Source organism: Comamonas humi, from assembly GCF_054782535.1.
This window is the reverse complement of the sequence record NZ_BAAGSH010000019.1, coordinates 112,817-166,845: the sequence shown is the minus strand read 5'-3', so window position 1 is coordinate 166,845 and position 54,029 is coordinate 112,817. Positions and strand designations below refer to the sequence as shown.

Annotated in this window: 55 protein-coding genes (2 of these 55 running past the window's edge); 40 read left to right on the top strand and 15 right to left on the bottom strand. The window is 68.0% G+C overall.

What is annotated here, in order from left to right; genetic code table 11:
- The 5 genes from ACYVKR_RS20950 to ACYVKR_RS20930 all read left to right on the top strand — a co-directional run.
- Positions 1-244, top strand: partial view of a GntR family transcriptional regulator gene (locus ACYVKR_RS20950; RefSeq protein WP_460482909.1) — the 3' end only. It extends 515 nt beyond the left edge of the window; only the last 244 of its 759 coding nucleotides appear in the window; its start codon lies off the left edge, out of view; it ends in the stop codon at positions 242-244.
- A gap of 169 nt (positions 245-413) precedes the next feature.
- Positions 414-1,004, top strand: a complete 591-nt coding sequence (locus tag ACYVKR_RS20945) for a malonic semialdehyde reductase (protein ID WP_460482908.1) — start codon at positions 414-416, stop codon at positions 1,002-1,004.
- 92 nt (positions 1,005-1,096) lie between these two features.
- Positions 1,097-2,056, top strand: coding sequence for a Bug family tripartite tricarboxylate transporter substrate binding protein (locus tag ACYVKR_RS20940; RefSeq protein WP_460482907.1), 960 nt, complete (start codon positions 1,097-1,099; stop codon positions 2,054-2,056).
- Positions 2,057-2,109: 53 nt separating this feature from the next.
- Positions 2,110-3,054, top strand: a complete 945-nt coding sequence (locus ACYVKR_RS20935; RefSeq protein ID WP_460482906.1) for a fumarylacetoacetate hydrolase family protein — start codon at positions 2,110-2,112, stop codon at positions 3,052-3,054.
- Between the two features lie 19 nt (positions 3,055-3,073).
- Positions 3,074-3,619: a VOC family protein gene (locus tag ACYVKR_RS20930; RefSeq protein ID WP_460482905.1), complete on the top strand. Its 546-nt coding sequence runs from the start codon at positions 3,074-3,076 to the stop codon at positions 3,617-3,619.
- A gap of 128 nt (positions 3,620-3,747) precedes the next feature.
- Here ACYVKR_RS20930 and ACYVKR_RS20925 read toward each other — a convergent pair whose 3' ends face one another.
- Together ACYVKR_RS20925 and ACYVKR_RS20920 are read right to left on the bottom strand one after the other, a co-directional pair.
- Positions 3,748-4,683, bottom strand: a complete 936-nt coding sequence (locus ACYVKR_RS20925) for a 2-hydroxyacid dehydrogenase (protein WP_460482904.1) — start codon at positions 4,681-4,683, stop codon at positions 3,748-3,750.
- Positions 4,680-5,099: a VOC family protein gene (locus ACYVKR_RS20920; RefSeq protein WP_460482903.1), complete on the bottom strand. Its 420-nt coding sequence runs from the start codon at positions 5,097-5,099 to the stop codon at positions 4,680-4,682. Before ACYVKR_RS20920 ends, ACYVKR_RS20925 begins: the two co-directional genes overlap by 4 nt.
- Positions 5,100-5,190: 91 nt before the next feature.
- On the opposite strand from ACYVKR_RS20920, the gene ACYVKR_RS20915 reads away from it, so the two are divergent.
- The 5 genes from ACYVKR_RS20915 to ACYVKR_RS20895 all read left to right on the top strand — a co-directional run bounded on the left by ACYVKR_RS20915 (position 5,191) and on the right by ACYVKR_RS20895 (position 9,350).
- Positions 5,191-6,120 carry an alpha/beta hydrolase gene (locus ACYVKR_RS20915; protein WP_460482902.1) on the top strand — a complete coding sequence of 310 codons (930 nt, stop codon included), beginning with the start codon at positions 5,191-5,193 and terminating at the stop codon, positions 6,118-6,120.
- Between the two features lie 35 nt (positions 6,121-6,155).
- A complete protein-coding gene (locus ACYVKR_RS20910) occupies positions 6,156-7,064 on the top strand; it encodes a dihydrodipicolinate synthase family protein (RefSeq protein WP_460482901.1) in 909 nt (302 codons plus the stop codon).
- Positions 7,061-7,486 (top strand): RidA family protein, encoded by a 426-nt coding sequence (locus ACYVKR_RS20905; RefSeq protein ID WP_460482900.1) that lies wholly within the window; start codon positions 7,061-7,063, stop codon positions 7,484-7,486. The genes ACYVKR_RS20910 and ACYVKR_RS20905 overlap by 4 nt, the downstream gene beginning before the upstream one ends.
- 256 nt (positions 7,487-7,742) lie before the next feature.
- Positions 7,743-8,672, top strand: a complete 930-nt coding sequence (gene surE, locus ACYVKR_RS20900; protein ID WP_460482899.1) for a 5'/3'-nucleotidase SurE — start codon at positions 7,743-7,745, stop codon at positions 8,670-8,672.
- Between the two features lie 9 nt (positions 8,673-8,681).
- Complete coding sequence (locus tag ACYVKR_RS20895; RefSeq protein ID WP_460482898.1) at positions 8,682-9,350, top strand: hypothetical protein; 669 nt, start codon at positions 8,682-8,684, stop codon at positions 9,348-9,350.
- A 413-nt stretch (positions 9,351-9,763) separates the two neighbouring features.
- Here the strand turns inward: ACYVKR_RS20895 and kynU are convergent, their stop codons facing one another.
- From kynU to ACYVKR_RS20875, 4 genes are all read right to left on the bottom strand, one after another.
- Positions 9,764-11,038 carry a kynureninase gene (kynU, locus tag ACYVKR_RS20890; protein WP_460482897.1) on the bottom strand — a complete coding sequence of 425 codons (1,275 nt, stop codon included), beginning with the start codon at positions 11,036-11,038 and terminating at the stop codon, positions 9,764-9,766.
- Between the two features lie 81 nt (positions 11,039-11,119).
- Positions 11,120-12,067: an ABC transporter permease gene (locus ACYVKR_RS20885; protein ID WP_460482896.1), complete on the bottom strand. Its 948-nt coding sequence runs from the start codon at positions 12,065-12,067 to the stop codon at positions 11,120-11,122.
- Between the two features lie 3 nt (positions 12,068-12,070).
- Positions 12,071-12,850: an ABC transporter ATP-binding protein gene (locus tag ACYVKR_RS20880; protein WP_460482895.1), complete on the bottom strand. Its 780-nt coding sequence runs from the start codon at positions 12,848-12,850 to the stop codon at positions 12,071-12,073.
- An 81-nt stretch (positions 12,851-12,931) separates the two neighbouring features.
- Positions 12,932-13,918, bottom strand: coding sequence for an ABC transporter substrate-binding protein (locus ACYVKR_RS20875; RefSeq protein ID WP_460482894.1), 987 nt, complete (start codon positions 13,916-13,918; stop codon positions 12,932-12,934).
- A 155-nt stretch (positions 13,919-14,073) separates the two neighbouring features.
- On the opposite strand from ACYVKR_RS20875, the gene ACYVKR_RS20870 reads away from it, so the two are divergent.
- Positions 14,074-14,895: a GntR family transcriptional regulator gene (locus ACYVKR_RS20870; RefSeq protein WP_460482893.1), complete on the top strand. Its 822-nt coding sequence runs from the start codon at positions 14,074-14,076 to the stop codon at positions 14,893-14,895.
- Here the strand turns inward: ACYVKR_RS20870 and ACYVKR_RS20865 are convergent.
- Complete coding sequence (locus ACYVKR_RS20865) at positions 14,855-15,823, bottom strand: LysR family transcriptional regulator (RefSeq protein ID WP_460482892.1); 969 nt, start codon at positions 15,821-15,823, stop codon at positions 14,855-14,857. The two genes, ACYVKR_RS20870 and ACYVKR_RS20865, sit on opposite strands and share 41 nt — an antisense overlap.
- 155 nt (positions 15,824-15,978) lie before the next feature.
- On the opposite strand from ACYVKR_RS20865, the gene ACYVKR_RS20860 reads away from it, so the two are divergent.
- The 12 genes from ACYVKR_RS20860 (at position 15,979) to ACYVKR_RS20805 (ending at position 28,135) form a co-directional block, all read left to right on the top strand.
- Positions 15,979-17,469 carry a 2-hydroxymuconic semialdehyde dehydrogenase gene (locus ACYVKR_RS20860; protein WP_460482891.1) on the top strand — a complete coding sequence of 497 codons (1,491 nt, stop codon included), beginning with the start codon at positions 15,979-15,981 and terminating at the stop codon, positions 17,467-17,469.
- Between the two features lie 11 nt (positions 17,470-17,480).
- Positions 17,481-17,864 carry a RidA family protein gene (locus ACYVKR_RS20855; protein ID WP_460482890.1) on the top strand — a complete coding sequence of 128 codons (384 nt, stop codon included), beginning with the start codon at positions 17,481-17,483 and terminating at the stop codon, positions 17,862-17,864.
- Between the two features lie 14 nt (positions 17,865-17,878).
- A complete protein-coding gene (locus ACYVKR_RS20850; protein WP_460482889.1) occupies positions 17,879-18,676 on the top strand; it encodes a 2-keto-4-pentenoate hydratase in 798 nt (265 codons plus the stop codon).
- A gap of 17 nt (positions 18,677-18,693) precedes the next feature.
- A complete protein-coding gene (locus ACYVKR_RS20845) occupies positions 18,694-19,668 on the top strand; it encodes an acetylating acetaldehyde dehydrogenase (protein WP_460482888.1) in 975 nt (324 codons plus the stop codon).
- Between the two features lie 15 nt (positions 19,669-19,683).
- Entirely contained in the window at positions 19,684-20,757 is a 1,074-nt protein-coding gene (dmpG, locus tag ACYVKR_RS20840; RefSeq protein ID WP_460482887.1) for a 4-hydroxy-2-oxovalerate aldolase, read from the top strand.
- Positions 20,754-21,548, top strand: coding sequence for a 2-keto-4-pentenoate hydratase (locus ACYVKR_RS20835; protein ID WP_460482886.1), 795 nt, complete (start codon positions 20,754-20,756; stop codon positions 21,546-21,548). The genes dmpG and ACYVKR_RS20835 overlap by 4 nt, the downstream gene beginning before the upstream one ends.
- 11 nt (positions 21,549-21,559) lie before the next feature.
- Positions 21,560-21,991 carry a RidA family protein gene (locus ACYVKR_RS20830; RefSeq protein ID WP_460482885.1) on the top strand — a complete coding sequence of 144 codons (432 nt, stop codon included), beginning with the start codon at positions 21,560-21,562 and terminating at the stop codon, positions 21,989-21,991.
- 10 nt (positions 21,992-22,001) lie between these two features.
- Positions 22,002-22,589: a cupin domain-containing protein gene (locus ACYVKR_RS20825; RefSeq protein ID WP_460482884.1), complete on the top strand. Its 588-nt coding sequence runs from the start codon at positions 22,002-22,004 to the stop codon at positions 22,587-22,589.
- On the top strand, positions 22,586-23,596 hold the full coding sequence (locus tag ACYVKR_RS20820) for an amidohydrolase family protein (protein ID WP_460482883.1): 1,011 nt from the start codon (positions 22,586-22,588) through the stop codon (positions 23,594-23,596). The genes ACYVKR_RS20825 and ACYVKR_RS20820 overlap by 4 nt, the downstream gene beginning before the upstream one ends.
- A gap of 407 nt (positions 23,597-24,003) precedes the next feature.
- Positions 24,004-25,044 (top strand): porin, encoded by a 1,041-nt coding sequence (locus tag ACYVKR_RS20815; protein ID WP_460482882.1) that lies wholly within the window; start codon positions 24,004-24,006, stop codon positions 25,042-25,044.
- Between the two features lie 25 nt (positions 25,045-25,069).
- The gene (locus ACYVKR_RS20810) at positions 25,070-26,854 is read left to right on the top strand and encodes an LVIVD repeat-containing protein (protein WP_460482881.1); all 1,785 of its coding nucleotides are present in this window, start codon (positions 25,070-25,072) and stop codon (positions 26,852-26,854) included.
- Between the two features lie 165 nt (positions 26,855-27,019).
- On the top strand, positions 27,020-28,135 hold the full coding sequence (locus ACYVKR_RS20805; RefSeq protein ID WP_460482880.1) for a porin: 1,116 nt from the start codon (positions 27,020-27,022) through the stop codon (positions 28,133-28,135).
- Positions 28,136-28,302: 167 nt separating this feature from the next.
- Here ACYVKR_RS20805 and ACYVKR_RS20800 read toward each other — a convergent pair whose 3' ends face one another.
- Together ACYVKR_RS20800 and ACYVKR_RS20795 are read right to left on the bottom strand one after the other, a co-directional pair.
- Complete coding sequence (locus tag ACYVKR_RS20800; RefSeq protein ID WP_460482879.1) at positions 28,303-30,174, bottom strand: phosphoenolpyruvate carboxykinase (GTP); 1,872 nt, start codon at positions 30,172-30,174, stop codon at positions 28,303-28,305.
- A gap of 273 nt (positions 30,175-30,447) precedes the next feature.
- The gene (locus ACYVKR_RS20795) at positions 30,448-30,585 is read right to left on the bottom strand and encodes a hypothetical protein (protein WP_460482878.1); all 138 of its coding nucleotides are present in this window, start codon (positions 30,583-30,585) and stop codon (positions 30,448-30,450) included.
- A 270-nt stretch (positions 30,586-30,855) separates the two neighbouring features.
- On the opposite strand from ACYVKR_RS20795, the gene ACYVKR_RS20790 reads away from it, so the two are divergent.
- A complete protein-coding gene (locus tag ACYVKR_RS20790; protein ID WP_460482877.1) occupies positions 30,856-33,042 on the top strand; it encodes a phosphocholine-specific phospholipase C in 2,187 nt (728 codons plus the stop codon).
- Between the two features lie 64 nt (positions 33,043-33,106).
- Here ACYVKR_RS20790 and ACYVKR_RS20785 read toward each other — a convergent pair whose 3' ends face one another.
- Positions 33,107-33,718: a LysE family translocator gene (locus ACYVKR_RS20785; protein WP_460483195.1), complete on the bottom strand. Its 612-nt coding sequence runs from the start codon at positions 33,716-33,718 to the stop codon at positions 33,107-33,109.
- Positions 33,719-33,818: 100 nt separating this feature from the next.
- On the opposite strand from ACYVKR_RS20785, the gene ACYVKR_RS20780 reads away from it, so the two are divergent.
- Positions 33,819-35,291 (top strand): aminotransferase-like domain-containing protein, encoded by a 1,473-nt coding sequence (locus ACYVKR_RS20780; protein ID WP_460482876.1) that lies wholly within the window; start codon positions 33,819-33,821, stop codon positions 35,289-35,291.
- Here the strand turns inward: ACYVKR_RS20780 and ACYVKR_RS20775 are convergent.
- Positions 35,269-35,835: a hemerythrin domain-containing protein gene (locus ACYVKR_RS20775; RefSeq protein ID WP_460482875.1), complete on the bottom strand. Its 567-nt coding sequence runs from the start codon at positions 35,833-35,835 to the stop codon at positions 35,269-35,271. The genes ACYVKR_RS20780 and ACYVKR_RS20775 overlap by 23 nt on opposite strands.
- Before the next feature lie 124 nt (positions 35,836-35,959).
- Between ACYVKR_RS20775 and ACYVKR_RS20770 the strand changes: the two genes are divergently transcribed.
- Both ACYVKR_RS20770 and ACYVKR_RS20765 read left to right on the top strand, forming a co-directional pair.
- Entirely contained in the window at positions 35,960-37,288 is a 1,329-nt protein-coding gene (locus ACYVKR_RS20770; RefSeq protein WP_460482874.1) for a dicarboxylate/amino acid:cation symporter, read from the top strand.
- A gap of 50 nt (positions 37,289-37,338) precedes the next feature.
- The gene (locus ACYVKR_RS20765; RefSeq protein WP_460483194.1) at positions 37,339-38,223 is read left to right on the top strand and encodes an amino acid ABC transporter substrate-binding protein; all 885 of its coding nucleotides are present in this window, start codon (positions 37,339-37,341) and stop codon (positions 38,221-38,223) included.
- Positions 38,224-38,706: 483 nt separating this feature from the next.
- On the opposite strand, the gene ACYVKR_RS20760 is transcribed toward ACYVKR_RS20765, so the two are convergent.
- Complete coding sequence (locus tag ACYVKR_RS20760; protein WP_460482873.1) at positions 38,707-39,906, bottom strand: threonine ammonia-lyase; 1,200 nt, start codon at positions 39,904-39,906, stop codon at positions 38,707-38,709.
- Between the two features lie 162 nt (positions 39,907-40,068).
- Between ACYVKR_RS20760 and ACYVKR_RS20755 the strand changes: the two genes are divergently transcribed.
- The 5 genes from ACYVKR_RS20755 (at position 40,069) to ACYVKR_RS20735 (ending at position 44,749) form a co-directional block, all read left to right on the top strand.
- Positions 40,069-41,415: a zinc-binding metallopeptidase family protein gene (locus ACYVKR_RS20755; RefSeq protein ID WP_460482872.1), complete on the top strand. Its 1,347-nt coding sequence runs from the start codon at positions 40,069-40,071 to the stop codon at positions 41,413-41,415.
- Positions 41,416-41,537: 122 nt separating this feature from the next.
- Entirely contained in the window at positions 41,538-41,906 is a 369-nt protein-coding gene (locus ACYVKR_RS20750; RefSeq protein ID WP_460482871.1) for a RidA family protein, read from the top strand.
- A 236-nt stretch (positions 41,907-42,142) separates the two neighbouring features.
- Entirely contained in the window at positions 42,143-43,468 is a 1,326-nt protein-coding gene (locus tag ACYVKR_RS20745; RefSeq protein ID WP_460482870.1) for a C4-dicarboxylate transporter DctA, read from the top strand.
- 4 nt (positions 43,469-43,472) lie between these two features.
- Entirely contained in the window at positions 43,473-44,159 is a 687-nt protein-coding gene (locus ACYVKR_RS20740; protein WP_460482869.1) for a GntR family transcriptional regulator, read from the top strand.
- Positions 44,156-44,749, top strand: a complete 594-nt coding sequence (locus ACYVKR_RS20735) for a pseudouridine synthase family protein (protein WP_460482868.1) — start codon at positions 44,156-44,158, stop codon at positions 44,747-44,749. Before ACYVKR_RS20740 ends, ACYVKR_RS20735 begins: the two co-directional genes overlap by 4 nt.
- A 106-nt stretch (positions 44,750-44,855) precedes the next feature.
- On the opposite strand, the gene ACYVKR_RS20730 is transcribed toward ACYVKR_RS20735, so the two are convergent.
- Complete coding sequence (locus tag ACYVKR_RS20730) at positions 44,856-46,136, bottom strand: amino acid deaminase (protein WP_460482867.1); 1,281 nt, start codon at positions 46,134-46,136, stop codon at positions 44,856-44,858.
- Positions 46,137-46,260: 124 nt separating this feature from the next.
- On the opposite strand from ACYVKR_RS20730, the gene ACYVKR_RS20725 reads away from it, so the two are divergent.
- From ACYVKR_RS20725 to ACYVKR_RS20705, 5 genes are all read left to right on the top strand, one after another.
- Positions 46,261-47,130 (top strand): MurR/RpiR family transcriptional regulator, encoded by an 870-nt coding sequence (locus tag ACYVKR_RS20725; RefSeq protein WP_460483193.1) that lies wholly within the window; start codon positions 46,261-46,263, stop codon positions 47,128-47,130.
- Between the two features lie 34 nt (positions 47,131-47,164).
- The gene (locus ACYVKR_RS20720) at positions 47,165-48,640 is read left to right on the top strand and encodes an N-acyl-D-amino-acid deacylase family protein (RefSeq protein ID WP_460482866.1); all 1,476 of its coding nucleotides are present in this window, start codon (positions 47,165-47,167) and stop codon (positions 48,638-48,640) included.
- A 40-nt stretch (positions 48,641-48,680) separates the two neighbouring features.
- Positions 48,681-49,067, top strand: a complete 387-nt coding sequence (locus tag ACYVKR_RS20715; RefSeq protein WP_460482865.1) for a RidA family protein — start codon at positions 48,681-48,683, stop codon at positions 49,065-49,067.
- A gap of 34 nt (positions 49,068-49,101) precedes the next feature.
- Positions 49,102-50,457: a GntP family permease gene (locus tag ACYVKR_RS20710; RefSeq protein ID WP_460482864.1), complete on the top strand. Its 1,356-nt coding sequence runs from the start codon at positions 49,102-49,104 to the stop codon at positions 50,455-50,457.
- A gap of 247 nt (positions 50,458-50,704) precedes the next feature.
- Positions 50,705-51,235 (top strand): IPTL-CTERM sorting domain-containing protein, encoded by a 531-nt coding sequence (locus tag ACYVKR_RS20705; protein ID WP_460482863.1) that lies wholly within the window; start codon positions 50,705-50,707, stop codon positions 51,233-51,235.
- On the opposite strand, the gene ACYVKR_RS20700 is transcribed toward ACYVKR_RS20705, so the two are convergent.
- Entirely contained in the window at positions 51,229-52,053 is an 825-nt protein-coding gene (locus ACYVKR_RS20700; protein WP_460482862.1) for an aldolase/citrate lyase/malate synthase family protein, read from the bottom strand. The genes ACYVKR_RS20705 and ACYVKR_RS20700 overlap by 7 nt on opposite strands.
- A gap of 79 nt (positions 52,054-52,132) precedes the next feature.
- Here ACYVKR_RS20700 and ACYVKR_RS20695 point away from each other — a divergent pair, with 79 nt between their 5' ends.
- From ACYVKR_RS20695 to ACYVKR_RS20685, 3 genes are all read left to right on the top strand, one after another.
- Positions 52,133-52,603: an FKBP-type peptidyl-prolyl cis-trans isomerase gene (locus ACYVKR_RS20695; RefSeq protein WP_460482861.1), complete on the top strand. Its 471-nt coding sequence runs from the start codon at positions 52,133-52,135 to the stop codon at positions 52,601-52,603.
- Positions 52,587-53,162 (top strand): GNAT family N-acetyltransferase, encoded by a 576-nt coding sequence (locus ACYVKR_RS20690; RefSeq protein ID WP_460482860.1) that lies wholly within the window; start codon positions 52,587-52,589, stop codon positions 53,160-53,162. The genes ACYVKR_RS20695 and ACYVKR_RS20690 overlap by 17 nt, the downstream gene beginning before the upstream one ends.
- 134 nt (positions 53,163-53,296) lie before the next feature.
- Positions 53,297-53,653 carry an HPF/RaiA family ribosome-associated protein gene (locus ACYVKR_RS20685; protein ID WP_460482859.1) on the top strand — a complete coding sequence of 119 codons (357 nt, stop codon included), beginning with the start codon at positions 53,297-53,299 and terminating at the stop codon, positions 53,651-53,653.
- Between the two features lie 60 nt (positions 53,654-53,713).
- Here the strand turns inward: ACYVKR_RS20685 and ACYVKR_RS20680 are convergent, their stop codons facing one another.
- Positions 53,714-54,029, bottom strand: the end of a protein-coding gene (locus ACYVKR_RS20680) for a pirin family protein (protein WP_460482858.1). Its footprint extends 587 nt past the window's final position; the window shows 316 of its 903 coding nt (coding positions 588-903); its start codon lies off the right edge, out of view; it ends in the stop codon at positions 53,714-53,716.

Genomic DNA, 54,029 nt, shown 5'->3' with positions numbered 1-54,029 from the left:
CGATGCGCACAAGGCCATCGTGGACGCCATCGTCACCGGCGATGGCGAAAAAGCCTACCTCGCCATGCGCGCCCACAACGCGCACCTGGGCAACGCCGCGCTGCGCGCGCTGCGCCAGGCCCGCGAGGCCGAGGAAGCCGCCGCCAAGGCCCCTGCCGCCGCCGAGAAGCCGGCACGCAAGCGGGCGGCCAAGACCGCCGCCGCGCCGCGCAAGGCTGCCGCCAAGCGAACTGCCAAGCAGTAGATTTGTAAATTTGGATTCCAAAATTGATTTTGGTATACCAAATATACTTTTCCCGGTAAGATCGTGCTGCCTCGCCAGAGGCGCGCGATGCCGACCGTCCCCCTCCAGGCCGCACCAGCGGCCATCGGCAGCAGGTCATCGCGATTTCCATTGCAATCGGCACAAGGACTTGACCATGCTCAACCAGGCAGGGATGGACACGCTGTTCCACCACGCACGTTCCCACAACGGATTCACCGACCGGCAGGTTCCGCCGCACTTGCTGCGCGAGCTGTACGACCTGGCGAAGATGGGCCCTACCAGCGCCAACTGCTCGCCGCTGCGCGTGGTCTTCCTCACCACGCCCGAGGCCAAGGCGCGCCTCGTGCCCGCGCTGAGCCCGGGCAACGTGGCCAAGACGGCGTCCGCCCCCATCACCTGCGTGCTGGGCTACGACACGCGCTTCTATGAGCAGGCCGAGCGCCTGTTCCCGCACAACCCCCGGCTCTACGACAGCTTTGCCGGCAACCCGGCGCATGCGCAGGCCACGGCCTTCCGCAATGCCACGCTGCAGGCGGCGTACTTCCTGTTCGCCGCGCGGGCACTGGGCCTGGACTGCGGGCCGATGTCGGGCTTCGACGAGCAGCAGGTCAACGAGCGCTTCTTCCCCGACGGGCAGCACCGCGTGAACTTCCTGTGCAACCTCGGCTACGGCGACCCGGCCAAGCTGTTCGACCGGCTGCCGCGGCTGGATTTCGACGCGGCCTGCACGGTGCTGTGAGCCGGCACATGAAAAATTAAAGGTTCTCACCATTGACGTTTTGTATTTCAATTTATATTATTGGTATACCAAAACAGCAATCAAGGAAGACAATGCTCCGGGCAATCACCGCCGCCACCCTCTCGCTGTGCGCGGCCACCGCGCTGGCACAGGGCAACTGGCCCAGCAAACCCATCACCATCGTCGTGCCCTTCGGCGCGGGCGGCAACACGGACGCCATCGCGCGCCTGACGGCCAACCACTTGGCCAAGGCGCTGAACACACCGGTGGTCGTGGACAACAAGCCCGGCGCCTCGGGCCTGATTGCCTCGCGGCAGGTGCTCACGGCCCCGGCGGACGGATACACGCTGCTGATGGCCACCGCCACGCAGATCGTGACCGCGCCCTTCGTCAACGCCAGCTTCAACTTCGACGCGGTCAAGGACTTCGCGCCGGTGGTCAACATCGGCGCCAATGCCTTCGTCATCACCACGCGGGCCTCGCTGCCGGCGAAGAACCTGGCCGAGTTCATCGCGCAGGCCAGGCAGCAGCCCGGCAAGCTCACCTATGGCAGCGGCGGCACGGGCACGCTCACGCACCTGTCGGCCTACATGTTCACGCAGCGCGCGGGCGTCGGCATGGTGCATGTGCCCTACAAGGGTGGCGCCGCCGCGCTGGGCGACCTGCTGGGCGGCAACATCGACATGTACTCGGCCAGCCCGTCGGAGGTGATCCCGCAGGCCAACGGCGGCAAGCTGCGGCTGCTGGCCATCTCCAGCGCCACGCGGCTGAAGGAGCTGCCCCAGGTGCCGACGATCGCCGAGACCTTCCCGGGCTACGAGGTCAGCACCTGGAACGGTCTGGTGGCCCGCGCGGGCACACCGCCCGAGCTGCTGGACCGCATCGCCGCCGAGGTGGTGAAGATGAAGGATGACCCGGCCCTGGTGCAGAAGCTCGGCGACGCGGGCGTGGTGCCCACCTTCACCGCGCGCGCAGCCTTTGGCGCGCAGATCCAGCACGAGGTGGAGATGTGGGGCAAGGTATTGAAGACCTCGGGCATCAAGACCGAGTGAGCCGGCAGCGGCACACCCGGCATACCGATCAACGACAGACAAGGAAAGAGACTATGAACTGGTTTGGCATCGCCGCCTATGCGGCCAATACGAACGGCGCGGCACAGCAGCGCCTGGGCCTGGTGGTGGACGGCACGGTCTACGACGCCGAGGCCGCGCTGCGCGCCGCCGCCCCCGCGGCGGCAGCCGCGCTGCCGCAGGACCTGGCCGCGCTGCTCGCGCAGTGGGAGGCATCGGCCGCCGTGCTCCAGGCGCTGGAGACGGCGGGACAGGCCATCCGCAGCGGAAATATCCAGCTGCCCGCGCAGGGCGGCGCGCTGGGCGTGCCCTATGCGCCGGCGCGCATCTTCGCCACGGCCTCGAACTTCTACGAGCACGCGGCCGAAATGGGCACCAAGCTCGCGGCGCGCAGCGAAAGCTCGCCCTACATCTTCATCAAGGCCGAGACCAGCATCACGCCCACCAAGACGGCCGTGGTGATGCCGTCCAGCACCATGAAGCTGGACTGGGAGGTCGAGCTGGCCGTGGTGATCGGGCGCGGCGGGCGCAACATCCCAGCCGCCAAGGCCTACGAGCACATCGCCGGCTACACCGTCATCAACGACGTGAGCGCCCGCGACCTCACGCGCCGCAGCGACTACCCCTTCTCGCACGACTGGTTCCGCGGCAAGAGCTTCGACACCTTCGCGCCGCTGGGCCCGTGGTTCGTGCCGCGCGACTGCGTCTCCGACCCGATGAAACTGCGGATGCGGCTGACGGTGAACGGCGAGACCATGCAGGATGCGACCACCGAGGGCATGATCTTCAACATCGCCGAGCAGATCGAGTACCTGTCGAGCATCCTCACGCTCAAGCCCGGCGACCTGATCGCCACTGGCACGCCCACCGGCGTGGGCATGGGCCGCGGCGTGTTCCTCAAGCCCGGTGACGTGATGGTCGCGGCCATCGACGAGATCGGCGCCATCGAGAACCATGTGGTCGCGGCCGCCGCGCAGTGACCACCACCGGAGACAGACGATGAACAAGCTCAAACCCCGCCGCCTGGGCCACATGGTGCTCATGGTGCGCGACATCCAGAAATCGGCCCGCTTCTACACCGAGGTGCTGGGCCTGGAAGTGTCGGACTGGATCGGCGACAAGATGGTGTTCCTGCGCGCCGGCACCGACCACCACGACCTCGCGCTGGCCCAGTTGCCCGAGGACTCGCCGGACTTCAACGACCTGCCGCGCTACACCCGGCCGGGGCTGGAGCATTTCTCGTACCTGGTCGACAGCGAGGAGGAGATGGTGCGCTCGGTCCAGGTGCTGCAGGAGCATGGCGTGGAGATCGTGCGCGGCATCGGCCGCCACGGCCCCGGCGACAACTTCTTCCTGGTCTTCAAGGACCCCGACGGCAACAACGTCGAGATTTACTGCGACATGACGCAGATCCCGCAGGACGGCACGCACAAGGCCGAGGTCTGGGAACGCAACCTCGAGAGCTTCGACCAGTACCGGCTGGAGCGCTTCGTGGTGCCGCCGCCGCCGCACCTCGTGGCCTCGAAGACGGAGACCAAGAAGTGAGGGCCTGACCCGATCCGGGCACACGACAAAGCCAGGGCCGTGCATTGCACGGCCCTTTTTCATCGGTACAGCAAGCGGGATGAAAAAAGCCCGGGCCATGCCGGGCTAAGGTCGAAGTCGAGTCGAGATCAGGAGACGGCGAAGGCCGGCCGGCGGCCGCCCAGGCCATCGGCCAGGCTGCGCAGCAAGGCCTCGGTCTGGGCCTGGTGCGCCGCCGGCGAGCGGCCGGCCATGTGCGGGGTGATGAGCACGTTGTCCAGCAGCCGCAGTGCCTCGGGCACCTCGGGTTCGGACTCCAGCACGTCGAGGCCGGCGCCGGCGATGGCGCGGCCTTGCAATGCGCGGACCAGGTCGTCGGTCTGCACCACCGAGCCGCGCGCCACGTTGACCAGGAAGCCCTGTGGCCCCAGCGCCGACAGCACCTCGGCGTTGACGAGGTGGCGCGTGGCCGGCCCGCCGGGGCAGGCCGCCACCAGGTAGTCGCTGGCGCGGGCCAGCGCCACCAGGTCGGGCTCGTGGCTGTAGGGCAGGTCGGCGCAGGGCCGGCGCGTGCAGTAGCGCACCCGCATGCCGAAGCCCTGCGCGCGCCGCGCGATGCCCTGGCCGATGCGGCCCATGCCGATAATGCCGACGGCGGCGCCGCTCAGCGTGGGTCGCGCCGCGCGCGACTGGTGCCAGCCGCCCGCGCGCACCGCCTCGGTCAGCGCGCCATAGCCGCGGCTCAGCGCGAGCATGAAGCCCAGCGCATGGTCGGCCACGGTGTCGTCGTTGGTGCCCGGCGCATTCGTCACGACGATGCCGCGCTGCCGGGCCGCCTCGACGTCCACGTTCTCGTAGCCCACGCCGAAGGCGCAGGCCAGCCGCAGCGCTGGCAGCCGCGCCATCAGCGCGGCCGACAGGCCGACGGTGCCGTTGGTGACGACAGCCACGACCTGGTCCAATGGCAAATCGGCCTGGACGACGGCCGGCCCGTCGGCCGCGGCCAGCAGCTCGTAGTGCATGGCCAGCGCCTGCCGCGTGACAGCCGGCAGCGGCACCAGCGCGAGCAGGTGCGGCCGAGTCACGATGCGCTGCCAGCCGAGGGTTCCACTTCCTTCACCGCGCCCTTCCAGCCGGACTCGGTGATGTCGAACACGATGCCGTCCGGCGTGCGGTACTTGACCTCGTAGAACACATTGGGGTCGGTCTCCTTGCGGCCGGTGAGGTAGGTGCCACCGGCGGCGACCACGCGCTTCTCGGCCTCCTCCAGGTTGTCGACCCACATGCCGAAGTGGATCACGCCGCGCACGTCCTTGAGCTTTTCGTAGCCCGGCACCGTCTCGTCCTTGAAGTTCAGCAGCGCCACGTTCATCACGCCGTCCGTCATGTACCAGCCCCGCATCGCGCGGCCGGCCCGCGTCATGCCGAAGGCCTGCTCGAAGAACTGGGCCGCGGCCTCCGGGTCGCTGACCGACAGTGCAATGTGCCTGAGTTTTTCCATGTGATTGCTCCTTTTTAATACCTTGCGCTGGAAATTATACATATCAAAAAGTATTTGGTATACCAACAATCAAATATGTATAATTTTTAGCATGAACCACGCAAACACACCCCTGGGTTCGCTGAGCGCGCAGGCGCAGGCGCTGCTGGACGGCATCGGCCCCGTCTGGGCCACGGACATCAACAAGCACCGCGACCTCGTGGTGCAGGCCTATTCGCCGCTGGTGCTGCAGGCCGACAACGCCGGCATCGAGGTGGCGCGCGACCTGCCCTATGGCGAGGCACCACGCCAGCGGCTCGACGTGTACAGCCGTGCGGAGTGGCTGGGCCAGCAGCGCGACGTGCTGGTGTTCCTGCACGGCGGCGCCTTCATCCGCGGCAACAAGAGCGCCAATGGCGCCATCTACGACAACGTGAGCTACTGGTTTGCGCGCCAGGGTGTGGTGGCGGTGAACGTGGAATACCGGCTCGCGCCGGAGGCCGCCTACCCCGGCGGCGCGCAGGACGTGATCGCCGCCGTGCGCTGGGTGCAGCAGCACATCGCACGCTTTGGCGGCAGTGCGCGGCGCATCTTCCTCATGGGGCATTCGGCCGGTGGCTCGCATGTGGCGAGCGCGCTGTTCGACCCGGCCATCGCCGGCCGGCTGGGCGACGGCGAGGTCGCCGGCGCGATGCTGGTCAGCGCCCGCCTGCGCGCCGACGTGCTGCCCGACAACCCCAATGCCAACGGCGTGCGCGCCTACTTCGGCGACGACGAGACGCTGTACGCGGCGCGCTCGCCGGCCACGCATGTCGCCACCAGCAACGTGCCGCTGCTGGTGGCCGTGGCGCAGTATGAGAACACCCACCTCGACCGCTACGGCCGCGAGTTCCACGATGCCGCGCTGGCCAGCCCGCGCACCGCGCCCACGCGCTTCGTGGCCCTGCCGCGCCACAACCACACGTCCATCGTCGCGCACTTCAACAGCGGCGAGGAAACGCTCGGCCCCGAGCTGCTCGCCTTCATGCGCGAAACGCGCTGAACCGCCCTTTTCCTTTCCACCACCACTTGCACGCCATGACCACCACCCGCACCCCCAGGGTCTTTGCACCCGCCCTCACGCCCTTCAAGGCCGACCTGTCGGTCGACACGCCGGCCTTCATCGCCTTCTGCCGCTGGCTGGTGTCGCAGGGCGCTGGCCTGGCCGTCTTCGGCACCAACAGCGAGGCCAATTCGCTGGGCCTGCAGGAGAAGATCGGCCTGCTGGAGCAGCTGGCCGAGGCCGGCCTACCCACCGAGGCCATGGTCCCCGGCACCGGCCTGTGCGCGCTGCCCGAAACCATCGCCCTCACGCGCCGCGCGGTAGAGCTGGGCTGCGCCGGCACGCTGACGCTGCCGCCGTTCTACTTCAAGCCGGCGTCCGACGACGGCCTGCTCGACTACTACGCGCGCCTGATCGACGGCGTCGCGTCGGACCGGCTCAAGCTCTACCTCTACCACATCCCCCAGTTCACCGGCGTGCCCATCAGCTGCGCGCTGATCGAGCGGCTGATCCGCGCCTACCCCACGACGGTGGTGGGCATCAAGGACAGCTCGGGCGACTGGGCCAACACCGAGCGCATGCTGCGCGAGTTCCCGGGCTTCGAGGTCTACCCGGCCTCCGAGGCGCTGCTGGAGAAGGCGCTGCCGCTAGGCGCCGCGGGCTGCATCTCGGCCACCGCCAACGTGCAGCCGCGCGCCATCGCCGAGGCCATGCGGCTGTGGGGCACGCCCGGCTTCGACGCCGCGCAGGCGCAGCTCAAGGTGGTGCGCAATCTGTTCCAGGCGCGCCCGATGATTCCCGCGCTCAAGCACGTGGTGGCCCGACACTTCGGCCACGCCGAATGGCAGCATGCCCGCCCGCCGCTGGCGGCGGCGAACGGCGACTGGGTGCAGGAACTGTCGGACCAATTGGAGCAAGCGGGCTTTCACATGGAGGCCGCATGAACACCAGCAGCCTGCCGCACCCCTTGCCGCCGCCACTGGGCAGCTATGCCCGCTGGCGACGCATCGGCCCGACCATCTATGTGGCCGGCGTGAGCGCGCGCCTGGCCGACGGCAGCATCGCCGGCGTCTCGCGCGATGCCGACGGCACGGTCCGCCACGACGTGGCGGTGCAGACCCGGCGCGTGCTGCGCAACATCGAGGCCATCCTGGCCGAGGCCGGCGCACGGCTCGCCGACTGCATCGACATGACGGTCTACCTGGTGCGGCACGAGGACTTCGCCACCTTCAACGCCGCCTATGCCGAATGCCTGGCCGAGCGCTTTGGTGAGGGCAGCGTCTACCCCACCCGCACCACGGTGGTGGTGCGCGGCCTGCCGCACCCGGACATGGTGGTGGAGATCAAGGCCATCGCCAGCGCCTGAACAGACCCGACCCATCCCTCCAGGGAATTGCGCGCCAGCAGACCTGGCGCGCTTTTTTTGCATCCGGCATTAGGGAATGGCCTATCGTCCAACTTGACGATGTTGCAGCGTGGCGGGGGCGGAATGATGGGCCCCGATCGCTGCCCAGACCTTACACACAAGTGCCACCGACAGGCACATACCGACAACATGGAATGCGCTGGGATCTTGGTACCCGGACTGGCGACGTCCTTTTCCAACCCTTCCATTTTTCGGTATGAAAACTCTGATCCCCCGCTGTGCAGCAGCGCTGGGGCTGGCCATGGCCAGCCCCGCCTTCGCCCTGAACATCCTGGTCTCCAACGACGACGGACTGAGCAGCAACGTCAAAGCCTTGTACGACGCGCTGAAGGCCGCCGGCCACGATGTGATCGTCAGCGTGCCCTGCACCAACCAAAGCGGCCGCGGCGGCGCGGCCGTGCAGTACAGCAAGACCGTCATCGTGGTCGACAACGACAAGACCCAGCTCGATGCCAACGGCGGCGGCTGCCGCAGCGGGGCGGCGCGCATCGGCGATCCCGCCAACGGGCCGATGCTCAAGGAAGGCTTCACGAATGGCGACTACCACTATGTGCATGGCACGCCCGTGCAAGCCACCAACCATGGCCTCGACGTGCTGGCACCCGCCCGCTGGGGCAAGGCGCCCGACCTGGTGCTGTCAGGCCCCAACGAAGGCGAGAACGCCGGCCCCATCGTGATCTACTCCGGCACCGTCGGCAACGTACAGGTCGCCTCGATGCGCGGCGTTCCGGCCATCGCGGTGAGCGCCGGCAACGACACCCGCGGCGATGCCACCGCGAACAACCCCTATTCGGCAGCCGTGGCCCAATTGACCATCAAGCTGCTGGATACGCTGCGCGCCAAGGCGGGCAGCGGGCCCTTGCTGCCCAAGGGCGTGGCGCTGAACGTGAATATCCCGCCGGCCCCCACGGCCAACCTGCCCTTTGCCTTCTCTCGCCAGGGCAGCTTCAACCTCTATGACGCCAACGGCGGCGGCACGCCCACCGCGGCACAGGCCGAAGACGAAGGCGTGGTGTCCAGGACCAAGGTGGCGGTCACCGCCATGCAGACCGGCATAGGCTTCGAGCACCGGCCCGCCGCCCAGCAATGGCTGCGCCTGCACCTTGGTGAACTGTTCGGCCAGTAAGGAGGCGCCATGACACACATGCCTCGCAATCCTGGCGGCCCTCTCTGGCGCCTGGCGGCGCTGTCCGTGGCTGCGGCCCTGGCCGGCTGTGGTGGCTCGGGCGGGGATACGCCCGCCGCCCCCCGCCTGGTGGTCGACGACCTCGCGCCCGGCGCCTATATCGCCAGCCTGGGAGAGCGCGCGAACCCGACCGTCGGCAAGTACTACGCCGCAGAGGACGGCAGCCGCTACCTGGTGGTGGCCGATGGCCTGGACCAGGCCACGGCGATCTACCGGCGCGCCACGACCGGCGGCGACTGGGTGGCCGTGCCCGGCGGGCAGCCTGCGGGCGCCGTCAAGCTGCTGGGCCATACCCGCTTGCCGGCCGCTGCCGTGCAGCCTGCCCAGCTGGCGGGCAGCTACCGCGTTCGCCTGCCTTCCGGCACCAGCGCACGCTTCTCCATCGCGGCCGATGGCAAGATCACGCCCCTGGGTTCCGCGTGCCAGATTTCCGGCCAGATCGCGGCCCACGCCCTGCCCAACAGCGCCCGACTGAGCCTGGCCAGCAGCGGCTGCGGCAATCTGCTGGAAAGCGGCACGGGCATCGCGGCCATCGATGCCGACTATGCCCCGGCGGCCTTGCGCCTGCTGGTCGACAATGGCTCCAAGCTGGGTGAGCTATGGGCGTACGCCGACTGACTTGCCAGGCCGAGCGAAGCGATGGCCCGAATGGCTTGCCCACCCCTTCTGGCTGCGCCTGGGGCGGGGCGTTTGCGGGGTGGGCATGCGCGTCGGAGCGCGCATGCTTCGTCATCTGACTCGCCGGGGTTGTTTGAACGGAGCGCCTTGGCGCGCAGTGAGTTCCACGGCGCACCCCGCAAACGTCACGCCACAGGTTGCCCCGACGCCTTGGCGTTGGGGTCGCAGACAGTCGGGGCATGTTCTTTGCCTACTTTCTTGCATGAGCAAGAAAGTAGGTCGCCCGCCGGGGCGAGTCCCGGCCTCATACTTCAAAAAGAATAGCTTCTCGCGCTCATCCACAGCCATATTCAAATATATTTATATTTGAAATGACCATGTAGAAAGCGCCAGAAGCTATCAATATTGAAGCATCAAGTCACCGTACCCCGCTGGTGGAAGCGCGGCTGGTCCCAGCTGCCGGTCTGCAGGATGTCCTTGAGCACGGCCACCGCATTCCACACATCCTCGAAGCCGATGTACAGCGGCGTGAAGCCGAAGCGCATGATCTGCGGCTCGCGGTAGTCGGGGATCACGCCGCGCGCGATCAGCGCCTGCACCACGGCAAAGCCCTGCGGGTGCTCGAAGCCGACCTGGCTGCCACGGTATTTGTGGTCGAGCGGCGTGTTCAGCGTGAGCGGAAAGTCCGCGCACTCCTGCCGCACCAGCGCGATGAACAAATCGGTCAGCGCCAGCGACTTGGTGCGCAGCTGCTGCATGTCGGTCTGCGCGAAGGTGTCGATGCCGCTTTCCACCATCGCCAGCGAGGTGATGGCCTGCGTGCCGCAGAGGTAGCGCTTCACGCCGGCGTGCGGGTCGTACTGCGCCTCCATCGCAAACGGCCGCGCATGGCCCCACCAGCCCGACAGCGGCTGCCAGAAGTTCTCCTGGTGGCGCGGGTTCACCCACAGGAAGGCCGGCGCGCCGGGGCCGCCGTTGAGGTACTTGTAGGTGCAGCCGACGGCGTAGTCGGCGTTGGCGCCGTTCAGGTCCACCGGCACCGCGCCGGCCGAGTGGCACAGGTCCCAGACGGTGACGGCGCCGGCGCGGTGCGCGCGGGCGGTCACCTCCGCCAGGTCGTACATGTAGCCGGTCTGGTAGTTCACGTGCGTGAGCAGCAGCACGGCCACGTCGTCGCCCAGCGCCGCGTCGAGGTCGGCCGGGCCGTCGACCAGGCGCAGCTCGTAGTCGGCGCTGCCCAGCGACTGCAGCAAGTCCATCAGGCCCTGGGTGATGTACAGGTCGGTCGGGAAGTTGTTGCGCTCGGAGACGATCACGCGGCGCCCGGGCGACTTGTCCTTCTGCAGCCGCAGCGCGGCGGCCATCAGCTTGAAGAGGTTGGTCGAGGCGGTGTCGGTCACCACCACCTCATCGGCCTGGCCGCCCACCAGGCGCGCCAGCTTGTCGCCCAGGCGGCGCGGCAGGTCGAACCAGCCGGCGGTGTTCCAGCTGCGGATCAGGCCCACGCCCCATTCCTGGGTGATGACCTCGTGGGCGCGCTGCGCCGATGCCTTGGGCATGGCGCCGAGCGAATTGCCGTCCAGGTAGATCACGCCGTCGGGCAGGTCGAACTGCGCGCGCAGCGGCGCCAGCGGGTCGCGTGCATCCAGGGCGCGGCAGTCGGCAAGGGTGATGTTCGGGGTGTTCATATTGTTGTCCAGTCGATTGAAAACCGCCGGAGGCCGCAGGCCGGCCCCGGCTTGGGGGAGAAAGGCGGGAAGCCGCTGGCCTCAGCCAGCGCTCGGGCGTTCGCGCATGCTTTCGCGCGGCGTGGCGCCGCTGGTGCCGCGGCCCCGGCGCAGCGAGGGCAGCGCCAGCATGAAGAGCACGAACAGGCCGGTGGCGAGCTTCAGGTCGGGCGGCGGCATGTTGGCCGCCAGGCACAGCGAGATCAGCTGGTAATAGATGAGCGCGCCGACGATGGGCGCCAGCAGCTGGCGCATCACCGTCTGGTTGCCGATGATGGCCTCGCCGATCATCAGCGCGGCCAGGCCGTTGATGAGCACGCCCAGGCCCATGTTGATGTCGCCGAAGCCCTGCGACTGCACCATCAGCGCGCCCGAGAGCGCCGACAGGCCACCCGCGAGGCCGATGCCGACGATGGTCGCGGTCCAGACGTTGATGCCCTGCGCCTCCGACATGTCGGGGTTGGCGCCCACGGCGCGCATGGCCGTGCCCTTCTCGGTCTTGAAGAAGTAGTTCAGCGCCACGAAGACCAGGGCCAGCAGCCCGCCGACGATGGCGATCTTGTTCAGCGGCGAGCCTTCGCCGGCCAGTGGGATCACGTCGAGGATGCTGCCGTTGCCGAACAGCGAGATGTTAGAGCGGCCCATGATGCGCAGGTTCACGCTGTAGAGCATGGTGGTCATCAGGATGCCGGCGAGCAGCGTGTGGATGCGAAAGCGCAGGTGGATGTAGGCCGTGCAGCAGCCCGCGGCGAAGCCGGCCGCCATCGCGGCGAGCACCGCCAGCCAGGGGTTCATGCCCGAGGCGATCAGGATCGTGGCCACGCAGCCGCCAAGCGGGAAGGCGCCCTCGGCCGTCATGTCGGGAAAGCTCAGCACGCGGAACGGCAGCATGATGCCCAGCACCACGAAGCCCATAATCAGGCTCTGGGCGATGGTGACCGGGATCAGCGCGTAGAAGGTCGAGAAGGTGGTCTGGAGGAATTCGGTCATGGGTCAGCTCGCCAGCAGCATGCGGTCGGTCTTGGTGGAGAAATGCGCGATCAGGTCGGGCACGGTGAGGCCGCTCTTTTCATCGGGGCCGATCTCGAGCTTCACGCGGCCCGCGTCGAGCATGAACACACGGTGGCCGAAGTCGATGGCGTGCTGCATGTTGTGCGTGACCATGAGCACGGTGAGCTGGAAGGACTCGACGGCGCGCACCGTGGCGGCCATCACCAGGTCGGCGGTGCGCGGGTCGAGCGCGGCCGTGTGCTCGTCGAGCAGCAGCAGCTGCGGCGAGGTGCTCACCGCCATCACCAGCGACAGCGACTGGCGCTGGCCGCCCGAGAGCAGGTCGACGCGCGCGTCGAGCCGGTTCTCGAGGCCCAGGCCCAGCACCGACAGGCGCTCGCGGTACAGCGCGCGCCGCGCCGCGGTCAGGCCCGGGCGCAGCGTGCGCTTGCCGTCGCGCAGCTCGGCGAGCAGCATGTTCTCGGCGATCGTCATGCTCGCGGCCGTGCCCTTCATCGGGTCCTGGAACACGCGCGTGATGCGCGCCGCCCGCTGGTGCACCGGCAACTGGGTGACGTCCTCGTGGCCCACGACCACGCTGCCCGAGTCCAGCGCCAGCGCGCCGCTGATGGCGTTGAGCATGGTGCTCTTGCCGGCACCGTTCGATCCGATGATGATGCCGAACTCGCCCGTCGCGAGCTTGAGGCTCAGGTCGTTGAGCGCGATCTTCTCGTCCGGCTTGCCGCGGTAAAACACCTTGCGTGCCTTGCTTACTTCCAGCATAGATTTCCATCTCCAGCGACCAGGGCAGCGCGATGCGCGCGGCCCTGGTCTGCACTACTTCTTCCAAACCCGTTCAGGCCCTCAGTCCACGAAGCACTTGCAATCCGCGATGGCCGGCGAGGCCTGCAGGTTGAAGGCCTTGAGCGCCTTGCGCGAGACCACGGTCTCGTGGTCGGCCAGCGTGGGCTTGACCGGCGCGATGTTCTTCGGGTCCTCGCCCTTGAGCACGCGCGCCGCGAGCTTGGCCGCGTTCTCGCCCACCTTCTCGTAGCGCACCGCCACCGCGGCCACCACCAGGCCCTTGCGCACCGGCTCGGGATCGGCGCCCATCAGCGGCACGCCGATCTGGCGCGACGCGGCGGACACCGCCGGCGTCGCTGGCTGCAGCAGGTTGGAGGTGGGGTTGTAGAGCACGTCGACCTTGCCCTTGAGCGAGGTGATGCGCTGCTGGATGTCGTTGGCGCTGTCCACGCCCACCGAGACCACCTTGAAGTCGTTGGCCGCGCCGGCCTTCTTCACCATCTCGAGCAGCGCCACGTCATTGGCCTCGCCTGGGTTGTAGGGCATGCCGAAGCTCTTGGAGCCGGGCACCAGCTTGTGCGCGAACTGCATCACCGCGCCCACGTCCTGCAGGTCGGACGAACCGGTGATGCCGGTGTCGCCCTTATCCCACGACGGCGTGAGCTTGGCCGCGACCGGATCGGTCACCACGCCGAACACGATGGGGATGCCCGAGCCAGCCAGCGCCTTCTTGGCCACCTGCGACACGGGGGTGGTGATGGTGTAGATCAGCTTGGGCTTGCTGGCTTGCAGCTTGGCGATCATCTGCGGCAGCAGCGTGGCATCGAAGTTGGTGTGGCTCAGCTCGTAGACCACGTCCTTGCCCTCGGCGTAGCCCAGGCGCGCCAGCTCCTTCTTGAAGCCGTCCACCGATTCATTCAGCTGAGGGTGGTCGCCGAAGTTGGCGATCGCGATCTTGATCGGCTCGGCCCAGGCACTGCCGAACGCAGCCAGCAGGGCGCCGGCCAGCACAGCCTGCTTGACGCCGGCGCGGGAAAATTGAACCATGGTTTGTCTCCTGTATGGACCGGTTGGGGGCGGCCACGTCTGTCATGGAAGGGATGAAGCGGTTTCGCAAAAATAATATATAGTTTGCGGGATCAGATATTAAATGGCATACCAGACATCATGACTGGTACTTACCCTGAAGCACGAGGTATTCCATGGCGGTTGCCAATGACGAAGACTCCAAGACCGATGCCGCCTACCAGCTGCTGCGCCGCGAAATCCTCGCGGCCCGGCTGCCGGCCGAGGCCGCGCTGCGCCCCACCGCGCTGAAGGCCAGCTACGGCCTGAGCTGGACGCCGGTGCGCGAGGCGCTGGCGCGGCTCGAGGCCGAGCGCCTGGTGGTCTACCGCCGCAACCACGGCTTCACGGTGGCGCCCGTCTCCAGCGCGGAGCTGGACGACCTGCAGCGCGCGCGCCAGGCCATCGAGCTGCCGCTGCTCAAGGAAGCCATCGAGAACGGCGATGCCGACTGGGAGGCCGAACTGGTGGCTGCGCACCACCGCCTCATCCGCTGCACGCTGCCGGTGGACGCGCCGTCGGAGGACACGCTGGCGCAGTGGGAGCACTTGCATGCGGCCTTCCACCGCGCGCTGCTCTCGGCCGCGGTATCGAAGTGGCTGCTGCGCTTCCAGGCGCAGATCCACGAGCAGCTGGCGCGCCACCACCGCGTGCTCGCCATCCTGCCGGTGCTCACCAGCCAGGAGGAAGGCGCCGAGGAAGCCCGCGAGGTGCTGCGCGACGCCATGGGCACGGCGCACCACACCGAGCTGTTCAACGCGGTGCTCGACCGCGACGTGGACCGGGCACTGCTGCTCATGGCCGAGCACATCGGTGCCACGCTGGAGGTCTTCGAGCGCACCAATGCCGTGCAGGAAAAGCTGGCCCGCCAGCGGGCGCCCAAGCCTTCGGCTGCCAGGCCCACCGCCGCCAGGAAGGCTAGCCCGCAGGCCCCGAAGCGTCCTGCAGCGCGCGGATGAAGTTCTGCACCAGGGCGCTGCGCTCGCGGTCGGCGCGGACGGTGTAGCCCACGCGGGTCACCTGCTCGAGCTCGGCGAAGGCCAGTGTCTTCACCAGGCCCAGCTGCTCGAAGCGGCGCGCGGCGGACCGCGGCATCATCGCCGCCATGTTCCATTGCACGATGAGCTCGAGGTTGGTGAGGATGGAGACCGACTCGATGGGCTGGTCCGGCAGCTTCAGCCGGCGCTTGCGGAAGAACTTCTGCACCGCGGGGTAGTTGGCCGATTCGCGCGTGGGCAGGATCCACTCCAGACCGCCGAGCTGCTCGGCGCCGATGCTGTCCTGCGCGGCCAGCGGGTGGCGGGCCGAGAGCACCACGTCCAGCCCCTCGCCGAACAGCGGCACATGGCGCAGCAGCGAGCCACCGGGCTGCGGCGCCAGCGCGGCTTCGTCGGGCAGCATGCCGAGCACGATGTCCACCTCGCCCTTGAGCAGTTGCGGGAACAGCGTGGAATTGGAGCCCACCTTCACCGTCACCCCCACGCCGGGGGCGCGCTGGCGCAGCAGGCCCAGGGCCTGCGGCAGCAGCGTGGCCGATGCGGCGATCAGCGTGCCCACGACAAGCTGGCCCGAGGCACCGGTCTCCAGCGCGTTCAGGTCTTCCGACAGGTAGCGCAGCTGCGACAGCATCAGCCGCGCATGGCTCTCGAACACCGCGCCAGCCTCGGTCAGCCGCATGCCGGCCTTGCTGCGCTCGAACAAGCGCGCGCCGACCTGATCCTCCAGGTCCTGGATGGACTTGCTCACGGCCGGCTGCGTCATCGCCAGCGCGCCGCAGGCCGCCAGCACCGACCCCGATTCGACCACCTGCACGAAGATCGCGAGCTGCTGCAGCCGCAGGCGCCGGGCCAGCGGTGCAGGGTGGGAAGGATCGAGGCGGTGGGGCATGGCGAAAGGGTGCGTCAGGACGCCCGCAAGAATACCGCAAGGCGGGGCGCATACCTGCCATGTATTCAATCCAGGAATACATCACTCCCTCGAATTCATTATCCAGCCACCGGCACGCTCCCTAGACTGCGGGCAGCAAGCCTTTGGAGACCGTGATGACCCAGCCAGCGCGCTTCCCCCTGCCGGAAAGCCTGCAGACCATGCGCAACTATGTGGACGGCCAGTTCGTCGCAACCGGCAAGACCTTCGACGACGTGAGCCCGCTGGACGGCTGCGTGCTCGGCCAGGTGCACGAGGCCGATACCGCGCTCGTGGACCGCGCGGTGCAGGCCGCGCGCCGCGCCCTGGAGGGCCCGTGGGGACGCATGGGTGTGCAGGAGCGCGCCCGGCTGCTCTACCGGGTGGCCGACGTGATCGAGCGCCGCTTCGACGAGTTCATCGCCGCCGAGGTCGCCGACACCGGCCGCCCGCTGGCGCAGGCGCGCGCACTCGATGTGTACCGCGGCATCGCCAATCTGCGCACCTTTGCCGACCTGGGCAAGGTGGCCCACGGCGACTCTTTCGAGACGCAGCTCGCCAACGGCCAGGAGCTGATGAACTACACCGTGCGCAAGCCGCTGGGCGTGATCGCCAGCATCTGCCCCTGGAACCTGCCGCTGCTGTCCATGACCTGGAAGGCCGGCCCCGCCCTCATCTGCGGTAACACCATGGTCGTGAAGCCCTCGGAGGAAACGCCCGCGTCGGCCACGCTGCTGGCCGAGGCCTTCGACGAGGCCGGCGTGCCGCCCGGCGTGTTCAACCTGGTGCACGGCTTCGGCCCGGGCTCGGCGGGCGAGGCCATGACCCGGCACCCCGGCGTCGACGCGGTGACCTTCACCGGCGAATCACGCACCGGCGCGGCCATCATGAAGGCCGTGGCCGACGGCGTGAAGGACATCTCGTTCGAGCTGGGCGGCAAGAACGCCGCCGTGGTCTTTGCCGACTGCGATTTCGAGGCCGCCGTCGAAGGCATCGTCAAGTCGAGCTTCACCAACTCCGGCCAGGTCTGCCTGTGCTCGGAGCGCGTGTATGTCGAGCGCACTATCTTCGAGCGCTTCGTGGCCGCGCTCAAGGCCAGGACCGAGGCGCTCAAGGTCGGCTGGCCCGACGAGGACGGCGTATTCATGGGCTCGCTGATCTCGCATGAGCACCGCGACAAGGTGCTCTCGTACTACCGGCTCGCGGTGCAAGAAGGCGCCACCGTGGTGACCGGCGGCGGCGTGCCGAAGTTCAGCGATGCACGCGACCACGGCGCCTTCGTGCAGCCCACGATCTGGACTGGCCTGCCCGACACCGCGCGCTGCATGCGCGAGGAAGTGTTCGGCCCGGTTTGCCACATCAGCCCGTTTGACTCGGAAGAGGAAGTCATTGCTCGCGTGAACGACACGGACTACGGCCTCGCGGGCTGCGTGTGGACCACCAATCTGCAGCGCGCGCACCGCGTCTCGCGCCAGTTCCACACCGGCATCGTCTGGGTCAACACCTGGTTCTCACGCGACCTGCGCACGCCGTTCGGCGGCTCCAGGCTCTCGGGCATCGGCCGCGAAGGCGGGCGCTACTCGCTGGACTTCTATTCCGAGACCACCAACATCTGCCTGGCGCTGTGAGCCGAACCGCCATGCGCGAGCTGATCACCTCCTCCCAGGGCCCGCAGCCCAAGTTCCTCTATACCCCCTGCGTGAAGAGCGGGCCGCTGGGCCTGGTCTCGGGCATGGTGGCCATCGACCCGGCCACCGGCCAGCTCATCGCCGGCGACGCGACCGCGCAGACGCAGCGCATCTTCGACAACCTTTATCTCGCGCTGCCCGACTACGGCTACGGCCTGCAGGACCTGGTGCTGGCGCGCATCTACACCACCTGCATGGACCAGTTCCCCGGCATCAACGCTGTGTGGGAAAGGCAGTTCACCCAGGTGGCGCCGCCCGCCCGCACCTCCGTGGGCGTGAGCGCGCTGCCGCTGGCCGCGCTGGTCGAGATCGAATTCATGTTCCACCGTATCTGAAAGGGAGCCGCCCCGTGCAAGCCCAAATCCAGGCCCTGGCCGACCGCCTCTGGCAGGCCGAGCAGGCCAACCAGCCCATCGCCCCGTTGCGCGACGAGATCGCCGCGCTGGGCGGCGACCCCATCGCCGCCGCCTATGCGGTGCAGCAACTCAACACCGCACGCCGCGTGCAGATGGGCCATCGCCTCGTGGGCCGCAAGATCGGACTCACATCGGTGGCAGTGCAAAAGCAGCTCGGCGTGGACTCGCCCGACTTTGGCGCGCTGTTCGCCGAAATGGCCGTGGGCGACGGCGAGGAGATCGCCTGGCGCCGGCTGCAGCAGCCCAAGGCCGAGGCGGAGATCGCGCTGGTGCTCGGGCGCGACCTGCCGCACGAGCGCCACACCGTGGCCGACATCATCGGCGCCACGGCCTATGCGGTCGCGGCCATCGAGGTGGTGGGCAGCCGCATTGCGAACTGGGACATCCGCCTGGTCGACACCGTGGCCGACAACGCCTCGTCGTCGCTCTTCGTGCTCGGCACGCGGCCCGTGCCCCTCGGAAAGCTCGACCTCGCCGGCTGCGGCATGCGCATGGACTGCCGCGGCGAGCCGGTCTCGGTGGGCGTAGGCGCGGCCTGCCTGGGCAACCCGCTCAACGCCGCCGTGTGGCTGGCCGACACCATGGTGCGCATGGGCGCACCGCTGAAGGCCGGCGACGTGCTGATGACCGGAGCGCTCGGCCCCATGGCCGTGGTCCAGCCCGGCGATGTCTACACCGCGCACATCGAAGGCCTGGGCTCGGTGACAGCCGCCTTCGGCACGCCGCAATAAAGCCAGGAAGCCCTTCCATGAACCACACTGATTCCCGCATCCCCGTCGCCATCATCGGCTCGGGCAACATCGGCACCGACCTGATGATCAAGGTCATGCGCCACAGCCAGCACCTGCGCATGGCCGCGATGGTCGGCATCGATCCCGCTTCCGACGGCCTGGCGCGCGCCACCCGCCTGGGCGTGGCAACCATGGCCGAAGGCATCGAAGGCCTGGTGAACCTGCCCTGCTTCCCGGACATCGGCATCGTCTTCGATGCGACCAGCGCGGGCGCGCACCTGCGCAACAACGAAATCCTGCAGCGCCACGGCAAGCGCGTGGTCGACCTCACGCCCGCGGCCATCGGCCCCTACGTGGTGCCGGTCGTGAACCTCGGCGAGCACCTGGACCAGCCCAACCTGAACATGGTGACCTGCGGCGGCCAGGCAACCATCCCTATGGTGCGCGCGGTGGCCGACGTGGCCCCGGTGCGCTATGCGGAGATCGTGGCGTCGATCGCCAGCAAATCGGCCGGCCCCGGCACGCGCGCCAACATCGACGAGTTCACCGAGACCACGTCCAAGGCCATCGAGCTGGTGGGCGGCGCGGCGCACGGCAAGGCCATCATCGTGCTGAACCCGGCCGAGCCACCGCTGCTCATGCGCGACACCGTGTACTGCCTCACCGAGCTGTCGGCCAGCGAGGCCGCCATCGCTGCCTCGGTCGAAGCCATGGTGGCCCGGGTCCACGCCTATGTGCCGGGCTACCGCCTCAAGCAGCAGGTGCAGTTCGAGCGCATCGACGGCGACCGCCGGATCAACGTACCCGGCATCGGCCCCACGCAGGGCCTCAAGGTCACGGTCATGCTCGAAGTGGAAGGTGCCGCGCACTACCTGCCCGCCTATGCCGGCAACCTCGACATCATGACCAGCGCCGCGCTGGCCACCGCCGAGCAGATGGCGGTGCGCATGCTCGCCCCGCAAGGCCAGAAAGCCGCCGCAGCCGCGGCCTGAACCGGAGTTTCCACCATGTCCCCCAGTCCATCCGCTTTCGATCGCCGCAAGAAGATCTATGTGTCCGACGTGACCTTGCGCGACGGCATGCACGCCATCCGCCACCAGTATTCGCTCGAAGACGTGCGCCGCATTGCCCGCGCGCTCGACGCCGCGCGGGTCGACAGCATCGAGGTCGCGCACGGCGACGGCCTGCGCGGCACCAGCTTCAACTACGGCTTCGGCGCCCACACCGACCTGGAGTGGATAGCCGCCGTGGCCGGCGAACTGCAGCACGCCAAGGTGGCCACACTGCTGCTGCCGGGCATAGGCACCATCCACGACCTGCGCGCCGCCTACGATGCCGGCGCGCGCGTGGTGCGCATCGCCACGCACAGCACCGAGGCCGACATCTCCCGGCAGCACATCGAGTACGCCCGCGAGCTGGGCATGAACACGGTGGGCTTTCTGATGATGAGCCACATGAGCGAACCCGCCGCGCTGGCCGAGCAGGCCAGGCTTATGGAAAGCTACGGCGCGCAATGCATCTACGTGGTGGACTCCGGCGGCGCGATGAACATGTACGACATCGCCGAGCGCTTCAAGGCCTTCAAGCAGGTGCTCAAACCCGAGACGCAGACCGGCATGCACGCCCACCACAACCTGAGCCTGGGCGTAGCCAACTCCATCGTTGCGCTCGAGCATGGCTGTGATCGCATCGACGCCAGCCTCACCGGCATGGGTGCGGGCGCGGGCAATGCGCCGCTCGAAGTCTTCATCGCCGCCGTCGACCGCATGGGCCTGAACCATGGCTGCGACGTGCGCCAGCTCATCGACGCCGCCGAGGACATCGTGCGCCCGCTGCAGCAGCGCCCGGTGCGGGTGGACCGCGAGACCCTGGCGCTGGGCTACGCCGGCGTGTATTCGAGCTTCCTGCTGCACAGCGAGGCGGCCGCCAGGCGCTACGGCCTGCCGGCCTTCGACATCCTCGCCGAGCTGGGCCGCCGCCGCATGGTGGGCGGGCAGGAGGACATGATCGTGGACGTGGCGCTGGACATGCTCCGGCAGCGCGACGCCGGCGCATCCGGCAGCCGGAAGGAGGCCGCATGAGCAGCAGCAGGAACCACGTGCTGGCCCAGGTGGCCGAGACATTGGACACGGCGGCGCACCAGGCGCGCGAGGTCGACCAGTTCCCCGCAGGGCATTTCTCGCTGCCCGAGGCCTATGCCATCCAGCACGCCTCCATCCAGCACCGCCTGGCGCGCGGCGAGAAGATGGTGGGCATCAAGCTCGGCTTCACCAGCCGCGCCAAGATGGTCCAGATGGGCGTGGACAGCCTGATCTGGGGCCTGCTGACCGACGGCATGCTGGAGGAGGAGGGGGCCGTGGTGGGCCTGGGCCGCTACATCCACCCCCGCGTGGAGCCCGAGGTGTGCTTTGTCACCAAGAAATCCATCGATGGCCCGCTCACGGCGCTCGAAGCCGTGCACTACCTGGAGGCCGTGGCGCCGGCCATGGAGATCATCGACTCGCGCTACCGCAACTTCCGGTTCACGCTCGAAGACGTGGTGGCCGACAACTGCTCATCCGCCGGCCTGGTGGTGGGCGCCTGGTCGCGCAACTTCGATGCCCTGGCCAACGCCGGCGTGCGCATGCAGGTCAACGGCCGCAACGCGCAGGTCGGCTCCACCGCGGCCATCCTCGGCCAGCCGCTGCGCTCCATCGTGCAGGCTTCGCGCCTGCTGCACGGGGCCGAAATGAGCCTGCCCGCGGGCTCGCTCATCATGGCGGGCGCGGCCACCGCCGCCGAAGCCCTGCAGCCCGCAACGACCGTCGAATGCCACATCGGCAGCGGCCGCAGCGCATTGGGCTCGGTGATGTTCCATACGGCAGAACGATAGGGAGACTAGCCATGTCCGCCAACCATGCAGCCCAAGCCACCGTCGTGGAAGGCAAGGCCACGCCGCGCGGCAGGTTCCCGCACGTCAAGCGCGCCGGCGATTTCCTGTTCATCTCGGGCACCAGCTCGCGCCGCCCGGACAACAGCTTCGCCGGCGTGCAGGTCGACGCACTGGGCGTGACCGATCTCGACATCCGTGCGCAGACCCGTGCCGTGATCGAGAATATCCGCGACATCCTGCGCAGTGCCGGCGCCGAGCTGGGCGACCTGGTGGAGGCCGGCGTGTTCCTGGTGAACATGAACGACTTCGGCGGCTACAACGAGGTCTGGGCCGAGTACTTCGACTACGACGGCCCCACGCGCACCACGGTGGCGGTGCACCAGCTGCCGCACCCGCACCTGCTCATCGAGATCAAGGCCGTGGCCTACAAGCCGCTGGCCTAAAGGAAAAACCATGCTCAAGTACGGACGCGCCCTGAATTTCCAGCGCTGGATTGACGATAACCAACACCTGCTGAAGCCCCCGGTCAACAACGCCCAGGTCTGGAAGGACGGCGACTTCATGGTCACCATCGTCGGCGGCCCCAATGGCCGCTCCGACTTCCACGACGACCCCATCGAGGAGTTCTTCTACCAGTTCAAGGGCAACGCCCACCTGGTAATCCTGGACCGCGGCCGCTATGAGCGCGTGGACCTGCGCGAAGGCGACATCTTCCTGCTGCCCAAGCATGTGCTGCACTCTCCGCAGCGCCCCGAGGCCGGCAGCCTGTGCCTGGTGGTCGAGCATGTGCGCGACCCCGGCGAGATCGATGCCTTCCAATGGAACTGCGCCTGCTGTGGCCACCTCATCCAGCGCAGCGAAGTCACGCTGCAGAGCATCGTGAACGACCTGCCGCCGGTCTACGAGCGCTTCTACGCCACCAGCGAGCAGCAGCGCACCTGCGGGGGCTGCGGCACCGTGCACCCGGGGCGGGATTACAAGACTTGGCACGAGCAACTGGCGGCATCGAATGTAAATAACGCGCGAGGAGTCGCCGCATGATCGACATGCACTCGCATTTCTTTCCACTGATCACACAGCGCGAGGCTGCAGCGGTCGATGCCGACATCGCCCCCTGGCTGGCGGTGGAACCGGGTGCCAGCGAAGGCCAGATCATGGTGGGCAACAAGCCGTTCCGACCTGTGTATCAAGCGCTGTGGGACCCCGAGTTCCGTTTGAAGGAGATGGACGAGCAGGGAATCGACTTGCAGATCGTCTGCGCCACGCCGGTGATGTTCGGCTACTCGTGGGATGCCGCCAAGGCGGCCGACTGGGCGGCGCAGATGAACGAGAAGGCCGTGGCCTTCTGCGCTGCCCATCCCACGCGCTTCAAGGCGCTGGCCCAGGTGCCGCTGCAGGACCTGAAGCTCGCCTGCGCCGAGGCCTCGCGCGCGATGAAGCTGGGCTGCGTCGGCGTGCAGATCGGCAACCACGTGGGCGACAAGGACATGGACCACCCCGACCTGGTGGACTTCCTGACCTACTGCGCCGAGAACGGCATTCCCATCCTGGAGCACCCCTGGGACATGATGGGCAGCCCCGGCCGCATGCAGCAATGGATGCTGCCCTGGCTGGTGACCATGGCCGCGGAGACGCAGCTGAGCATGATGTCGCTGATCCTGTCGGGCGCGCTCGAGCGCATTCCCGAGTCGCTGCGCATCTGCTTCGCGCACGGCGGCGGCAGCTTCGCGTACCTGCTGGGCCGCGCCGACAACGCCTGGAAGCACCGCGACATCGTGCGCAAGGACTGCCCGCGCCCGCCGTCGGAATACGCACGCCGCCTGCATGTGGACTCGGCCGTGTTCGACCCCGGTGCGCTGCGGCTGCTGGTGGATGTGATGGGCACGGACAACATCATGCTGGGCTCGGACTATCCCTATCCACTGGGCGAGCAGCGCGTAGGCGCGCTGGTCAGGGACGTGCCCTTCCTGGGTGCGGCGCAGCGCCAGGACATCCTGGAAAATAACGCCCGCAGGTTCTTCCGGCTCGACGCCGGCGCCAGCGCCTAGCGCTGCACCAAGGCCATGCCCGCCCGGGCATGGCCTGGCACCATCGGATAGATGAATCCGATTTGGTATACCAATAATCCAACCATCATCGCAGCCCTCAATCGGGGCTGCGCTCGCCTGCCTGCGCCGTGCAGCTTTCGGCTTGGCGTGCCCACGACAGCATCTTAGAAGCCAGTATCCAAGCGGGCTTATCGCAACTTCACCGGCAGCACACAGGCAACGCCGCAGCACCACAGGCGACGGAATCGCGGCTGTGCCTTGCTCGTTTTCACTAGGTGCATGCGTCTCGACTACATATTGTGTTGCACATAATATATTTTGTTGGTATACCTATATATGTTGATGTATTCAATCTACATGCAACCATGAAACAAGAGACACAACCAACCCCAACACAGGAGACATTCATGAAAATCAAGCGCATTGCGGCGGCGGCGCTGCTGCTGGCGGGAGGGGCGGCTTTCGCGCAGTCCAAGGTCACGCTGTCGGGCTTCGTCGACCTGAACCTGGAGTACCTGAAGAACTCGGGCGCCGACGGCTCGCTCAAGCGCATCAGCAGCGGCGGCCTGAACAATTCGCGCATCAACTTCAGCGGCGTGGAGGACCTGGGCGGCACGAACAAGGCCTACTTCACCATCGAGCCCATGTTCTCGGCCGACACCGGCGCGATGAGCCCGCAGTTCCGCCAGTCCTTCGTCGGCGTGCGCGGCGACTGGGGCGACGTGACGCTGGGCCGGCAGTTCACGCCGTCGTACTGGGTGGCCGGTTATGCGGACCCGAACTGGGCCTCGGCCTACAGCGTGGTCAACAACATGCAGTTCTTCTACGCGTCGTACCGCGTGGACAACGCCATCCAGTACAAGACCCCGAGCTTCGGCGGCCTGACGGGCCGGGTGATGTACTCCTTCGGCAAGGAGGACCAGACCAAGAACGGCCGCTTCCTGAGCACGGCGCTGGAATACCGCAGCGGCCCGCTGTTCGTGGGCTTCGCGAGCGAACGCACCTACACGCAGGACGTCTTCAACAAGGCCTCGATGCACGACTCGCGCGACAACTACCTGTCCGCCGTCTACCGCATCGGCGGCTTCGAGCCCACCCTGGTCTTCCACACCTACGACGGCTACTACGCTTACCCGCCCTACGTCGGCTTCACTTCCAAGGGCTGGGACGTGCAGCTCGGCGCGCGCTGGAACATCGACGGCACCAGCCGCGTGCATGCCAGCTTCGTGCACCGCAAGGACGACAACAACCGCGACATCGGCAGCGCCAACGGCCTGACGCTGGGCTACACCTACGGGATGTCCAAGCGCACCGACCTGTACGTGCTCGCCTCGCACATCAAGAACAAGAAGGACGTGCAGGTCGCCTACCCCGTGACCTGGAGCGCCAGCCCCTCGGCGGGCCAGAGCCCGTCGGGCATCGCGTTCGGCATCCGCCATGCGTTCTGACCGTTTTCCCCAAGAGGTTTCCACCATGAGTTTTGGACATGCACGCACCCGCATCGCACTCGCAGCGATGCTCCTCTCCACGCTGGGCGCCACCGCCTTCGCGCAAAGCCCCGCCGCGGCCGCCCCGCAGCCCGCCGGCAGCTTCGTGCCCGGCACGCCCGACATGAAGGACCCCTGGCTGGCGAAGTGGCTGCTGGCCACGCCCGACCGCCGCCCCAAGGACCTGAAGGCCGGCGTGGACTACGGCATGAACCCCCAGACCGGCGAATTCGTCTGGCCCAAGGCCACGCCCGAGGTGCACAAGGGCCAGCCGTTTCCCGGCATGCTCGACCACTGGGACCAGACCACGTTCAGCCAGAACGTGAAGGTGCTGGCCTTCTACGAGGGCGTGGGCTCACCCTTCCACGCCTGGAACAACATCGCCGACTTCGACGGCAAGCGCTACCTGTACATCCACGACCGCGACTACCTGCGCATCATGGACGTGACCGACCCGGCCCATGCCAAGGTGGTGTATTCCAAGGGCGCGGTCTGGGGCCCCAAGGGCCCGAGCGAGCGCTGGAACGCCGCGACCGTGACCGACTACCTGGGCGGCGCCACCATCGCCTGGAGCAAGAAGCTGAACAAGCCGGTGATGGTGGCCTCGTACGAGATCGGCCGCTACGGCCTGATGAACGAGAAGCTGCAGGAGCCCGACAAGGTCGCGGCGCAGCGCAGCTACAGCTCGCTCAAGGGCTTCAAGGTCTACGAGATGAACGGCCCGCTGCCCGGCGACTGGAAGCTGATCGCCACGCGCACCACCGACTACCAGCACCCCGACGCGCCCATCGGCCAGCAGCAGGGCTCGGGCTCGCTCGATGCGCCCGAGTACTACGGCGGCAAGTACATGATCCTGGCGGCCGCGCCCAACGACAGCTACGCGCTCACCGAATACCCCAACTACCTGTACTCGCCCGGCTACCAGGTGTGGGACATGGCCGATCCGGCGGACCCGAAGTTCGTCACCCAGATCACCGTGCCGGGGCAGGTCGCCGGCGACAAGGCGCATGAGTTCGCCTACCTGCAGAACCCGCGCGCGGGCAACCGTTCCTCGTGGATGGGCGCGCGCATCCCGCTGTTCCTGCCCAAGCCGCTGGAAAGCGGCGGCAAGCTCGGCTTCGGCGCCATGGGCGGCCTGGGCCTGTGGTCCTTTGACCTGTCCGACCCGGCGAACCCCAAGATCCTGGGCAACGTCAACACGCCGCCCTCGTTCGCCGGCACCGAGTACGACAACGCCGACGTGAGCCAGTACGAGCGCACGGGCTATGTGCTCACCAGCGGCTACCCGATGAACCGCGACTGCTACGAGCCCTACAAGGACATCTTCGTGGTCAACGCCAAGGACCCGGCGAAGATGCAGGTCGTCACCACGCTGCCGCGCCCCAAGCCGCCCGCAGGCGCGCCCTACACCGATTTCTGCCAGCGCGGCGGCAACTTCGGCCCCAAGCGCTCGAATGCCATCGGCCAGCCCGGCCAATGGCGCCAGAACATCGTGCCCTACTCCTTCTACAACGCCGGCGTGCAGATGTTCGACGTGACCGACCCGGCCCAGCCCAAGATCGCCGGCTACTTCGTGCCGCCGCTGGCCAACGAGAGCCAGCTGCCCAGGTACACGCTGGGCAAGGGCGTGCTGGCGATGTACACCGAGTACGACCGCAACATCATGTGGGCCTTCACCGAGAACGGTGCCTACGCGCTGTCGTCGCCGCTGCTCGGCGAACCGGTGCTGGGCCCCGCGCCCCAACCCTTCCCGCAGCACGGAGGGCATTGAACCGGCATCGCTGACTCCAAGGTTTTTGATGGGCCGTCCGGCAACGGGCGGCCCTTTTTTTGCGCTGATGTTTTCATGCATCAATCGGTGGATTCCATGTTTCTATTTGGTATACCAATACTGTAATATGTATTTAAGCAGAGCAATCAACCAACGGAGACCACCATGAAACCATCCTCTTCGCGCCGGGCGCTGCTGGCGGCCGCCTGCCTGGGCCCGCTGGCGCTGCCCGCGCTGGCCCAGGCCGACGGCAGCAGCGTCAGCATCTACGGCTTCCTGAAGGCCGACGTGGAGCACGTGCGCGCCAGCGGCGGCGGCGCCCCGTCCACGTCACTGAACCGGCTGTCGAACAACCTGTCGGTGCTCGGCTTTCGCATGCGCGAGGACCTGGGCGGCGGCACCGCGGTCTGGGCGCAGATCGAGACCAATGCGCGCGTGGACACCGGTGACGGCCCCTGGGGCGGGCGCAACACCGGCATCGGCCTGAAGACCGGCGCGGGCCAGCTCGTGCTGGGCCAGTGGGAGACGCCGCTGCGCTTCGTCTCGGTGTACGCGATCGACCCGTTCACGGCGGGGATCTTCGCGTCCAACTCCCTCATGGGCAACGGCTTCGCCACCGCGGCGAATGGCGGCTCGCCGTCGTCGTTCGACCGCCGCGCCCCCAACCTGGTGCAGTACTGGTCGCCGCAGCTGCAGCACTTCGAGTTCCGCCTCGCCTTCGGCATGCCGGAGGAAAAGACCGCCACCACCAACCCGCGCCTGTTCAGCAGCCTGGTGACCTACAAGGACGGCCCGCTGTACGCGGCCTGGGGCTACGAGCAGCACCGCTCGTACTTCTATGGCGGCAGCCAGGACGATGCCCACCGCCTGGGCCTCGCCTACTCCTTCGGCCCCACGCGCGTGCGCGGCAGCTGGGAGCGCCTGCGCTACGAGCCCGCCCCTGGCCAGACGCTGACGCGCAACGCCTGGCAGATCGCGGTGACGCACAAGCTCAGCGAGCAGCACGAGCTGATGGCCTCCTTCGTCAAGGCCCAGGGCGCCCACGGCAGCTATGGCAAGCAGCTGGGCGGCATCGGCATCCCGGGCACGGACTCGGGCGCCAAGCAGGTCTCGCTGGGCTACACCTACCACTGGTCCAAGCGCACCGACCTGTGGACCGCCTACACCCGCATCAGCAACGGCGCGACCGCAGCCTACAACCTCTCGGCCAACAGCATCCCCGGCATGGCGCCGGGGCAGTCGCCGTCGGGGCTGGGCGTGGGCATCACGCACCGCTTCTGAGCGGTAGCCACTACCAATTCAGGAGCTGCTGGCGCTTTATAGCAAATACTTTCAAATAGAAAACCATCTGAAATCATTGCATAGTAAGCGCCAGCAGCTCCTGTTTTTATAAACTGCCCAAGAAAAAACCCGGCAGCGGTGCTGCCGGGTTTCAGGGTTGGCGTGGATCAGGCTACCAGGCGCTTTTCCAGGGCAGCCTTGATGTCCAGCAGCTCCTGCGGCAGGCGCTGGGCCAGCTTGTCGAAGTGCTCGGTGTGCGACACCAGCTCCTCGGCCCAGACGGCCTTGTCGATGCCGGTCACGGTCTCGAACTGCTGGGCGCTGAAGTCCAGGCCGGTCCAGTTGATCTCGGCGTACTGCGGTGCCACGCCGAATGCGGTCTGCACGCCTTCGGCCTGGCCGTCGATGCGGTCCAGCATCCACTTGAGCACGCGCATGTTCTCGCCGTAGCCGGGCCAGACGAACTTGCCGGCCTCGTCCTTGCGGAACCAGTTGGTGGTGTAGATGCGGGGCAACGTGGCGCCCGAGGCCTCGAGCTGCTTGCCCAGGTTGAGCCAGTGGGCGAAGTAGTCGCTCATGTGGTAGCCCATGAAGGGCAGCATCGCGAACGGGTCGCGGCGCACCACGCCCTGCTGGCCGAAGGCCGCGGCGGTGGTCTCGGAGCCCATGGTCGCGGCCATGTACACGCCTTCCTGCCAGTTGCGCGCCTCGGTCACCAGCGGCACCGTGGTGGAGCGGCGGCCGCCGAAGATGAAGGCATCGATCTTCACGCCGGCCGGATCGTCCCAGGCCTCGTCCAGCGCCGGGTTGTTGGTCGCGGCCACGGTGAAGCGGGCGTTGGGGTGCGCGGCCTTGGCGCCGGTTTCCTTGGCGATCTGCGGCGTCCAGTCCTTGCCCTGCCAGTCGATCAGGTGCGCGGGCAACTGCTTGTTGGGGGCATCGGCCTCCATGCCTTCCCACCACACGTCGCCGTCATCGGTCAGCGCGACGTTCGTGAAGATCACGTCCTTGTCCAGGCTGGCCATGCAGTTCGGGTTGGTCTTGTAGTTGGTGCCCGGCGCCACGCCGAAGTAGCCCGCCTCGGGATTGATGGCGCGCAGCGAGCCGTCGGCCTGGGGCTTGATCCAGGCGATGTCGTCGCCGATGGTCGTGACCTTCCAGCCGTCGAAGCCTGCCGGCGGCACCAGCATCGAGAAGTTGGTCTTGCCGCAGGCGCTGGGGAAGGCCGCGGCCACGTGCGACTTCTTGCCCTGGGGATTGGTCACGCCCAGGATCAGCATGTGCTCGGCCAGCCAGCCCTGGTCGCGGCCCATGGTGGACGCGATGCGCAGCGCGAAGCACTTCTTGCCCAGCAGCGCGTTGCCGCCGTAGCCCGAGCCGTACGACCAGATCTCGCGCGTCTCGGGGTAGTGGACGATGTACTTGGTCTTGTTGCAGGGCCAGCTGGTGGTGTCCTTCTCGCCGGCGGCCAGCGGCGCGCCCACGGTGTGCACGCAGGGCACGAACTCGCCCTCGGTGCCGATCACGTCGTACACGGCCTTGCCCATGCGGGTCATGATCTTCATGTTCACGGCCACATAGGCGCTGTCGGACAGCTCCACGCCCACGTGGGCAATCGGACTGCCCAGCGGGCCCATCGAGAACGGCACCACGTACATGGTGCGGCCCTTCATGCAACCGTCAAAAAGCGGCTGTAGAGTAGCGCGCATCTCGGCGGGGTCCATCCAGTTGTTGGTCGGGCCGGCGTCGTCCTTCTGGGCCGAGCAGATGAAGGTGCGGTCTTCCACGCGCGCCACGTCCGACGGATCGGACCAAGCCAGGTAGCTGCCCGGGCGCTTGGCGGGATTGAGTTTCTTGAAGGTACCGGCGTCCACCAATTGCTGGCAGAGGCGCTCGTATTCGGCCTGGGAGCCATCGCACCAGTAGATGCGGTCGGGCTTGCACAGGGCCGCCATGTCGGCCACCCAGGCGATCAGCTTGGGGTTCTTGACGTAGTCGGGGGTCTGGAGATCCAGGCCGGGCTTGAAACTTGCGTTCATCGGGATGCTTTCAAAGTTGGAAACGGTTCATCAAAACCGCCCGCAAGCGTTCAAAGCATGAAAGAAGCAGGCCCTTTGATCAACCGTTTGGCCTCTGGCACTCGGAGTCGGGGCTTCGATTTTAGGCGGGGTGCCTAAAAATGCTACAGCAACATGGTCAAAATCTATGCATTTTCCGCATCAGAATATGCGTTAAACAGCACTGGTAAAAGACGCAAAAAGGCGCAAAAAAACCCGCCGGAGCGGGTTCTTTGGCTGGCGGCCGGGGCCGGTTCAGGCCATGTGCACGGCGATGAAGGCCAGCAGGAACATCATGATGGCGCCGACCACCGGCAGGACCACCGGGATGACCGGCACGATGGCTTCGACGGCGTCTTGCGGCTGGTGTTCGGTGCTGTGGTCGTGGGACATCGGGCGTTCTCCAAATCTGGTTGTAAGAGGTAGTTCACAAGCATTGTAGCGAGGCCTGCCGGCACCTGCCAATGCGGCCCGCGCGCCACAGCGCCAGCCGCAGAAGCAAATTGTTTCACATCACCGATGAATCCAACACTTCCTGCTATCAATACAGGAATTTTCCGGCGCGGTTTCATGGCCTTGTCATGGTGCTTTCCTAGAGTGGAGCCCGCTTGCGCAGGCGCAGGCCCCTCCGGTTTTCCCAACACTCCATAACTACCCACACCCATGAACTCACGCCGCCAATTCCTGCAGGGCACGCTCGGCACCGGCATGGCCGCCGCTACGCTGGCCGCCTTCCCGCCCAGCATCCGCCGCGCGCTCGCCATTCCGGCCAATTCCCAGACCGGCACCATCCGCGATGTGGAGCACATCGTGATCCTGATGCAGGAGAACCGCTCGTTCGACAGCTACTTCGGCACGCTGCGCGGCGTGCGCGGCTTCGGCGACCGCTTCACCATCCCGCAGCCGAACGGCCTGTCGGTCTGGCAGCAGCGCAACGCCAGCGGCGCGCCGGTGCTGCCCTACTACCTGGACAGCAACCAGGGCAACGCCCAGCGCGTGAGCGGCACGCCGCACTCATGGAACGACGGCCAGAACGCCTGGGATGGCGGCCGCATGTACCAGTGGGCCCGCTACAAGACCACGGCCTCGATGGGCTACTACCAGGAGAAGGAGCTGCCCTTCCAGTTCGCGCTGGCCAACGCCTTCACGCTGTGCGACGCCTACCACTGCGCGCTGCACGGCGGCACCAACCCGAACCGATTGTTCCTGTGGACCGGCACCAACGGCCCCACCGGCGCCGGCGTGGCCGCCGTGGTGAACGAGTGGGACGACATCGGCCCCTCGACCAGCGGCTACAACTGGACCACCTACCCCGAGCGCCTGCAGACCGCCGGCGTGAGCTGGAAGGTCTACCAGAACATGCCCGACAACTACACCGACAACTCGCTGGCCGGCTTCACGCAGTACCGCATGGCCAACGAGGCCTCGGGCAAGCCGGTGAGCAACAGCGGCAGCGTGGTGTCGCTCGCCTACGACCCGGCCGACGACCTGAACAACCCGCTGTACAAGGGCATCGCCAACACCATGCCCGACGGCGGCTTCCTCGGCAGCTTCAAGCAGGACATCCTCGAGGGCAACCTGCCCCAGGTGTCGTGGATCGTTGCGCCCGCCACCTACTCCGAGCACCCCGGCCCATCCAGCCCGGTGCAGGGCGCCTGGTACATCCAGGAGGCGCTCGATGCGCTCACCGCCGTGCCCGAGGTGTGGAGCAAGACCGTGCTGCTGGTCAACTTCGACGAGAACGACGGCTATTTCGACCACATCCCGTCGCCGGCCGCGCCGTCCATCAACCCCGACGGCACGCCCGCCGGCAAGACCACGCTGCCCGAGGCGGCGCTGGCCTCCGAGCGCTTCAACCACCCCAAGCCGCCAGGCACCAAGAGCCAGCCCCAGCCCGACGGCCGCGTCTACGGCCCCGGCGTGCGCGTGCCCATGTACGTGATCTCGCCGTGGAGCCGCGGCGGCTGGGTCAACTCGCAGGTCTTCGACCACACCTCGGTGCTGCGCTTCATCGAGGCGCGGTTCGGCGTGGCCGAGCCCAATATTTCGCCGTTCCGCCGCGCCGTCGCCGGCGACCTGACCAGCGCCTTCAACTTCGCCCAGCCCAACGACGAGCCGCTGCCCACACTGGCCGGCCGCAAGGACAAGGCCCAGGCCGACCTGCTGCGCGCCCAGCAGCAGGCGCTGCCCCAGGTGGTGCCGCCGGCGAACCGCGACTTCCCGCCGCAGGACACCGGCACCCGCCCCTCGCGCGCGCTGCCGTATGAGCTGAACGTGGACGCCCGCGTCGACGCCGGCGCGAATGCCGTGCGCCTGTCGTTCAGCAACACCGGCGCCGCCGCGGCCGTGTTCCACGTGTACGACCGCCTGCACCTCGACCGCCTGCCGCGCCGCTACATGGTCGAGTCCGGCAAGACCCTGGACGACCAGTGGACGGCCGCCGCCGACGCCGGCCGCTACGACCTGTGGGTGCTGGGCCCGAATGGCTTCCACCGCCACTTCATCGGCGACCTGAAGCGCCAGGGCGCCGCCGGCACGCCCCAGCCCGAAATCGCCGTGAGCTACGACCCCAAGCACGGCCGCGTCGAGCTGGAGTTGCGCAACGACGGCGCCGGCGAGTGCACGCTCAGCGTCGAGGCCTATGCCTATTTCGACGAGGGCCCGTGGAGCTTCAAGCTCAAGCGCGGCCAGCGCAAGAAGCACCACTGGAAGCTGGGCGACAGCGGCAACTGGTATGACTTCGTGGTCACCAGCAGCGCCGATCCGTCCTACGTGCGCCGCTTTGCCGGCCGCGTGGAAACCGGCGCCCATTCGGTCAGCGACCCGGCGATGGGCCTGGGCGAGCTGTGATACGATAGCTATCAATAAAATAGCTATTCGCGCTTGATTGGCCTGCCCCGCAGGCCAATTTCATTCATAACCCGAGCACCGGGTACAGCGACAGCACCAGCAGCGCCGCCATGCCCCAGTTGAAGCGCTGCAGCGCCCGAGGCGTGCGCAGGGCCCGCCCCACGGCGCTGCCGAACAGCGTCCAGACGCTGACGCTGGGGTAGTTCACCGCGCCCAGCACCAGCGCCGCCAGCAGCAGGTTGCCGGCCTGGCCGTCGCGCGGCATGTAGGTGGCGATGATGCCTATGGCCATGATCCAGGCCTTGGGGTTGACCCACTGGAAGGCCGCGGCCTGCCAGAAGCCGAAGGGCCGGGCGCCCGCCTGGCCCGCATCCACGCGGCCGGCGCGCGCGATCTTCCAGGCCAGCCACAGCAGGTAGGCCGCGCCCAGGTACTTCAGCACGGTGTACAGGCGCGGCTCGCGCTCGAACACCGCCCCCAGGCCCGCGCCCACCAGCAGCAGCATGGCGACCACGCCCAGGCTGATGCCCAGCATGTGCGGCACCGTGCGGCGGTAGCCGAAGGTGGCGCCCGAGGCGGTGAGCATCACATTGTTCGGCCCCGGCGTGACCGAGCTGACAAAGGCGAACAGCGCCAGCGGCAGCACAAAGGCGGAGGTTTCGGGCAGGACGGGCATGGCAGGAAGCAGCGAAAGGGACATGCTGCTATGCTAGGCGCACATACCAGTACAGTTACCATACACTTTGCCGGTTCACTGCATGGATTGGCCTGCTCCCATGACCCAGACACTTTCTTCGGCAAACCCGGCGGCGGCCTGGGGCTGGCAGCCGCTGCGCACCGGCGGCCAGCCGCTGGTCGAGCAGCTGGTCGAGCATTTCGGCGGCCGCATCCGCAACCACGGGCTGCGTGCCGGCATGCGCCTGCCCTCGGTGCGCGCGCTGGCCGAGCAGGCGGGCGTGAGCCGCGACACCGTGGTGCAGGCCTACGACCGGCTGGCGGCCCAGGGGCTGGTGCAGTCGCGCCGGGGCGCGGGCTTCTTCGTCTGCGCGCAGCGCGCCGTGTCGGTGGCGGCGCCGGTGCCCGCGGCCACGCTGGCCCAGGGCGCGGCCTTCGACACCACCTACCTGCTGCGCGGCATCTTCCGCGAGGATGCCGACGGCTCGGGCAACACCGGCAGCGCGGGCTGCCTGCCCGCCAGCTGGATGGACGAGGGGCTGATCAGCGGCGCGCTGCGCGCCATCCTCAAGCAGGGCGCACGCGCCGAACTGGGCCTGCTGGGCTACGGCCTGCCGCAGGGCTATGCGCCGCTGCGCCAGCAGATCGCCTCCACGCTGCAGGCGCAGGAGGTGCCGGCCCACCCCGACACGCACCTGATGACAGTGAGCGGCGTCACCCACGGGCTGGACCTGATCGTGCGCCGCTTCCTGCAGCCCGGCGACACGGTGCTAGTCGAGGACCCGGGCTGGTTCCTGGTCTTCGGCCGCCTGAACGCCATGGGCGTGAACGTGGTGGGCGTGCCGCGCCTGCCCGGCGGCCCCGACGTGCAGGCCCTGCAATCGCTGGCCGAGCAGCACCGCCCCAGGCTCTTCATCCTGAACACCGCCGTGCACAACCCCACGGGCCTGAGCCTGTCGGCCGGCGTGGCGCACGAGGTACTGCGCATCGCCGAGCGGCACGACTTCCTGCTGGTCGAGGACGACACCTACGCCGACTACCTGGGCAGCATGCCGCTGCGCCTGGCGGCCATGGACCGGCTGCAGCGCGTGCTGCTGGTCGGCGGCTATTCCAAGACCCTGTCGGGCGGGCTGCGCGTGGGCTACGTGGCGGCGCGGCCCGAGTTCATCCACCAGCTCACCGACCTGAAGCTGCTGGGCGGCCTGACCTCGGCGCTGCCCAGCGAGCAGATCGTGCACCGCATCCTGGCCGAAGGCGCCTACCGCAAGCATGTGGACCGGCTGCGCGAGCGCGTGGACAAGGCACGCCACCGCTGCCTGCGCCAGCTCGAGGCGCTGGGCTGCCCCGCGGTGCACGAGCCGGTGGCCGGCACCTTCGCGTGGGTGGACTGCGGCATGGATTCCGAGCTGCTGGCCCGCCAGGCGGCCGAGCAGGGCCTGCTGCTGGCGCCGGGCCTGCTGTTCTCGCCGCGCCAGGCGCCGTCGACGCTGCTGCGCATCTCGGTGGCCATGGCCGAGCAGCCTGCGGCCTGGGCCACGCTGGAGCAATTGCTCAGGCGCCACCGCCGCGGCTGAGGCCGCCGTCCGGGTAGCGGGCGCCCCGGCGCCGCGCCATGTCGTGGCCCATCGCGGCCTGCTCGGGCCCGCCCAGGCGGGCGCGCACCGCCGGGTAGGCCCGGCTTTCCTCGCGCTGCAGATGGCCGGCATGCAGCGCCGCGAAATCCGCCCAGCGGCGGCGGGCCTGCGCCAGCGCCTCGCCACCGGCCAGCTGCTGGGCCTGCACGGCCTGCAGCTCGGCGCGGATAGATAGCCATTGCTGCTCCATCGCCTCGTGCTCGGCATGCAGGGCGTCGGCCAGCGCGGCCTCGCCCGCCGCGCGCAGCGCGGGCAGCACATGCAGCTCCTCGTCCTCGTGGTGCAGCGGCCCGGCCAGGTCGAAATAGCGCTGCACGTCGGCCGCGGCGCTGCGCGCCTGGGCATCGCAGCCCTGGGCCGCCAAATGTTCGCCCAGGCGCCCCAGCAGCGCGAGCATGCGCTGCAGCCGCCCGTGGCAGGCGTGCAGCATCTCGAAGGGTTCGTCGAAGCCCGCGGCGGGCGGGGTGTGCAGGTCCAGGGTCATGCGCGCTCATCGGCGCCCGGCGGGGCGCTGGCCGCATTATGGCGCCGCGGCAGGCTTACACTGCGGCCTATGCGCCAGCCGCACAAGCTGTATCTACAACACCCATCGGAATGGACACATCGAGATGAAAAAAAAGCTTCCCCCCGCCGTCTGGATCCTGGTCGCCATGGTGCTGGGCATCCTGATCGGCTACATGATCTTCCTCAACTTCCCCGACAAGAAAGCCGCCGCCGAGATCGCCGGCTACATCTCCATCGTCTCGGACGTGTTCCTGCGCCTGATCAAGATGCTGATCGGCCCGCTGGTCTTCTCCACGCTGGTGGTGGGCATCGCCCACATGGGCGACGCGGCCTCGGTGGGGCGGGTCTTTCTCAAGGCCATGGCCTGGTTCGTCACCGCCTCGCTGGTGTCGCTGGTGCTCGGCCTGGTGCTGGCCAACCTGCTGCAGCCCGGGCACAACCTGGGGCTGCCGCTGCCCGACATCGGCGCCTCGGCCAACCTGGCCACGGGCAAGTTCACGCTCAAGGATTTCGTCAGCCACCTGGTGCCCAAGTCCTTCGCCGAGGCCATGGCCAACAACGAGATCCTGCAGATCGTGGTGTTCTCGATGTTCTTCGGCGTGGCGCTGGCGGCGCTGGGTGAGAAGGGCAAGACGCTCGTGGCCGCCATCGACGAGCTGGCCCACGTGATGCTCAAGATCACCGGCTATGTGATGAAGCTCGCGCCGCTGGCCGTGCTGGCCGCCATGGCCGCGACGGTGGCCGTGAACGGCCTGGAGATCCTGCTGAAGTTCGCCGTCTTCATGGGCGACTTCTACCTGGGCCTGTTCCTGCTGTGGAGCCTGCTGGTGCTGGCGGGCTTCACCTTCCTGGGCAAGCGCATCTTCAAGCTGATGGTGCTGATCAAGGAGGCGTTCATGCTGTCCTTCGCCACCGCCAGCTCCGAGGCGGCCTACCCCAAGATCCTCGACGCGCTGGACCGCTTTGGCGTCAAGCGCAAGATCTCGAGCTTCGTGATGCCCATGGGCTATTCGTTCAACCTCGACGGCTCGATGATGTACTGCACCTTCGCGACGCTGTTCATCGCCCAGGCCTATGACATCCACCTGTCGCTGGGCACGCAGATCACGATGCTGCTGATCCTGATGCTGACCTCCAAGGGCATGGCGGGCGTGCCGCGCGCCTCGCTGGTGGTGATCGCCGCGACGCTGAACCAGTTCCACATCCCCGAGGCCGGCCTGCTGCTGATCCTGGGCGTGGACACCTTCCTCGACATGGGCCGCTCGGCGACGAACGCGGTGGGCAACTCGATCGCCAGCGCCGTGGTCGCCAAGTGGGAGGGCGAGCTGCTGCCCGAGGCCGAGGCCGCCGCCAATGCCGCGCGCATGGACCAGGAGCTGCAGGCCTCGCTGGCCCAGCCCGCGCCCGCCGAGGCGACGAGGAGCGCGCTGTGAGCCGGCTGCGGCTCGGCGTGCTGGCCTGCGCGCTGGGGCTGGGCCTCTCGCTGGGCGCAGGCGCCCAGACCATCGGCAGCCCGGTACAGGCCGCCGGCGCCCAGTTGAGCGGCACGCTGGCCAAGCTGCGCGCCAGCGGCACCATCGCGCTGGGCTACCGCGAGGCCTCGGTCCCGTTCTCGTACCTCAACGCCCGCCAGCAGCCCATCGGCTATTCCATCGAGCTGTGCAAGGCGCTGGTCACGTCGATCGAGGACGCGATCAACAAGACGCTCACCATCCAGTGGGTGCCGGTCACCTCGGACAACCGCATCGCCGCGGTGGCGAGTGGCAAGGTGGACCTGGAGTGCGGCTCCACCACCAGCAACCTGGAGCGCCGCAAGCAGGTGGCCTTCTCGCCCATCATGTTCGTGGCCGGCACCAAGGTGATGGTGAGGCAGGGCACGGCCATCCGCAGCTTCCGCGATCTGGCGGGCAAGAAGGTGGCGGTGACGGCCGGCACCACGAACGAGCAGGTGCTGCGCAACCTGGATGCCAAGTTCAAGCTCGGCATCCAGCTGCAGGTGGTGCCCGACCATGCCCAGGGCTTTGCCCAGGTGGCCGCGGGCACGGCCGATGCCTTTGCCACCGACGATGTGCTGCTGTACGGGTTGATAGCAGAGAACGCGGGCAAGAACGCTGGCCAGGGCGGCAAGTTCGAGGTGGTGGGCGACTACCTCTCGTACGACCCCTACGCCATCATGTTCCGCAAGGATGATCCGCAGCTCGCGCAGGTGGTTGCCAAGAGCTTCCAGGAGCTGGCCGAGGACGGCGAGATCGAGCGCCAGTACAAGCGCTGGTTCCTGCGCAAGCTGCCCTCGGGCACCAGCCTGGACCTGCCCATGAGCGCGCAGCTGCAGACCATCATCGAAACCATGGTCATCAAGCCGGAGTGAGCGGGATGTTCAAGCCCTTCGTTGAGGGCAGAGGCCGGGATGTCGTCCCGGCGGCCGACCTACTTTTCTTGCGCGCGCAAGAAAAGTAGGCAAAAGAAAGCGCCCCTGCTGTCTGCGACCCCAACGCCTTGCGTTGGGGCAACCTGTGGCGTGACGTTTGCGGGGTGCGCCGTAGAACTCTCTCCGCGCCCAAGGGCGCTCCGTTCAAACAACCCCGGCGAGTCAGATAACGAAGCATGCGCGCTCCGACGCGCATGCCACCCCGCAAACGCCACGCCACAGGCGCATACAGAAGGGGGTTGTACGGGCCATCGCTGCGCTCGGCCCGATGAAAGCCCAAGCACAGCAATGGCCTGTGTGGCCGTTTGGGATTCCCTTCCGTTTGCAAAAACAATAGCCTCTAGCGCTTATCCACAGCCATATTCAAATAGATTTATATTTAAAATCAAGAAGCAGCAAGCGCCAGCCGCTCCTGTTTTCGTATCAAGCCACCACCACCTGCATCCCCGCCGCCTGCAGCCGCTCCATCACCTCCTGGATATGGGCCTTGCTGCGCGTCTGCAGCACGATCTCGATCTCGGTGTTCTGCGCCGCCAGGCTGGTGAAGGCGCGCTGGTGGTGCACCTCCTCGATGTTCGCGCCGGCCTCGGCCACGATGGCCGTGATGCGTGCCAGCATGCCCGGCACGTCGCGGGCGTTGATGCGCAGCCGCGCCAGCCGGCCCGAGCGCACCATGCCGCGCTGGATGATCGAGGCCAGCAGCAGCGGGTCGATGTTGCCGCCCGACAGCACCAGCCCCACCTTGCGGCCGGCAAAGCGCTCGGGCGTGCGCAGCAGCGCCGCCAGGCCCACGGCGCCCGCGCCCTCGACCAGGGTCTTCTCGATCTCCAGCAGCATCAGCACCGCCTGCTCGATGTCGCCCTCGTCCACCAGCACCAGGTCGTCCACCTGCGCGGCGATCACCTCGCGCGTCAGCGTGCCGGGGGTGCCCACCGCGATGCCCTCGGCCATGGTGGACACGCCCTGCGGGTGCTCCGTGCCCTTGACGGCGTTGACCATCGCCGGAAAGCGCGTGGTCTGCACGCCGATCACCTCGATGCCCGGCTTGGCGGCCTTGGCCGCCACGGCCATGCCGGCGATCAGCCCACCGCCGCCCACTGCCACCAGCAGCAGGTCGAGGTCGGGCTGCTCTGCCAGCATCTCCAGCGCCAGCGTGCCCTGGCCGGCGGCGATCTGCTCGTCGTCGTAGGGGTGCACGAAGACCAGCCCCTGCTGCTCGGCCAGTGCGTAGGCGTGGGCGCGGGCCTCCTCCAGCGAGTCACCGTGCAGCACCACCTCGGCGCCGAAGCTGCGCGTGCGCTCGACCTTCACGCCGGGGGTGAAGCGCGGCATCACGATCACCGCGCGCAGGCCCAGGCGCTGCGCGTGGTAGGCCACGCCCTGGGCGTGGTTGCCGGCGCTCATCGCGATCACGCCGCGGGCGCGCTCCTCGGCGCTCAGCTGGCTGAGCTTGTTGCAGGCGCCGCGCTCCTTGAACGAGGCGGTGAACTGCAGGTTCTCGAACTTGAGGTAGACCTGCGCGCCGACGATATTGGACAGCGTGTGCGAGTACAGGCAGGGCGTGCGCTCGATCTGGCCTTCGAGGCGCGCGGCGGCGGCGTGGATGTCTTGGATGCTGAGCATGGTGTGCGGATTGTGGCGTGGCCCGCGCCGTTTGGCTATGGCCGGTCTCTATCGTTTTGCTAGCGGTGTTTGCCGGCTCACTCAGGGTTGCTCCCCACAGCCGAGGCCCGCCAGTATCCAATATATTAGGCAGCTCCATCACTGCAGCCGTCTGGCCATCCTATGCACCACCCTTCCCGCAGCCACCGCGTTTCCACCCTTGTTTCGCGGCTGCGGCCGGTGGCCTTGCTGGCCGGCGCCCTCCTCGCCGGCGCCGCTGGTGCCGGGGGGCCGCAGCCCCCCGCCGCGCTCACCGGCCTGGTCGACCAGATGTACCCCGGCCTGCAAAGCACCTACGAGGACCTGCACGCCCACCCGGAACTGGGCTTTCAGGAAACCCGCACCGCCGCCAAGCTGGCGGCCGACATGCGCGCGCTGGGCTTTGAAGTGACCGAAGGCGTGGGCAAGACCGGCGTGGTGGCCATGTACCGCAACGGCGCCGGGCCGACGGTGATGGTCCGCACCGAGCTCGATGCCCTGCCCATGGAGGAAAAGACCGGCCTGCCCTATGCGAGCCGGGCCAAGGCCCAGTACAACGGCAAGGAGAGTTTCGTCACCCACAGCTGCGGCCACGACGTGCACATGACCAGCTGGCTGGGCACCGCCCGGGCGCTGCTGGCGCTCAAGGACCAGTGGAAGGGCACGCTGATGTTCGTGGCCCAGCCGTCGGAGGAAACGGTCACCGGCGCCCAGGCCATGCTCGGCGACGGGCTGTTCGAGAAGTTCGGCAAGCCCGACTTTGCCTTCGCGCTGCACACGGGCGCCATGCCCTTCGGCACCGTGGGCTACATCGCCGGCCCGACCACCTCCAGCTCCGATTCGCTGGACATCCGCTTCCACGGCCGCGGCGGCCATGGCTCGGCGCCCGACAAGACCATCGACCCGGTACTGATGGCCTCGAAGTTCGTGGTGGACGTGCAGAGCGTCGTCAGCCGCGAGAAGGACCCCATGGAATTCGGCGTGGTCACCGTGGGCGCCTTCAACGCGGGCACGGCCGGCAACATCATCCCCGACCAGGCCCGCGTGCTGGGCACCATCCGCAGCTACCGCGACAGCGTGCGCACCCGGCTGCATGACGGCATCACGCGCACCGCCAAGGCCCAGGCTGCCATGGCCGGCGCGCCCGAGCCCGAGATCCAGCTCGTCAAGGGCACCGATGCCGTGGTCAGCGATGCCGCGCTGGTGGCGCGCACCGTCAAGGCCCTCGAGGCGGCCCTGGGGCCTGCCAACGTTCGGCCCGTTGCGCCCATCACGGCCAGCGAGGACTTCTCGGCCTTCATCAACCGCGGCGTGCCGTCCATGTTCTTCACGCTGGGCATCTACGATCCCCAGCAGATAGCCGCCGCCAGCCAACCCGGCGGCAAACCCCTGCCCTTCAACCATTCGCCTTTCTTCGCCCCGGTGCCCGAGCCCACCATCAAGACCGGCGTGCAGGCCATGACCGTGGCCGTGATGAACGTGATGCAGTAGCGCCCGGCCCATGGCACGCCCGCTGCCGCGCCCACTTTTGGTGCAAAGATGGGCGCCCGGCCGCCGGCCCTGGCCGCATGCGCTATGATTTTTGCCATCTTCCTGCCGCCTGAAAGCATTTCATGACTTCTTCGATCGACCGCCGCCACGTCGGCGCCCGCCTGTCCGAAACCGCCATCTACAACGGCACGGTCTACCTGGCCGGCCAGATCCCCGAGAACAGCCCCGGCGCCGACATCACCACGCAGACCCGCGAGGTGCTGGGCCACATCGACCGCCTGCTGGCCGAGGCCGGCTCCAGCAAGCAGAGCATCCTGCAGTGCCAGATCTTCCTGACCGACGTGACCGAGATCGGCGCCATGAACGCCGTGTGGGACGCCTGGGTCGCCCCCGGCCACACGCCGCCGCGCGCCACGGTGCAGGCGCTGCTGGCCAACCCGGCCTACCGTATCGAGGTGGTGGTGGTGGCCGCCGTGGAAACCGCCCGCTGAGCCCTTCCCTGCAGGAATAGGACTTATGCACCGGCGCGCGGCCAGCGCCCGCCGATGCGCCCCAACCCCAGGAGGCATGCCCGTGGAGACCCCATGGCATGCCTCTTGCTTTTTCCGCCGCACAGCCGTCCGCCACCGGGAATACCCGCTGCACCGGTGAATGGGCCCTTGAGTACATTCTTGTACACAAGATAAAAATAATCTTGTATACAAAACCTTTCCCAAGGAATCCTCCTATGCGCCGCTTCGTCAAATCCCTCTTCGGGCAGGTGGTGATCGCACTCATCGTGGGTGTGCTCGCCGGTCTGCTGGTGCCCGAATACGCCGTCAAACTCAAGCCGCTGGGCGACGGTTTCATCAAGCTGATCAAGATGATCATCCCGGTGCTCGTGTTCTGCGTGGTGGTGCATGGCATCGCCGGCGCGGGCGACCTCAAGCGCGTCGGCCGCGTCGGGGTCAAGGCACTGATCTACTTCGAGGTGCTGACCACCATCGCGCTGGGCCTGGGCCTGGTGCTGGGCTTCCTGTTCGAGCCCGGCGTGGGCATGAACGTGGACGTCAGCAAGCTCGACCCGTCGGCCATGGCGGCCTACGCCAGCAATGCCGACAAGCTCACCAGCGGCGGCACGGTCGACTTCCTGATGAAGCTGATCCCCACCACCGTGGTGGAAGCCTTCGCCAAGGGCGACGTGCTGCAGGTGCTGCTGTTCGCGGTGCTGTTCGGCTGCGCGCTGGCGCTGCTGGGCGAGCGCGGCAAGCCGGTCTCCGACCTGGTGGACACGCTGTCGCTGGTGCTGTTCAAGATCATGGGCATCATCATCAAGCTGGCGCCGCTGGGCGTGCTGGGCGCCATCGCCTTCACCGTGGGCCAGTATGGCATCGGCTCGCTCAAGCAGCTGGGCCTGCTGGTGGCGCTGTTCTACGTGGCCGTGCTCCTGTTCGTGTTCGTGGTGCTGGGCCTGGTGATGCGCCTGTCGGGCTTCAGCCTGATCAAGCTGCTGCGCTACCTGCGTGAAGAGCTGACCATCGTCTTCGCCACCACCTCGTCCGACAGCGTGCTGCCCCAGATCATGGCCAAGCTGCGCAACATGGGCGTGCGCGATTCCACCGTGGGCCTGGTGATCCCCACCGGCTACTCGTTCAACCTGGACGCGTTCTCGATCTACATCACGCTGGCCGCCGTGTTCATCGCCCAGGCGACCAACACGCCCATCTCCATGGCCGACCTGCTGACCATCCTGGCCATCGCGCTGGTGACCTCCAAGGGCGCGCACGGCGTGCCGGGCTCGGCCATCGTGGTGCTGGCCGCCACGCTGCATGCGATCCCCGCCATCCCCGCGATCGGCCTGGTGCTGGTGCTGTCGGTGGACTGGTTCATGGGCATCGCCCGCGCACTGGGCAACCTGATCGGCAACTGCGTGGCCACCGTGGCGATCGCCGCCTGGGAAGGCGACATCGACCGCGAGCGTGCCCACCGCGTGCTCAACGGCGAACTCCCTGCCGATGACACCGCAGCGGACACGGCACAATTGGCAACTTCCCCATCCCAAACCCACACCTGAGTCCATGTCTCCTGTCACCCCCACCTCCATCGCCGAGCGCGTTGTCGAAGCCATCCTGGCGCAGAAGCTGTCGCCCGGCGAGCGGCTGGGGGAGCAGGATCTGGCCGACAACTTCGCCGTCAGCCGCACCGTGGTGCGCGAGGCGCTGATGCAGTTGCAGGCGCGCGGCTTCGTGCAGGTGCAGCCGCGCCGCGGCTGGTACGTGGTGCAGCCCAGCGCCGACGAGGCGCGCGACGCCTTCGCGGCGCGGCGCATCATCGAGTCCGGCATCATCGACACGGCCGGCCGGCCGATGCAGAAGGTGATCCGCCAGCTGCGCCAGCACATCGGCGAAGAGGAGCGCGCCATCCAGGCCGCCGACGCCGCCACCCGCGCCTTCCTGCTGGCCGACTTCCACGTCTGCCTGGCCGAGCAGATGGGCCACCGCTTGCTGGCCAACACCCTGCGCGACCTGACCGCCCGCACCACGCTGGCGGCCACGCTCTACCAGTCGCAGCACAGCGCCGAGCAGTCCTGCGCCGACCACGCCAGCATCGTCGCGGCGCTGGAGCGCGGCGACACCGCCCAGGCGCGCGAACTGATGCTGGAGCACATCGGCCAGGTGGAGGAGGCGCTGGAGATCACGCCGCCCACGCCCGAGCCCGGGCCCAGCGAACGCCTGCGCGCCACCCTGGCCCCGGTGGTCCGATGAGGCCGCGCACCGCGCGGCCCCAGCCGGCGCGCGCACCATCCACCGCCGCGCCACGCCTGCTGTGCTTCAACAAGCCCTATGGCGTGCTCAGCCAGTTCACGCCCGAGGGGCGCTGGCGCGGGCTCAAGGACCATATAGCCGTGCCCGGCGTCTACGTGGCGGGCCGGCTCGACGCCGACAGCGAGGGCCTGCTGCTGCTGACCAACGACGGCCAGCTGCAGGCGCGCATCGCCGATCCGCGCTTCAAGATGGAGAAGACCTACTGGGTGCAGGTCGAGGGCGTGCCGAGCGACGAGGCGCTGGCGGCGCTCGCCCGCGGCGTGCAGCTGAACGACGGCGCTACCCTGCCGGCCCGCGCGCGCCGGCTCGACCCGGCGCCGCAGCTCTGGCCGCGCGACCCGCCGATCCGCGTGCGCCAGAACATTCCGGACAGCTGGATAGAACTCGTCATCCGCGAGGGCCGCAACCGCCAGGTGCGGCGCATGACGGCCGCCGTGGGCCACCCCACGCTGCGCCTGGTGCGCATGGCCATCGGGCCCTATTCGCTGGACGGGCTGGCGCCCGGCAGCTGGCGCGACGTGGCCGTTTGACTATCAAAAAAAGAGCGGCTTGCGCTCACCTCACAAGCATTTCAATGCCAATCGATATTGAAATGCTTGCAGGGAAAGCGCCAGCCGCTCTCTTTTCAGAAGCAACTCAGAAGTAGGTCTGCACCACGTCGACCACGTTGTACGCGTCGTCGATGACCGGCACCTGGCGCCACTTGTCGAAGGTCAGGCAGGGGTGCGAGATGTCGAAGGCCAGCATGTCGCCGACCTTGATGTCGTCGCCCGGCGCGATCTTCAGGTAGGCGTGCTGGTCCATCATGCCGGTGACTTCCCAGTGTGCGGGCGTCGCCACGGGCGCGGCGCTGCCGGGCCGGTAGTGCTGCACCGGCAGCGGCATGCCGGCGTCGAAGGCCGCGTCGCGCTTGCCCAGGGCAACGATGGCGCGCTCGGCCTCGGGCACCGATTGCACATAGGCCCACAGCTGTAGCGCCGGCTGCAGGCTGGTGCGCATGCGGTGGGCCACCGGGTTGCGCACGTTGATCTGCGCCTGCGCGGCCTTGTAGATGCCCACGTCGTGCGTCAGGTAGCAGCCGGGGCGCAGCACCACGTCCAGCGGCTGGCCGATGTCGGCCTTGGCAAACTCTTCGGCCACCACGTCGTACCAGGCCGAGCCGGCGCCGGTCAGCACCGCGGGGCTGCGCTGCAGGCGGCCGGCCTTCGCCAGGTCGCCCAGCACCCGCACCGCGCGCTGCAGGAAGGCGCGGATGTCCGCCTCGGTCTGCAGCACGCCTTCATAGACCTCCACGCCGGCCAGCTTGACGGCGCCATTGGCGCGCGCCAGCGCATCCAGCACCGACTGCAGCTGCGCGTCGTCGCGCACGCCGGTGCGCCCGCCCTGCACGCCCAGCTCGATCAGCACCTGCATCGACTGGCCGGTCTGGCCGTAGAAGGCCGCCAGCTGGTCGACCTGGTCGGCCGCGTCCACCAGGCAGAAGAATTCAAACTCCGGATCGGCCATCAGCTCGCCCAGGATGGCCATGTTGCGCTTGCCCACGAGCTGGTTGGCCATGAGCACGCGGCGCACGCCGTGGGCGTAGGCCGCGCGGGTCTGGTGCGCGGTGGCCAGCGTGATGCCCCAGGCGCCGCCCGCGAGCTGCTTGTGGAACAGGCGCGGCGCCATCGTGGTCTTGCCGTGCGGCGCGAGCTTGGCGCCGTATTCGTCGACGAAGCGCTGCATCCAATCGAGGTTGTGCTCCACCTTGGACTGCAGCAGCACCGCCGCCGGCAGGTTCAGGTCTTCCCGCAGCACGTTCCAGCCCAGCGCCGCGATCTGCTCGGGCGCGCAGGCGTTGTCCAGGGCGCCCAGGCCCTTGTCCAGCGGATGGACCAGCGCGTCGGCCACACCACCTTGATACTTTTTATCAAACATAGAACAGTCTCCAATTGCCCATCGGGTAAACATGAGGTTGACATGATGATACCTTCGAATTTATTCTTCGCACCATCTTGTTATAAAGTAACACAGCCTCCAGCCCATGTCCGCCAGCGCCATCATGCACCAGCCGATGGATATCGTCACCCGCATCTCGCAGCGGGCGGCCGAGCTGCGCCCGGCCGAGCAGAAGGTGGCGCAGACGGTGCTGGGCAACGTCGCCGAGGCGGCCTCGGACAGCATCCAGACGCTGGCGCGCCGCGCCTCGGTCAGCGAGGCCAGCGTCACGCGCTTCGCCAAGGCCATGGGCTGCCGCGACGTGCGCGAACTCAAGCTGCAGCTGGCGCAGGCCGCTGCCGTGGGCCGGCGCTTCCTGGACGCCGCCCCCAGCCATCCGCCGTCGAGCGCCGACGGCATCCTGGCCGACATCCACCAGGTGCTGGCCGCCAACCGCGCGCTGCTGCGGCCGGCGGCCTTCGAGCAGGCGGCCGCGCGCATCGCCGCGGCGCGCATGGTCGTGGTCTTCGGCATGGGCGGCGGCTCCACCACGCTGGCCGACGAGGCGCGCTTTCGCCTGGCGCGGCTGGGCCGGCCCGTGGCCACCTACCACGACCCGGTGCTGCAGCGCATGGTGGCGGCCACGCTGGGCCCGCAGGACGTGGTGCTGGTACTTTCCACCACCGGCCAGGTGCCCGAGATCATCGCCAGCGTCAACGTGGCGCGCGAATATGGCGCCCAGGTGGTGGCCATCACCGCCATCGCCTCGCCGCTGGCCGCGCTGGCCGACGAGCTGCTGCCGGTGCAGGCGTTGGAAACAGATTTCATCTACAAGCCCTCGTCGTCGCGCTACGCGATGATGATGATGATCGACGTGCTGGCCACCGAGGTGGCGCTGGCACAGGAGGGCCGCAGCAAGGAGATGCTGCGGCGCATCAAGTACGTGCTCGATGCCCACCGCGGCGGCGGCGACCGCCAGCCGCTGGGCGACTGATCCGAGATTGACCCGAGACCGACCGGAGACCGAGATGACGCAATACGACAACCTGATCCGCAATGTCCGCATCGTGGACGGCAGCGGCGACGAGCCCGCCGCCGGGCGCTTCGACGTGGCGCTGGCCGGCGGCCGCATCGCCGCCATCGCGCCCGCGGGCGCGGCCGACGGCTGGCAGGCCGGCGCGCAGATCGACGGCAGCGGCCAGGTGCTGGCGCCCGGCTTCATCGACGTGCATACGCACGACGACACCAACGTGATCCGCACGCCCGACATGCTGCCCAAGGTGTCGCAGGGCATCACCACGGTGATCGTCGGCAACTGCGGCATCAGCGCCTCGCCGGTCACGCTCAAGGGCAACCCACCCGACCCGATGAACCTGCTGGGCCCGGCCAGCGTGTTCGGCTACCCCACCTTCGCGGCCTACGTGGCGGCGGTGGAACAGGCGCAGCCCGCCGTCAACGTGGCGGCGCTGGTGGGCCACACCGCGCTGCGCAGCAACCACATGGACCGCTTCGACCGCCCGGCCACCGAGGCCGAGGTGGCCGCCATGCGCGGGCAGTTGCAGGAGGCGCTCGACCACGGCGCGCTGGGCCTCTCGACCGGCCTGGCCTACCCCAATGCCTATGCCTCCACACCCGAGGAGGTGATGGGCCTGGCCGAGCCGCTGGCCGCCGCCGGCGCCCTGTACACCACACACCTGCGCACCGAGTTCGCCGCCATCCTGGATGCGATGGAAGAGGCCTACGCCGTGGGCAAGCACGCGCGGGTGCCGCTGATCATTTCCCACCTCAAGTGCGCAGGGCCCGAGAACTGGGGCCGCGCCGGCGAGGTGCTCGACTCCATCGACGCGGCGCGGCGCTGGCAGCCGGTGGCCTGCGACTGCTACCCCTACACTGCCAGCTCGACCACCATCGACCTCAAGCAGGTGCGCGACGACATCGAGATCTTCATCACCTGGTCCGACCCGCACCCGCAGATGGCGGGCCAGACGCTCAAGGAGATCGCCGCCGCCTGGGGCGTGGACACCATGGAAGCCGCACGCCGCCTGCAGCCCGGCGGAGCGGTCTACCACAACATGTCGGCGGCGGACCTGGAGCGCATCCTGGCTCACCCCTCCAGCGTGGTCGGCTCCGATGGCTTGCCCAACGATCCCAACCCGCACCCGCGCCTGTGGGGCTCCTTCCCGCGCGTGCTGGGCCATTTCAGCCGCGACCGCGGCGTGCTCACGCTGGCGCAGGCGGTGCGCAAGATGAGCGGCCAGTCGGCCGAGCGATTCGCCCTGGCCGAGCGCGGCCTGGTGCGCGAAGGCTGGTGGGCCGACCTGGTGCTGTTCGACCCCGAGACGGTGCGCGACGTCGCCACCTTCACCGATCCCAAGCAGCCCGCCGTCGGCATCGCCGCCGTGTGGGTCAATGGCCAGCTCTCGTACCGCGACGGCGTGGTGCAGCCGGCGCATGCCGGGCGCTTCCTGCGCCGCGGCCCCCGCAACCAGGCCGCGTTTGCCTGAATCCCAAACCTGAACTTTTTTCGTTGGAAAGGAAATCCCCATGAGCATTACCCGAATTGGCGTCGAAGGCGGCACCGGCACCGGCGGCCAGCACCTGCCCTTTGCCCGCGCGGCAGGCGCCGACGGCTGGCTGTTCGTCTCGGGCCAGACCCCCATGGTCAATGGCGAGGTGGTCGGCAACGGCATCGTCGAGCAGTCGCACCAGACCATCCAGAACGTGCTGGCCATCCTGAAGGAAGCCGGCTACGGCCCCGAGCACGTGGTGCGCTGCGGCGTGTGGCTGGACGATCCGCGCGACTTCCAGTCCTTCAACAAGGTGTTCAAGGAGTACTTCGGCGCCAACCCGCCGGCGCGCGCCTGCGTGGTGTCCAGCATGGTCATCGACTGCAAGGTCGAGGTCGATTGCGTGGCCTACAAGAAGCCCTAAGCACCTTCCATAGCAGCCCTCCAGGAGACACACAATGACACCACTACAAGGCAACTCCCTGCTGCTGGCGGCCGCTCTGGCCGTGGTCGCGCTGATCTACCTGATCGCCGTGCAGAAGCTCAACCCCTTCGTCACGCTGATCGTCGTGTCGCTGGCGCTGGGCGCCGCCGTGGGCATGCCCATGGGCGGCATCGTCAAGGCCTTCGAGACCGGGGTGGGCGGCACGCTCGGCCACATCGGCCTGGTCGTGGGCCTGGGCACCATGCTCGGCAAGATGATGGCCGAATCCGGCGGCGCCGAGCGAATAGCGCGGACGCTGATCGACTTCTTCGGCGAGAAGAACGCGCACTGGGCCATGCTGGTGATCGCCTTCATCATCGGCCTGCCGGTGTTCTTCGAGGTGGGCTTCGTGCTGCTGATCCCGATCGCCTTCAACGTGGCCAAGCGCACCAACACGCCCATCCTGATGGTGGGCCTGCCCATGGTGGCCGGCCTGTCGGTGGTGCACGGCCTGATCCCGCCGCACCCGGCCGCGCTGCTGGCCGTGACGGCCTACCAGGCGGACATCGGCAAGACCATCCTGTTCGCGCTGATCGTCGGCGTCCCCACCGCCATCCTGGCCGGCCCGGTGTTCGCCAAGCTGATCTCGCGCGTCGTCGTGGCCGACCCGAACAACCCGCTGGAGAAGGAATTCGTCGAGAAGGACAGCCAGCAGCGCGAGCTGCCGGGCTTCGGCATCACGCTGTTCACCATCCTGCTGCCCGTGGTGCTGATGCTGATCGGCAGCTGGGCCGACGTGTTCACCACGCCCAAGAGCCTGGCCAACGACATCCTGAAGTTCGCCGGCAACTCGGTGATGGCCCTGCTGATCGCCGCGCTGGTGAGCTTCTTCACCTTCGGCAAGGCGCGCGGCTTCTCGCGTGACCAGATCCTCAAGTTCACCAACGACTGCCTGGCGCCCATCGCGGGCATCACGCTGGTGGTGGGCGCGGGCGGCGGCTTCGGCCAGATCCTGCGCGACTCGGGCGTGTCCAACGCCATCATCGGCGTGGCCAACGCGGCGCACCTGTCGCCGCTGCTGCTGGGCTGGGTGGTGGCGGTGATGATCCGCATCGCCACCGGCTCGGCCACCGTAGCCATGACCACGGCCTGCGGCATCGTCGCGCCCATCGCCGCCGCCTCGGGCGTGGCCGTGCGGCCCGAGCTGATGGTACTGGCCACCGGCGCCGGTTCGCTGATCCTGTCGCACGTGAACGACGGCGGCTTCTGGCTGGTGAAGGAGTACTTCAACCTGACCGTGCCGCAGACCTTCCAGACCTGGACGGTGCTGGAGACCATCATCTCCATCGTCGCGCTGCTGGGCACGCTGGCACTGTCGACCGTGGTGTAGGCCTCGGCGCCTCAAAAAGAATAGCTGCTGGCGCTTGCTGCATAAGCGCCAGCAGCTTTTTTTATGCCCACATCGCCAGGGCGCCTGTTTACCCGGCGTGGCAAGACCCGTCCATTGGGAGTTCCCGCATGGTCTTTCGAGGGGCATCACCCCTTAACACCCTCCAACATATTCAAACAAAACAATACAATTTCATCAAATTCTTCCATCACGCCCCCGCGGATAAGAACTTCTGAAAGGTAGCCCCATGCGCATGTCCTTGCAAAAACAGCTTTCCCGCGGCGCGGCATTCATGGCCTTCGCGTCGGCCATGTCATTCGCCGGCGCACAGGAGGCGCCCGGTACGTGTGCAAGCTATGCGCTGTCTCAAGAGGTGGAGCCGGGAGCCACCGACGGCGCGGGTGTTTCGGTCGCGGTCGGCGATACCTTCACCTTCACCATGACCCCGGGGACGGCGACCAGCGCGTCATGGCGCATCGTGAGCGACGGGAGCGGGTCGCCCGGGTCCACGCTGACGCCTGGCGGCACCGTGTCCGGCACCCTGACGTACACGGTGACCGCTGCCAATCCCAGCGCACCCGTGGGTTACTACGTCGACTCCGTCAACGGCACGGCCACCATCACGGCCAGCTGCCGCAAGACGGTGCCAGCCACGGCGGTGCCCTCCCTGTCGGAGTGGGGCTTGCTGCTGACCAGCGGCCTGCTGGCCATGGCCAGCGGCATGGTGCTGCGCCGCCGCAGGGCGCCAGGCCGGAAAGCCTCGCAGGCCGCTCAATAGACCTGCCCCGGCCCTGCTGCCGGCGCATCCCCCTGCTTGAAGCGCGCCGCCAGCGCGCTGGTGGCGCGGGCCAGCAGGCTGGTGTCCATGCCCACGGCGACGAAGCTGCAGCCCAGCTCCAGGTAGCGCCGGGCCTGGGCCTCGTCCGAGCTCAGGATGCCGGCAGCCTTGCCCGCGGCGCGGATGTGGGTGATAGCCTGCTCGATGGCCGCCTGCACCTCGGGGTGGCCGGCATCGCCCACATGGCCCATCGACGCCGACAGGTCGGCCGGGCCGATGAAGACGCCGTCCACGCCCTCGACCTGCGCGATCGCATCCAGGTTCTGCAGCGCCGCGCGGCTTTCGGCCTGCACCAGGATGCAGACCTGGGCATTGGCCTCGTGCACGTAGCCGGCGCGCCGGCCCCAGCCGCTGGCCCGTGAGCCCGCCATGCCGCGGATGCCGCCGCGCCCGTCGTCCTGCGGATAGCGGGCGGCGCGCACGATCTGCGCGGCCTGCTCGGCCGTATCCACCATGGGCACCAGCAGCGTCTGCACGCCCAGGTCCAGGTACTGCTTGATCAGCATCTCGCCGACATGGCCGTGGCCCATGGGAATGCGTGCAATCGGGTGGCTGCCGGGGTAGCCGGCGATGGCGTGCAGCTGCGGCAGCACCGTCAGCGTGTCATTCGGGCCGTGCTCGCCGTCGATCAGCAGCCAGTCGAAGCCGGCGCCGGCGCAGATCTCGGCGCCAAAGGCGTGGCCCAGGCCCAGCCACAGCCCGATCTGCGGCCGCTGCGCGGCCAGCGCGGCCTTGAAGGTATTCGTGGGTGTCTGCATGGTGATTTCCTTTCGCTGCCCAGGATGCCATACGGCAGCGCCTACACTTGCCCCTTTGACGACAGACACCTGCTTTGCCATGAATATCTCGAAAGACAGCGCCGTCACGGTGCAGTACAAGGTCACCGACGCCCAGGGCAAGCCGCTGGACCAGGGCACGCTCGCCTACCTGCACGGCGGCTATGAAAACCTGTTCCCCAAGGTCGAGGCCGCGCTGGACGGCCAGGCCCCGGGCTTCGCCACCACCATCGACCTGGCCGTGGAAGACGCCTTCGGCGCCCGCGACGAAAGCCTGGTACGCGTCATCCCCAAGAGCGAGTTCCCGCCCGGCGTGAAGGTCGGCGGCCAGCTGCGCGGCACCAACGACCAGGGCGAGCCCCAGGTCTACCACGTGCTGAAGATCAAGGGCCCCGAGGTGCACCTGGACGGCAACCACCCGCTGGCCGGCGTGGCCCTGCGCTTTGCCGCCAAGGTGCTGGAAGTGCGCGCCGCCACGCCCGAGGAGATCACCCACCGCCATGTGCACGGCGCGCATGGCCACCACCATTGAGCTGATCGAGCCGCGCACGCCGCGGCTGCAGCTGCGGCAGTGGCGCGATGCCGACCTGCCCGCCTTCGCGGCGCTGAACGCCGACGAGCAGGTGATGGAATACCTGGTCGGCCCGCTCACGCAGGCGCAGAGCGATGCCATGGCGCAGCAGATCCGCGAACTCATCGCCCAACGCGGCTGGGGCTTCTGGGCGGTGGAGCGGCTCGCCGACGGCCGCTTCCTGGGCTTCGTGGGCCTGCACACGCCGCGGCCCGAGCTGCCCTGCGCGCCCTGTGTCGAGATCGGCTGGCGCCTGGTGCGCGATGCCTGGGGCCAGGGCCTGGCCACCGAGGCCGCGCAGGCGGCGCTGCAGGTCGGCTTCGACCGGCTGCAGCTGGAAGAGATCGTGGCCTTCACCGCCGTGGACAACCTGCGCTCGCAGGCCGTGATGCGGCGCCTGGGCATGGAGCATGTGCCGGCACGCGACTTCGAGCATCCCTTGCTGCCGGATGGCCACCGGTTGCGCCCGCACCGCCTGTTCCGCCTGACGGCCGGGCAGTACCGCGGCAACCACGTTTGATCTGTTACAGGGGTTTCACTGATATTGGTGGGGTGAATGCTTTCACCCCGGCGAATGCGGGTTAGCATGAGGGCGTCTACCTGCCGCGGCCATTCGGCAGCGGCCTCTCTAGCGACCGTGAAAGGAGCCCATCTATGCAAGTTCAGGTACATGCGGATGACCATGTACAAGGCGGCGAATCGCTCGCCCATTGGGTACAGGAAGAAGTGGGCGGCAAGCTGTCGCGCTTTCGTGAGCACCTCACCCGTGTGGACGTCTATTTGACCGACGTGGATGCCATCAAGAGCGGCGGCAAGGGCAAACGCTGCGTGCTGGAGACGCGCCCGGCGGGCCGCCAGCCGCTGGCCGTGAACGCCGAGGCCGAGAAGGTGGCCCAGGCCTTCAGCGGCGCGCTCGAGAAGCTGCAGCACGCGCTGGAAACCGATCTGGCCAAGATGCGCGACAAGAACAACCGCGAATCCATCCGCCTGGCCGCGACCGACGAAGAATAAGGGTCCAACCCCCAAAAGCCAACCGCCCCCCGGGGCGGTTCTTTTTTGCCCGAACCGCTCCTACGCCTTGGGGCTGGCGGAGCGCAGGTGCAGGCCGTCCATGCTCGGCGCGGCCAGGTGGGGCAGTTGCGAGGCCACCGGCGCGCCAAAACCCTCGCAGCGTTCCCAGCGGTCGCGGAACTCGCGGATCTCGTCGCCGCTCTGGCCGACGAAGTTCCACCACATCACGATGTCGCCGTCATACGGCGTGCCCCCGAGCAGGAAGAAGCGGCTGTCGGCCGAGGCGCGCACGGTGGCGCCGGCGCGCCCCGGCGCCAGGTACAGCAGCGACTCGGGCGAGGCCGTCTGGCCTTCGACCTCCACCTGCCCCTGCAGG

What these genes read in the sequence shown, in the direction of transcription:
- ACYVKR_RS20760 (WP_460482873.1), bottom strand. Translation starts at nt 39,906, where the DNA reads ATGCTCAGCATCCAAGACATCCACGCCGCCGCCGCGCGCCTCGAAGGC.
- ACYVKR_RS20855 (WP_460482890.1), top strand. Translation starts at nt 17,481, where the DNA reads ATGCGCGAGCTGATCACCTCCTCCCAGGGCCCGCAGCCCAAGTTCCTC.
- ACYVKR_RS20935 (WP_460482906.1), top strand. Translation starts at nt 2,110, where the DNA reads ATGAACTGGTTTGGCATCGCCGCCTATGCGGCCAATACGAACGGCGCG.
- ACYVKR_RS20805 (WP_460482880.1), top strand. Translation starts at nt 27,020, where the DNA reads ATGAAACCATCCTCTTCGCGCCGGGCGCTGCTGGCGGCCGCCTGCCTG.
- dmpG (WP_460482887.1), top strand. Translation starts at nt 19,684, where the DNA reads ATGTCCCCCAGTCCATCCGCTTTCGATCGCCGCAAGAAGATCTATGTG.
- ACYVKR_RS20745 (WP_460482870.1), top strand. Translation starts at nt 42,143, where the DNA reads ATGCGCCGCTTCGTCAAATCCCTCTTCGGGCAGGTGGTGATCGCACTC.
- ACYVKR_RS20715 (WP_460482865.1), top strand. Translation starts at nt 48,681, where the DNA reads ATGAGCATTACCCGAATTGGCGTCGAAGGCGGCACCGGCACCGGCGGC.
- ACYVKR_RS20940 (WP_460482907.1), top strand. Translation starts at nt 1,097, where the DNA reads ATGCTCCGGGCAATCACCGCCGCCACCCTCTCGCTGTGCGCGGCCACC.
- ACYVKR_RS20705 (WP_460482863.1), top strand. Translation starts at nt 50,705, where the DNA reads ATGCGCATGTCCTTGCAAAAACAGCTTTCCCGCGGCGCGGCATTCATG.
- ACYVKR_RS20755 (WP_460482872.1), top strand. Translation starts at nt 40,069, where the DNA reads ATGCACCACCCTTCCCGCAGCCACCGCGTTTCCACCCTTGTTTCGCGG.
- ACYVKR_RS20895 (WP_460482898.1), top strand. Translation starts at nt 8,682, where the DNA reads ATGACACACATGCCTCGCAATCCTGGCGGCCCTCTCTGGCGCCTGGCG.
- ACYVKR_RS20860 (WP_460482891.1), top strand. Translation starts at nt 15,979, where the DNA reads ATGACCCAGCCAGCGCGCTTCCCCCTGCCGGAAAGCCTGCAGACCATG.
- ACYVKR_RS20725 (WP_460483193.1), top strand. Translation starts at nt 46,261, where the DNA reads ATGCACCAGCCGATGGATATCGTCACCCGCATCTCGCAGCGGGCGGCC.
- ACYVKR_RS20820 (WP_460482883.1), top strand. Translation starts at nt 22,586, where the DNA reads ATGATCGACATGCACTCGCATTTCTTTCCACTGATCACACAGCGCGAG.
- ACYVKR_RS20735 (WP_460482868.1), top strand. Translation starts at nt 44,156, where the DNA reads ATGAGGCCGCGCACCGCGCGGCCCCAGCCGGCGCGCGCACCATCCACC.
- ACYVKR_RS20770 (WP_460482874.1), top strand. Translation starts at nt 35,960, where the DNA reads ATGAAAAAAAAGCTTCCCCCCGCCGTCTGGATCCTGGTCGCCATGGTG.
- ACYVKR_RS20790 (WP_460482877.1), top strand. Translation starts at nt 30,856, where the DNA reads ATGAACTCACGCCGCCAATTCCTGCAGGGCACGCTCGGCACCGGCATG.
- kynU (WP_460482897.1), bottom strand. Translation starts at nt 11,038, where the DNA reads ATGAACACCCCGAACATCACCCTTGCCGACTGCCGCGCCCTGGATGCA.
- ACYVKR_RS20865 (WP_460482892.1), bottom strand. Translation starts at nt 15,823, where the DNA reads ATGCCCCACCGCCTCGATCCTTCCCACCCTGCACCGCTGGCCCGGCGC.
- ACYVKR_RS20695 (WP_460482861.1), top strand. Translation starts at nt 52,133, where the DNA reads ATGAATATCTCGAAAGACAGCGCCGTCACGGTGCAGTACAAGGTCACC.
- ACYVKR_RS20780 (WP_460482876.1), top strand. Translation starts at nt 33,819, where the DNA reads ATGACCCAGACACTTTCTTCGGCAAACCCGGCGGCGGCCTGGGGCTGG.
- ACYVKR_RS20710 (WP_460482864.1), top strand. Translation starts at nt 49,102, where the DNA reads ATGACACCACTACAAGGCAACTCCCTGCTGCTGGCGGCCGCTCTGGCC.
- ACYVKR_RS20810 (WP_460482881.1), top strand. Translation starts at nt 25,070, where the DNA reads ATGAGTTTTGGACATGCACGCACCCGCATCGCACTCGCAGCGATGCTC.
- ACYVKR_RS20870 (WP_460482893.1), top strand. Translation starts at nt 14,074, where the DNA reads ATGGCGGTTGCCAATGACGAAGACTCCAAGACCGATGCCGCCTACCAG.
- ACYVKR_RS20830 (WP_460482885.1), top strand. Translation starts at nt 21,560, where the DNA reads ATGTCCGCCAACCATGCAGCCCAAGCCACCGTCGTGGAAGGCAAGGCC.
- ACYVKR_RS20885 (WP_460482896.1), bottom strand. Translation starts at nt 12,067, where the DNA reads ATGACCGAATTCCTCCAGACCACCTTCTCGACCTTCTACGCGCTGATC.
- ACYVKR_RS20740 (WP_460482869.1), top strand. Translation starts at nt 43,473, where the DNA reads ATGTCTCCTGTCACCCCCACCTCCATCGCCGAGCGCGTTGTCGAAGCC.
- surE (WP_460482899.1), top strand. Translation starts at nt 7,743, where the DNA reads ATGAAAACTCTGATCCCCCGCTGTGCAGCAGCGCTGGGGCTGGCCATG.
- ACYVKR_RS20835 (WP_460482886.1), top strand. Translation starts at nt 20,754, where the DNA reads ATGAGCAGCAGCAGGAACCACGTGCTGGCCCAGGTGGCCGAGACATTG.
- ACYVKR_RS20920 (WP_460482903.1), bottom strand. Translation starts at nt 5,099, where the DNA reads ATGGAAAAACTCAGGCACATTGCACTGTCGGTCAGCGACCCGGAGGCC.
- ACYVKR_RS20800 (WP_460482879.1), bottom strand. Translation starts at nt 30,174, where the DNA reads ATGAACGCAAGTTTCAAGCCCGGCCTGGATCTCCAGACCCCCGACTAC.
- ACYVKR_RS20685 (WP_460482859.1), top strand. Translation starts at nt 53,297, where the DNA reads ATGCAAGTTCAGGTACATGCGGATGACCATGTACAAGGCGGCGAATCG.
- ACYVKR_RS20720 (WP_460482866.1), top strand. Translation starts at nt 47,165, where the DNA reads ATGACGCAATACGACAACCTGATCCGCAATGTCCGCATCGTGGACGGC.
- ACYVKR_RS20905 (WP_460482900.1), top strand. Translation starts at nt 7,061, where the DNA reads ATGAACACCAGCAGCCTGCCGCACCCCTTGCCGCCGCCACTGGGCAGC.
- ACYVKR_RS20750 (WP_460482871.1), top strand. Translation starts at nt 41,538, where the DNA reads ATGACTTCTTCGATCGACCGCCGCCACGTCGGCGCCCGCCTGTCCGAA.
- ACYVKR_RS20700 (WP_460482862.1), bottom strand. Translation starts at nt 52,053, where the DNA reads ATGCAGACACCCACGAATACCTTCAAGGCCGCGCTGGCCGCGCAGCGG.
- ACYVKR_RS20875 (WP_460482894.1), bottom strand. Translation starts at nt 13,918, where the DNA reads ATGGTTCAATTTTCCCGCGCCGGCGTCAAGCAGGCTGTGCTGGCCGGC.
- ACYVKR_RS20730 (WP_460482867.1), bottom strand. Translation starts at nt 46,136, where the DNA reads ATGTTTGATAAAAAGTATCAAGGTGGTGTGGCCGACGCGCTGGTCCAT.
- ACYVKR_RS20785 (WP_460483195.1), bottom strand. Translation starts at nt 33,718, where the DNA reads ATGCCCGTCCTGCCCGAAACCTCCGCCTTTGTGCTGCCGCTGGCGCTG.
- ACYVKR_RS20775 (WP_460482875.1), bottom strand. Translation starts at nt 35,835, where the DNA reads ATGACCCTGGACCTGCACACCCCGCCCGCCGCGGGCTTCGACGAACCC.
- ACYVKR_RS20845 (WP_460482888.1), top strand. Translation starts at nt 18,694, where the DNA reads ATGAACCACACTGATTCCCGCATCCCCGTCGCCATCATCGGCTCGGGC.
- ACYVKR_RS20880 (WP_460482895.1), bottom strand. Translation starts at nt 12,850, where the DNA reads ATGCTGGAAGTAAGCAAGGCACGCAAGGTGTTTTACCGCGGCAAGCCG.
- ACYVKR_RS20915 (WP_460482902.1), top strand. Translation starts at nt 5,191, where the DNA reads ATGAACCACGCAAACACACCCCTGGGTTCGCTGAGCGCGCAGGCGCAG.
- ACYVKR_RS20795 (WP_460482878.1), bottom strand. Translation starts at nt 30,585, where the DNA reads ATGTCCCACGACCACAGCACCGAACACCAGCCGCAAGACGCCGTCGAA.
- ACYVKR_RS20690 (WP_460482860.1), top strand. Translation starts at nt 52,587, where the DNA reads ATGGCCACCACCATTGAGCTGATCGAGCCGCGCACGCCGCGGCTGCAG.
- ACYVKR_RS20930 (WP_460482905.1), top strand. Translation starts at nt 3,074, where the DNA reads ATGAACAAGCTCAAACCCCGCCGCCTGGGCCACATGGTGCTCATGGTG.
- ACYVKR_RS20910 (WP_460482901.1), top strand. Translation starts at nt 6,156, where the DNA reads ATGACCACCACCCGCACCCCCAGGGTCTTTGCACCCGCCCTCACGCCC.
- ACYVKR_RS20815 (WP_460482882.1), top strand. Translation starts at nt 24,004, where the DNA reads ATGAAAATCAAGCGCATTGCGGCGGCGGCGCTGCTGCTGGCGGGAGGG.
- ACYVKR_RS20825 (WP_460482884.1), top strand. Translation starts at nt 22,002, where the DNA reads ATGCTCAAGTACGGACGCGCCCTGAATTTCCAGCGCTGGATTGACGAT.